This window comes from Nostoc sp., from assembly GCF_036917575.1.
Taxonomy (GTDB): Bacteria; Cyanobacteriota; Cyanobacteriia; order Cyanobacteriales; family Nostocaceae; genus Nostoc.
On the sequence record NZ_JBALDC010000006.1, the window covers coordinates 1 to 57671 of the forward strand.

Genomic DNA, 57671 nt, shown 5'->3' on the forward strand with positions numbered 1-57671 from the left:
TGCTAAATGAAGGAGGTCTTGTTATTAAATGGGAGCGTAAGATTAAAAACAAAGGTAATGCTGTTTATTAAATTTAGCTGCGTAGCAGCTTATTAAAGAATATTCATTTAATATAATAAAAGCAGCCATCAAGATGAAAGCTACCTTTTATATTACCATCTGTAAATGTATGGTTCTTAGCAAATGCAAAAGCATAAGCTGCTGCTAATTGAAAATAGTTGGTGTATGTTCGCTATAAGCATATAAATTATTTACAAGCAAACAAGTATATTTTATAACCCAAAAAGCCACCGTGTTCAGTCGGTATTAGCTAGAGTAGCCGAATGTGACGATCGCTTTAAACCAACCGCAAAAATGAAGAGATATAAAAGACTTTCTCTATTTGGCTTGTAGGCAAGTTTGCAGGTACTAGGCAATCGAACCGCTTAAGTTGTCAAAGCTGAATCAAAGACAGCTTGGAAAGGTGATGTTTGGCAATTTAACAACATTGCAACTTGGGTTAATTAGCCAAACATGAGATTACGCCACTTACTCCCTTTTTCCAAAAAAGAGGCTAGCACCATAGAAAAAGACTCGCGTAGCTTGCCGTTGTAAGCATCACAGTTGGTTTGAGAGGCGATTATCCCAAAAAGTACAAGTCACAATAGTTTTATATTTGTTGCCTGACTTTGGCTTTCGTATTAAAATTTTGAAGTAATGCTTCATGGTTAATGCAGTCAAACGTTCAATTCGGATATTAAAGATGCGCCCCTGCACGTCTGATTTTCTATATCACCCTACAGAATTTATCTTCTTCCATTCACAACCCCTTTTTGCGGTGGACTGTACTTAGGGTGTGTGGGGGCGGACGATCGCTCAGTGCGATCGCATCACTGGTTAACTATCTACTGGGTGCAAAGAGTTGGCTCGTATGTCATCCTAGATTTATGAGAGTTAATTCGGTGATGTCTTTGGTTTTAGTATTGAAAGGCTTTTTCCTTTTAGTATTTACAGACTTCTGAGAGAAATTAAAATCTCTACACAGTGATGATTTTGGAGAGAATCGATGTCAATTTATGTAGGTAACCTCTCTTATGACGTTACACAAGAAGATTTAAGTGGTATTTTTGCAGAATATGGTACTGTAAAGCGCGTTCAAGTACCTACTGACCGGGAAACAGGTCGTCCGCGCGGCTTTGCTTTTGTGGAAATGGGAACTGAAGCTGAAGAAACTGCTGCCATTGAAGCTCTCGACGGTGCTGAGTGGATGGGTCGTGACCTGAAAGTGAATAAGGCTAAACCCAAGGAAGACAGAGGTGATAGAGGCTCCTTTGGTGGTGGTAACAGAGGAGGATACGGCGGTGGCGGTGGCGGTGGACGTGGCGGACGCTACTAATCTTGGAAACAAAAAACTTACCAAGAGTATTAAGGTCAGACAAACAAAAGTCTGTCTTTTTTTTGTAATGTTACGCCTGCATAGCCATTAGACCTCTTGCAAAAGTAAGTTTTGCAAGAGGTGGGAAAAGGGGAAAGGTTAAAGGGGAAAGGTTTTTTATTCCTTTTCCCTTTCCCCCTTACCCTTTTCCCTAATTCTGCAAGAAGTCTATTGATGAAGTCAACTTAGTTAGGAGAAATAATGACCCAAGTAATTGTAGGTGACAATGAACACATTGAGTCAGCCTTACGACGATTTAAACGAGAAGTTTCCAAGGCGGGAATTTTTCCAGACATGAGAAAGCATCGTCATTTTGAAACACCCTTAGAAAAACGCAAGCGCAAGGAAGTTGCCAAGCACAGACAAAGTAAGAGAAGTTTTCGTAATTAAGGGCTGACATACAGCAGAATTCAGGAGTCAGAATTTAGAATTCAGAAATCAAACAGGCTTTATACCTTGCTTTGAGACTTAGCTTGTGTACTTCAGCTTCTTTGAATTCTGTTGTAAATGTAAACGAACGCCCTCATAAATTTTATGAGGGTTTTCCTTTTGTCTATTTTCAAATCAGGAAACCTAAAGAAACGCTAAAATCGACTCAGCCTTTGTATTGTAGCGGTTGTGTCCCACATCACTCAGAGTGCGGTTCACTGCATAAATCCTGATTGTCAACGTCCTTATCCTCAGCCTTGGGGAAACAAATTTTGCAACAGCTGTGGCGCACCGCTAGAGTTGTTAGACCGCTATGTTCCACTTCAGCCCTTGGGATCCGGAGGATTTGCTCAAATCTACACAGTTTGGGATGAAAAAACTCAAACAGAGAAAGTGTTGAAAGTATTGGTAGAAGATTCGCCCAAGGCACTGGAATTATTTACCCAAGAAGCAGCAGTTTTATCTAGCTTGCAGCATCCAGGTGTTCCCACAGTCGATAACGATGGTTATTTTCAGGTACAACTGTTTAACCCCAAACCGCACCAATTGCCATGTCTGGTAATGGAAAAAATCAATGGGCAGACTTTAGAGGAGATATTAAAAAAGTTTCCCCAAGGGTGTCCAGAGGATTTAGTTTTAAACTGGTTTGCCCAAGCTGTGCAGATTTTACAAGAATTACACAAACGTCAAATTCTGCATCGAGATATCAAACCTTCTAATTTAATGCTGGGTACATCTTCGCCATCTGTAACTGCGTCTCAAGGACAAACAGAGGGCGATCGCGTGGTACTAATTGATTTTGGTGGCGCAAAACAATTTAGTGCCTCTAAGCTGCGTTCTGTGTCTAGTTCCACGCGGTTATTTTCTTCTGGCTACAGTCCACCAGAACAAGTGATTGGAGGTGTTGTTGGGCCAAGTGCCGATTTTTATGCGCTTGGTCGAACGGTGATTGAACTACTAACAGGCAAATACCCGCTAGAGTTAGAAGATCACCAAACGGGTAAATTGCGCTGGCGAACTGTGGTGAATGTCAACCCGCAACTAGCAGATTTGCTGGATGAGATGGTGCAGGAGGATGTGCGATCGCGTCCAGCAAATGCAGCTATAATTCAAAAACGTTTGGCAAAGATTTCTCAACCATCACCGCCAGCAGGAGTATTCGCTCAACTGCGAGACAAATTTAAGCAAGCTTCAACGCAAGCTTCCCAGAGACTTACACTGCTAACACAAGCTATTGAACAAGTTTTAGCTAACTTTAGCCGAGTTCTCACCAAAACTGTTATTTTTATCGCTCAGACAATCATCAAAATTTTCCAAGCTTGTTTGGCGACGATTTGGGCAATGATCTTGAGTAGTATCGGCGCTTGTTTCGGTGCGATCGCTGGTTTTATTTTGGCTTATCGCACCAGCTTGGGGCGTCAAGTTGTGGAATTTATTGGGAGTCAACTCAACCAATTAGTGCCAAATACTCAACCCGTCTTCGGTGCAGATATTTTGGTGTTCGTCGCCGCAGGTTGGGGAACCGCATGGGGACTGACAGTATCCGGGTGCTTTGGTCAACGGCGACGGTTTTTAGTGGCTTCCCTGATGGGCATGATTAGCTATGGCTTCGGCTGGTTAATTTTGCAATTAATCACCCCAAAAGATAGCGGCGAGGGCTTAGTGGCAGTGATTTTAGTGGCAGTTTGCCTACTCACCTTGAGTTTAGGACTTCGCAGCCATCATTTAGTGTACGCGGTGTTCGCGGCCTTTGGTAGTGCGATCGCCTATGCAGTTTTGATTCTTTTGAAGTTAGTACCTGCGATTTTCCAATTTACCAGTCAACCAGCTTGGTCAGAGTTATACTTGCCTTTGACTTTTTTTGGCTTTGTAGGCTTCTTTACTAGCTTTTGGTTAGGAGTGAGTTATTACCTAATTGTCCCTGGACTGCGCCTTTTAGGATGGCGATGAAGAAGGGCAGGGGAGAAATCAATTCAAAATTCAAAATTCAAAATTCAAAATTCAAAATTGAAGATTCAATGCCCCATTCCCCATGCCCAATGCCTAAAAACAAGATCCCCCTAGTCGTTTTTTATATCGAGCTAGGGGGATCACATATTTGGTAGTCTATAATTGGTTCGGTATAGTTCCTTACGATTTGATTCTATAGCTTATATTTGTGTTTGAGTAGCCTTAATATTATAATTTATACTATTTTTACAGCTTCTTAATCAATGCTTCATGCCTGTACTTCCTTATAGAAGCAGTATATGTAAGGATGGCAATACGTAATGTTCGTAACTTGTCATTTTTGTAAATATCAGTAAAAAATATGAAATTTAAGATTATTGCCACCGTCTCTTTATTAGCTTGTTTAGGGTTTGCAGAGCAGGCTCTTGCATTAAATCAGCTAGACTTGGATCAGTTAAAAGCAACAAGTGCTTGTCCTCGGTGTAATTTGAGTGGTGCTGACCTAAGTAAGCTGAATTTAACTGGAGCAAATTTACGAGGGGCTGACTTGAGCGCCGCTACATTATCTCAAGCTAATCTCACAAATGCCGATCTCACTGGTGCAAATTTAGAAGGTGCGATTCTAAATTCAGTCAATCTCAGTGGCGCTTCCTTAACTGGAGCAAATTTGAAATCAGCGTCGCTGGAAAATGCTGATTTATCTTATGCCGGTTTCATCAGTGCCAATTTAGAAGCAACAAACTTAAAAGATGCCAAATTGGAGTTTACTAATTTTCGGGGGGCAAACTTCCGACTAACAACTCTAGCTAATGGTGTCGTCACCTCTGACAAACCTTATGGCTGGTCGTTAGAGCGGCAAAATCCCAGAGAATGTAACCAGTTCAAACCCGAAAATACTCTAGGCACAACCTGCTATTCAAAATAAACTGGGGAGTAAAAAATCGGGCGCTGGGCATTGGGCATTGGGAAGAGGATTTAGAGACAAAGAGAAAGACTTGTCGCAAATTCTCACCTCTTGTCCCCCTTGTCCCCAAGTCTCCTCGTCTCCCCTACTCCCCTGCTCCTCTGCTTATTCTCAACTATCCTTGTATGGCAAAGAGCATTTTGTTTGTTAACATTTCTTTATCATGGGAAAAAAGCCTATAGATGAATTAAATCGATGCTTACCCGTATTAAAGACTTAGCAGCAAAACTAGCGCCCCGCTTAATTGAAATTCGCCGCCACATCCACTCTCACCCAGAACTTAGCGGTCAGGAGTACCAAACAGCAGCCTTCGTAGCTGGTGTTTTGTCTTCTAGTGGGCTGCACGTACAAGAGGGAGTTGGTAAAACGGGTGTGATTGGAGAAATCCAAGGCACTAGCCAAAATGACCGTTTATTGGCAATTCGCACTGATATGGATGCCTTGCCAATTCAAGAGGGCACTAATTTAGAATATGCCTCTCGTGTAAATGGTATTATGCACGCTTGCGGTCACGATGTTCATACCACAGTGGGGTTAGGAACGGCAATGGTGCTGTCCCAAGTGGCACAGGAGTTGGGTGGCAAAGTGCGGTTTTTATTTCAGCCAGCTGAGGAAATTGCTCAAGGGGCAAGCTGGATGGTGAAAGATGGAGCGATGGAAAACGTCTCAGCTTTATTAGGGGTTCATGTTTTCCCTTCTATACCCGCAGGCTCTATTGGTGTGCGTTACGGGGCATTAACAGCCGCTGCTGATGATTTAGAGATTCTGATTATGGGAGAATCTGGGCACGGAGCGCGTCCCCATGAGGCAATTGATGCAATTTGGATTGCTTGCCAAGTGATTACTGCACTGCAACAAGCCATCAGCCGGACACAAAATCCTTTGCGTCCTTTAGTCTTGAGCATAGGGAAATTTAATGGTGGCAGAGCGCCGAATGTAATTGCTGATAAAGTGCAGTTATTGGGAACTGTGCGATCGCTCCATCCCGAAACTCGTGCCCAGCTCCCAAACTGGATTGAAAACATTGTATCTAATGTTTGCCATACCTACGGGGCAAAGTATCAAGTCAATTATCGCCAAGGTGTACCCAGCGTCCAAAATGATTATGCCTTGACGCAATTGTTACAATCAGCCGCCGAAGAAGCTTGGAGTAGCGATCGCGTTCAAGTCTTACCCGAATCTTCCCTTGGATCTGAAGATTTTTCTATTTATTTGGAACACGTCCCTGGTTCCATGTTTCGCTTGGGTGTAGGCTACAAAGAAAGAATTGTTAATCACCCATTACACCATCCCCAATTTGAAGTCGATGAATCTGCCATTATCACCGGCGTTGTAACTATGGCTTATGCCGCTTATAAATACTGTCAGCAAAATTCTTAAACAAAAACTCCCAGCGCTGATGTGCTGGGAGTTTTTGTTTAACTAACTTTTTTTAGCTGATATAGAAAGCTCGAAAGCATCCTACACATTGGATTCGCTAACAACGCCCAATTTCTCTTGAATTCGGGTCTTAGCGGCTTTGAATTCAGTCGCCAGTTGCTCACTTTGCTCAGTGCTCAAGTTGTTACGAATAGCAGTAAACATTGTGCTTTCTTCTTGACGAATGTGGTCGCCAACAGCTTCCATAAGCTGTTTAACTTGATCTTTGAATTCAGATGAAGAAGGGCTGATAGCCTTAATTTGGTCTAACACTCGCTTCATCTCAGCTTGCTCGTCAAACAATTCTTGAGTGTTGTCTTGACCGTAGAAAGGACGTACTTTTGGATAGACAACTTCTTCTTCAGCTTCAGCGTGGGCAGTTAAATCCTTGTAAATTTGACCGAAGTACTCTTGGATCTTTTGTGGATCATTGCTTTGTATTAGTTCGGTGAACAGGGTACTTACTTTGTTGTGATCGAGGCGGATAACATCTTGGATATTCAGATCCTTTTTGTCGCTGTTTTGGGTAACAGCACTACTTACCACACTACTGACTGCGGCCAAAGCGTCTTGAACACGTGCCCAAATTCCTTGAACTGCATCTAGTCCGGTGAGTTCGCGGACACCCAGAATTTCCAGAATGCCTTTGAGTTGCTCTTGGTGAGCGCGGTTCTCAAAGTTAATCGTATTCAAAGGTGCGATCGCTAGCAATACATCAGCACCAACTTTTTGAGCAGCTTTGTGAACTATCAAGCCACTCATTACTAATTGATGTTTTAGCAATTCATGTTGAGATACTTTTTCATAAAGGCTCAACTCAGAACTTTTGAACATTTGCCGAGCCTTTTCAATAAATTATGTAACATTTTTTTTGGGTTCAGCTTGAATACCATACTGACCAACTATGGTTTCTAGAATACCAAGATTTTTTTGATCGTCATTGATAAAATTTCGGATGCGATCGGCAATGTCGGCATCAAGTCCTTGTGTCAAAAGCGATAATATTTTTGTAGATATACCTACTCTATTCTAGTCAATAAAAATAAAGCTTGGCAATCGCTGCTTTTCGATCTCAAACATGAAATAACTTGACTTTTAGTAGCCAGTAACTTCATCTTTATTATTCAAAAATTCTACTTTTCACCAAAGCATTTCTAATTACAAATTCTTCTACGCTAATCAACCGTAATTCTCAAAAGCAATACAGCCCTTCAGGTAACATCTGTTTGCCACAGAAGCTTTTTCTACCTTATTAAGGTGGTAATTACCACACATCTTCACTATGGGGTTAACAAAACTCCCCGCAATTGTGACGATTACGCTAAAATTATTAAAGGTTCTTTACAGAATTTGCCGATTATTCTCAATTCTGTTAAAACAGCCTAGCATTCAAATGTAAATCTTATAAACCCCCTCTAAAGTTCACCAAAAGCTTCTATGACGCTCCCAATTCGCAACGTCGCCATTATCGCCCACGTTGACCACGGCAAAACCACACTGGTTGACGCACTCCTCAAACAATCCGGCATTTTCCGCGAAGGCGAAGACGTTCCGGATTGCGTTATGGACTCCAACGCCCTAGAACGGGAACGGGGTATTACTATCCTGTCCAAAAATACGGCGGTTCGCTACAAAGAAACACTAATTAATATTGTTGATACTCCTGGACACGCTGACTTTGGTGGCGAAGTTGAACGAGTACTCGGCATGGTTGACGGATGTCTTCTGATTGTCGATGCCAATGAAGGCCCCATGCCCCAAACACGCTTTGTTTTGAAAAAAGCTTTGGAAAAGGGGTTGCGTCCCATCGTTGTAATCAACAAAATTGATCGCGGTCAGGCTGACCCCCACGTTGCAGTTGATAAAGTCTTGGATCTGTTCTTGGAATTAGGGGCAGATGAAGACCAGTGTGATTTTTCTTATCTGTTCGCCTCCGGGATGGGAGGTTTCGCCAAGGAAACTTTGGAAGCAGAATCGATAGATATGCAACCTTTGTTTAACGCGATTCTGAAACACGTTCCATCACCAGTGGGCGATCGCAACAAGCCTCTGCAATTACAAGTCACAACCCTAGATTATTCTGAATATCTGGGACGGATTGTGATTGGTAGAATTCACAATGGTACTATCCGTGCTGGACAACAAGCAGCTTTGGTTACAGAAAATGGCACTATTGTCAAGGGCAAAATTACCAAGTTGATGGGCTTTGAAGGTTTAAAACGGGTGGAAATGGAAGAAGCCACCGCAGGTTATATTGTGGCGGTGGCTGGTTTCGCTGATGCTTATATTGGAGAAACAATTACTGACCCCAATGAACCCCAAGCTTTACCACTAATTAAAGTGGATGAACCAACCTTGCAAATGACCTTCTGGGTAAATGATTCACCCTTTGCTGGTCAAGAAGGTAAATTGGTGACATCAAGACAAGTGCGCGATCGCCTATTCCGCGAACTTGAAACCAACGTGGCTTTGCGCGTTGAAGAAACTGATTCTCCCGATAAATTCCTCGTTTCCGGTCGTGGAGAACTCCACCTGGGTATCTTAATTGAAACCATGCGCCGGGAAGGCTTCGAGTTTCAGGTATCTCAGCCACAGGTAATTTACCGCGAAGTCAACGGTCAACCTTGCGAACCTTACGAACTTTTGGTGTTAGACATTCCTGTTGATGGTGTGGGTAGCTGTATTGAGCGCTTGGGACAACGCAAAGGCGAAATGCAAGATATGCAACCAAGTAGTGGCGATCGCACTCAACTAGAATTTGTCATACCCGCCCGTGGTTTGATTGGTTTCCGGGGTGAATTCATGCGGATGACTCGTGGCGAAGGCATCATGAACCACAGTTTCTTAGACTACCGTCAACTCAGTGGCGACATTGAAGCCCGTAACAAAGGTGTTTTAATCTCCTTTGAAGAAGGCGTTTCTACCTTCTACGCCATGAGAAACGCCGAAGATAGAGGAGCATTCTTTATTGTTCCTGGTACAAAGGTTTACAGAGGCATGATTGTAGGCGAACATAATCGTCCGCAAGATTTGGAATTGAATATCTGTAAAACCAAGCAGTTGACAAACCACCGGGCTGCTGGTGGCGATGAACTAGTTCAATTGCAAGCACCGATAGACATGAGCCTAGAACGTGCTTTGGAATACATTGGCCCTGATGAATTGGTGGAAGTTACACCCCAATCAATTCGTCTGCGGAAGATGTCGAAGAAGTTGGCAAAACGGTAAATAAATTTATTTAATTGATTTAAAAAGCCCGCAGATGCGGGCTTTTTTTGTTTGTGAGTTCGGCGGTAGGTAATCTTGAACTCAACACTAGCCTCTTTCATTCGTTCGGTTCAGTACAGTGTTGGGAATTTTCTAAATTGACAAATAGCCAGACATAATTTCCTCAGCATTTTTTAAACTTAAACTTGTTCGTTGGCCATCATTATCTTTTGCAAGATGAATTTCTTGCTCGTCAATTAGTGTTGAAAATTTACGAACCAGTGCTTGACCTTTTTTAACTTTCACTTGATAAATGAAATCTCTGTCTTCCCCGTTCCATGCTTCACAAATTACGAATGGGCTATGAGACGATAATAAGACTTGGCTTCTTTGCTCTGGATTTTCGTTAAATGCTAGGCTACGTACAGCTTGATAGAATACTTTTAGAGCTTGAGGAGTTAATCCATTCTCTGGTTCTTCAATCATAAGTACTGGAGGACGGTTAGGCGTTAAAACCAGGACAATTAAACCAATGTAGATTAACATTCCAGATGAAAGACGCACCGAAGGAACACTCTCTCTTTGATCGGTATACTGAATTGAAAAGGCAACTCTATCTGTTCCAACTGTATTAAAAATAAAACCATCAAATTCTGGAACTAATTCCCGGATTTTGTCGCATATAGCTGAGTAGGATGGATGCTGTGTCTCTACCAGAAAATAGAGAGTAGCTGCTAAATCCTCACCAAGATAGCCAATTCGTGGGGGTATGGTTGGCTGTTCATTATTTAAATCTGGCAACCTGCTTGGAGCTGATAAGGTAGACGGATCAAGGCGGAACTTATTGAAGCGGCTAATTTGCTGTGTAAGATATACAAGGGAAGAATCAAGGCTTGAATGATTACTTGAAGAATAGAGACGCAGTGCAGAGAATAGGCTACGGTCATTTTCAAGCTGTAAGAACTGTGTAATCTCATTTACTCCATCTCCACGATCAAACAAAACTTTATTATCGGGCTTGCGTGTTAGCTTTTCTTGAAAAATCAGAAATGTTGCTCGAAGGCTATTATCTGTTTGAGCATAATCAATCTCATAGCTATAGGAGATGTCTGAGGCTTGAGTTTCAGACATGGTAATTTCAAAACCAATTCTAGTGAGATTATTAGATCCGCGATAAATTGTAGATATGTAAGAGTATGGATAAGGGCCAAATGCCTGCTGGATATTGCCGCGTGACAGCATTGAAAAATTAAGCATTGCATCAAAGAGAGCAGATTTACCGCCTCCATTAGGGCCAACCAAGACACTTAATGGCTGCAACCGAATTGATGTGTCTTTATGAATCATGTAATTCCGAACACGGAAATTGTGTATGTACATCGCAATTTTTGAGAATTAGTAAACGTAAAGGTTATAATTTATAATATTTAACAAATTATACTTAGCAAACCGTATAATTACTCTTCCACCACAGTTTCATAATTTCATAATACACAGCACTCCTGGCTCTTACAAAGTTATATATGGAGCCAGATAAAAATACTTGCTTGATGACCTGCGCGATCACTTCACTAGCCAGCAGGCACTCTTACAGAAAGCGATCACCCTTGCCGTGCATTTAGTCAAATCCTTGAGTAAAAATGAAGAGGACTGAAAAAGGATTATTTCCATGACTATTCGTGAAACTGCGATCGCAAAGTTGCAGCAACTTTCGGAACCACTGCTGCAAGAAGTTACCGACTTCATTGATTTTGTTATCCACAAACATCAAGTTAAAATTGCTGAGAGTCAGCCTGATGAAACGCTTGTGGGAAAATGGTCACAATGGTTTGATGCTGTGGATTGCCTAGATGTATCTCTACCTGAACCAGTCAGCAACTATCAGCAACTCCTACTTAACAAGTATCGGCAACAAGGGCTAGAGCTATGATCCTGTGCGATGCAGGAGTCTTATTGTGTTTAGTTGATCGCACTCAATCTCAGCACAATGCTTATGAAATTGCAGTGATGCGTTGTTGCCCAAGCTTTTCCCAACAATGAAGCGGTAAATGACGCATTGAGGTTGTTAATTCAGGTTGCTCAACGCCAGCAGCCCAACACAACAACATAATCGAGATTATTTCGGTTCGTAAAGCTAAACGCAAGGAAAGTGAATATTGTGAAAGCTGATTTGTTGAAAAACTACTTGTTCCAAGGACTGACCCGCTTTTACTTATGATCCGAATTATGAAAAATATTGGGTTGACGCAAGGAAAAATTACAGTTCCAGAAATCACGACTCTAGAAGAATTCTTAAAACTTCCATACATAGAGCAGTCACCAGCTTGGGAATATATTAATGGAGAGGCAATTCAGAAACCTATGGGAGGGGGTAAACACAGTTTATTGCAAAAACGTTTAGTTACAGTGATTGATGCGTTGGGCAGTAACTACGAAGCCTTTCCTGAATTGCGCTGTACCTGCGGTAATCGTTCAGTAGTTCCTGATGTGGTTGTTATTTCTACCAATCAACTCCCACTAGATGAAAACAGTGAAATTATCAGCAGTGGTATTGATTTTGCACCCGCTTGGGTAATTGAAATTCTTTCTCCGGCTCAAAGTCAAACTAAAGTAACTGGAAATATTTTACACTGTTTGAGAAATGGCAGTCAGCTAGGATGGTTGATTGATCCAAGTGAACGTTGTATTTTAGTTTATCAGCCTAATTCTTTACCAGATTTGTTATTAGGACAAGATATATTACCAGTGTTAGAAGATTTGAATTTGACGCTTTCTGTTAATGAAGTCTTTGCTTGGTTACAGAGGAAAGTTTGACAGCAACTCACAATCACCAAAAAATCTGCATCTTGTGTAAATATGACTTACTGTTTTTCCTAAGTAAATCCTAACTGAACGAAAAAGCAGGGTATTTTCTACAGATTATTAGGGGATAGTATCAAGCTTATACGGGTTGTAAGTGGTCGTTGTAACTTTCCGTCTCTTTTTGAAGAATCCAACTAAAAGTTTTTTAGCCAAGCGCGATTGCTTTATTAGCAGCGTAGATTTACAGCACGATTTTGATTTCACAAAAATCAGAGCAAACTGATATATTTAAGGCCAATAATTGCTATCTAATAATTGTGCAAAAGTGTAAGGACATTTTTCTGGAAAAATCTTTAAATCGGTTTTAACTTCCACAAAATCAACTGCACTTTGATAAATATTTTCTAAATCATCCTGTAATTTATTCATTAGATTAGTGGTGAGATGATTATTTAAGTCATATCTAAAAGTTTTAATTTCTCCAATCCAATGACGAAAGTTTATTTCATATTCTACCTGCCAATATTCGAGTAACATTGTATGAATAATAATTTGCCTTAAAAAACTTTTGGCTTTAGCTAAATCTATTTTAGCCAAACTGATTAATTCCTCAATTAAGTTTTCTAGATCAAGTTGGTTAAACTGTTTTTGTTTTAATAATTCAATAGTTTCTTCTAAGCATAAATTCTCATCGCTTTCATAAAGCTTTTTTAAGTTTGTAATAATTGTCATATCTTTACCTTCTACTTACATTCCATAATTTAATCGTACACAATTACAAATTTATAATATCCCTTTGTTCTAAATCTTATACGTTTAAAAAATCTGCGCGTAGGTGTTGCCCATCGTAGATATTGCCAAACAATTCCCAAATCCTAAAACACTGTGAATTTTGGGTGATGTTGGGTTAAAAAAGAAACATGAAAATTATCAAACCCATCACCAATTTTTTAGAAACCCGCGCCAGTGCTCCTACTTATGGCGGTTGGGTACTAGCAGCAACGGCTATTTGTTTTTTTGGCGCAGGTATCAATACGATGGCTGGCTGGCTTTATGCTATTAGCGGCATCAGTTTTGCCCTTTTGGGTGTAGCAGCCATCTTACCGCCGCGATCGCTCACAAATCTATCTATCACCCGTCGTCCCATGCAACCTGTGTCAGCAGGCGATGATTTAACGGTGGAATTAGAAATCTGCAATCAGACACAGCAGCCTATAAGCTTATTGCAAGTTGAAGATATACTGCCCTTCGTTTTAGGGAAATCAGTACAAAAGGCCATCGAAACAATTCCTAGCCGAGGTAGTTACCGTTGGGTATATTACCACCCAACTCAGCGCCGGGGTGTTTATCGCTGGCATACAGTAGAACTTGCTTCTGGTGCGCCTTTGGGGTTATTCTGGTGTCGCCGTCAGCGTGATTGTGCTGCCACAGCGATTGTCTATCCGACAGTGTTACCCTTGGCTACCTGCCCCCTAGTAGACGAAATGGGACAAGAAGAAAGCAAAAGGGGCGATCCTCGTGGTAGACCGTTGCAGACAGCAACAACAGGGCTAGTGCGATCGCTCCGTCCTTACCGTTTAGGAGATCCCACTCGTCTAATTCACTGGCGGACTAGCGCCCGTTATGGCGAATTAAGGGTGCGAGAGTTGGAAATGGTAACAGGTGGACAAGAAATTGTTATTGCGCTAGACAGTGCTAGCAATTGGGAAGAAGAAAACTTTGAACAAGCAGTAATTGCCGCAGCATCACTGTATTTTTATGCACAGCAACAACAATTACAGGTGCAATTGTGGACAGCATCAACAAATTTAATCAAAGGCGATCGCTTTGTTCTAGAAACCTTAGCAGCAACCACTGCCCTTGAGGATGCTAGTTCAGTAGTTCCTAAAAGCTATCCTTTGATTTGGCTGACTCAAAACCCTTTGAGCCTTGCTACTCTTCCTCAAGGTAGCCGCTGGGTTTTGTGGCCAAATATTTCCTCACCAGCAGAACAACAGGTAATCAATTGGGAACACCCTGGTATAGTTTTACAAAGCGATGTCTCCGATGGGCTACGCCTACTCCCACTGCAACCCCAACTACAAAAAACATTACATTCATAAATCAATTCAAATTTTATAATTTAAAATGCTGCTAACAAGTTAAGCCTCTGTGATTTCTAGGATTTTCTCTGATCCCAGTACACTAGATATATCAGCCTTTGAGCAAAGGTTAAAATAATTTGAACAAATAAGGTTGGGGAAATACACCCAGTAATCCCTTAGTGAGGCTGAGGTACAATGCAAAGAAATATTTAAATTATGAGCGACATGATCACATCAGAACATAACACAAAATCCAGCGATAAAAGCCTAGAGGCAATGCGGCATTTTTCTGAACAATACGCCAAGCGTACTGGAACATACTTTTGTTCTGAGCCTTCTGTCACCGCAGTTGTGATTGAAGGACTAGCCAAACATAAAGACGAATTGGGTGCGCCTTTATGTCCTTGTCGCCATTACGAAGATAAAGAAGCTGAGATTCACGCCACATATTGGAACTGTCCTTGTGTGCCAATGAGAGAACGCAAAGAGTGTCATTGTATGTTATTCCTTACTCCTGACAATGAGTTTGCTGGAGAAAAACAAGAAATTTCTCTGGACACAATCAAAGAAGTTCGAGACAGCATGGGATGAGCGAAATCATTCCCCAAGAGTTTTGGCAAGGCGTAGAACTGTTCAATTCTGGACAGTTCTACGCTTGTCATGACACTTTAGAAGCTTTGTGGATTGAAGCTGGCGAACCGGAAAAAACCTTTTATCAAGGAATTCTCCAAATTGCTGTGGCACTATATCATTTGGAGAATCGGAACTGGCGAGGTGCTGTAATTCTACTGGGAGAAGGCAGCAATCGCCTACGCCGCTACCCATCTACTTACAGCGGCATTGACGTAGATGAGCTATTGAGTCAGAGCGCAGTTTTGTTGACGACTTTACAACAAATAGGGCCAGACAAAATTACATCTGGTGAGTTGGGTGAAAATCAAGTCTTATCTTTGCCTGAAATTGTGCTGACTACTGATTAGACATCTGGTGAAATTATTGCGTTGTCCGAAATCTCTGGTAGGCACAATTCATCTAGCTAAAAGTTTCCCGTGCCACTACGTGGAAGCAAGCTGCCCGTCGCATCTTGGTTAAAAAAAGAGTATTGCTGTATACGTTATTTTCACTCAAATGTCAATTACCTGAAACCTTGAGGTTGGGGGTAGCGTCACTATTTCAGTCAGTAGTTATCGGAAATCACTCCAGATTGTATATTTCATATCTGGATAAAGTACTTGAGATAATTAGAATGCAAGCTGAAATCCTAAATCCCCAATTGCTATGATGCCCTGCTATCAATTGCCCTTATCCCAAATACGTCGCTTTGGATTAGCTTTAATGCTGCCAGCTGCACTTTTGGGCGCTTTTGCCTTCCCTACCCAAGTGCAAACCGCTACTGCACAAACATCTCAGGCAAATCGTCCCCTGACTATCCGCGCTGATGTGCAAGAATATGACGCAAAAAATCAAGTAGTCACCGCTCGCGGTAATGTGCAAATGTTGTATCCGGCTCGCCAACTTCAGGCAACGGCTGCCCAAGCACAGTATTTTAGTAAAGAACGCCGAATTGATTTTAGTGGCAATGTTTATATTTTACAAAAGGGCGGTAACAGTATGCGGGCGGAGAAAGTAACCTATTTAATTGATGAAGGGCGATTTGTTGCTTTACCCCAATCCAATCGTCAGGTAGAGTCCATCTACATGGTGCAGGAATCAGATAATGATGGACAAACTGCGACACCTGCCCCAAAGACACCACCTTTGAAGCCTTCTAATTAGCATTGACCACTAATAAAGGGTAGCTTCCAGAGTGAAAATTGTTTTAGAGAATATTCATAAATCTTACGGCAAGCGAGTAATTGTCAATCGTGTCAACCTTTCTGTGGCTCAAGGCGAAGTTGTTGGTTTACTAGGCCCCAATGGGGCTGGTAAAACCACAACCTTTTACATTGCTACAGGTTTAGAAAAACCCAATATAGGAAAAGTCTGGCTGGGTAATGTAGACGTGACGGGAATGCCAATGCATGAAAGGGCACGGCTGGGTATTGGCTACCTAGCACAAGAAGCAAGTGTTTTTCGCCAACTCTCGGTAGAGGATAATATTCTGTTAGTGCTAGAACAAACTAATGTGCCACGATGGGAGTGGTCAATGCGACTCAGAACTTTACTGCGGGAGTTTCGGTTGGAAAAATTAGCTAGGAGTAAAGGAATTCAACTTTCTGGTGGTGAGCGACGGCGGACGGAATTAGCAAGGTCTTTAGCTGCTGGACGAGAAGGGCCAAAATTTTTACTTTTGGATGAACCATTTGCGGGAGTTGATCCGATCGCAGTCTCAGAAATTCAGCAAATCGTAGCACGACTACGCGATCGCGGTATGGGAATCTTAATTACAGATCATAATGTCCGTGAAACCCTAGCGATCACCGATCGCGCTTACATCATGCGTGAGGGACAAATCCTTGCTTTTGGTGCTGCTGACGAACTCTACAGCAATTCTCTCGTGCGGCAATATTATTTGGGGGATAATTTTCAAGTCTAAATTAATTATTAATAATTTCAAAGGATATTTTGATTTTTGATTCTTCAGCATGAATTTATTAGTTAGCTTTTAGCTATTAAGTATTTAATTTTGATAGTAAATACAGTGGAAATGCTTTGCTTTCCCAGAGTTGTTAATATTTAAATTTTAAAGTTGCTTATGATATCAAAGAAGCTCACGTCTTTTAACAATCTCTATTCGCTGCTGCCTTTTACGATTATGGATCGCTATCTTGCCAGCGAGTTGTTAGCGCCGTTTTTCTTTGGTGTCGGAGCTTTTTCATCAATTGGCGTCACCATTGATGCTGTATTCGATCTCGTCAGAAAAATTGTCGAATCTGGGCTACCCATAGACATTGCTATTCAAGTTTTTTTATTAAAATTTCCCAATTTTGTTGTTTTAGCTTTCCCCATGTCTACGCTGCTAGCTACTTTGATGACCTACAGTCGTCTTTCTAGCGAGAGCGAACTAATTGCCCTGCGTGGTTGTGGCGTCAGTGTTTATCGTATGGTGCTAACTGCTGTGATGTTAAGTCTTGTAGTCACAGTAATGACATTTGTGTTTAACGAAGAAATTGCACCAGCAGCAAATTATCAAGCGGCGATGACTCTGGATAAAGCGCTTAAATCAGACAAGCCAACTTTTAAACAGCAAAATATTTTTTATCCTGAATACCAAGATGTTGTTCAGCCGGATGGCTCTAAGAATCGGATATTGACACGCTTGTTTTACGCCGACCAATTTGATGGTAAGCGGATGACAGGGTTGACAATTATAGATCGCTCAACAAAAAATCTGAATCAAATTGTGGTATCAGAATCTGCTCGGTGGAATCCTTCTCAAAATGTTTGGGATTTTTACAACGGCACAATCTATTTTGTCGCCGCCGATCGCTCTTATCGCAACATCGTCAGATTTGAACATCAACAACTGCAACTACCGCGCACGCCATTAAGTTTGGCAGAAAAAAGCCGAGACTACGGTGAGATGAATATTTCGGAAGCACTACAGCAACTAGAAGTGGAAAATCTCGGTGGCGATCGCCAAAAAATTCGTAAACTTGAAGTGCGGATTCAACAAAAAATCTCTTTACCTTTTGTATGCGTGGTTTTTGGCTTGGTAGGCGCAGCGATGGGAAGCATACCCCAGCGGACAGGGAGAGGTACAAGCTTTGGGATTAGTGTCCTAGTTATATTTTCGTACTACTTAGTTTTCTTTATTAGTGGGGCGATCGCCCAAGCAGGTGTCCTCTCTCCTTTTATGGGAGCTTGGTTGCCCAACTTTGTTTTTTTGGGAATAGGTTTATTCTTATTGATGCGAGTTGCCAAACGGTAAATTGAGGGAGACAAGGCTTATACCAATTCAAAATTCACGTATTCAAAATTCACGCATTCAAAAAGTGAAACCTAGCATATATAGCAAGCGAATTAAAGGTTAGGACATCTTGAAAGCGTGGATGTTAGGAATAGTAATGTTTTACCTCCTGCCTTCTGCCTCCTGCCTTCTGCCTCCTGCCTCCTGCCTCCTGCTATATTTCAGGGTTTTCGTGAAATGGTATTAGTGGGAAAGACAAGGGAGAAATTTCTTCTTGTCCTTCTTATCCTTGTCCCCCAGTCTTTTTCTTCTCTACGAGACGCTCTTGCTAGCTTGCTTCCCTGTAAGGGTACAATTTTGAATTTTGAACTTTGAATTGATTTCTCCCTCATCCCTCCACTTCAATTACGGATGATAATTTCGACATTCTGGTGCATTAGGATTTTCCTTACAGTATTCTTCAAAAGATACTTTAGCTGATACCATACCCTCAGCTTTCTGATGAGCTGCTTCTGCTTGAAGTTCTTCTACCTCATCCCAGGCAGATGCACAGCGTTTAGAATAAGCGCCTTGTTCAGTGCAAATAGCACGAGCCTGCTCAATTGCTTTTTGAATTCTCTCCTCCAGCAGTAGCGCTTTTGGCGCTTCCACAAAGTCGCTTTTAGTCAAAATGTCGGTAATCGAGATGATGCCCAACAGCTTACCTTGAATTACAGGTGCGCGATGAATACCAGTATTAGCAAATAACCGCGCTACATATTCCACACCCAAATCAGGATTAACTACAATGCAGGGCTTGCTCATAATTTCATAAACCCGCACTTGCTTTGGATCTTTCCCGTAGGCTGTTATCTTATAAACAATATCCGTTTCTGTGACAATGCCATAAGCATCATTGTCATAGCGACGATCCACAACCAGCGCCCGCAATCCTTTATCCTTCATTAGCCCCACCGCTTCAGCAACAGTTGCCGAACCGCGAATGGTAACTACATCTTTAGTCATAATATCTTCAGCTTTCATCATTGCTGTAGTCTCCTGGTTTATAGTTCGGTGCAGCACAGCGCCCTCATGGACGTATCGAAGCCATTGCAACGCACAGTTGGTTAACTAGAAAGTAAAAAAGTTGAACTTTTGCCCAGCTACAACAATAAATTAGACCAGTTGTCAAATTCTGATGTTATCCAATGTAACCAATACCCAAAAACTAAGCATAAATTGTGTTGAAGAAGAATCCAGAAGTCAGAATGGGCTAAACCCTAGCTATCCGCTAACAGGAATCAGAACAAGAAAGTAGGGGATTCAGACCTACCACTCTTTTACAAAGTTAAGGCAGTCTGTTGGCGGGGTTCCCCCGCTTAAAGGAACTGCCGTCAGATGCCTGCGGCGGGCTGCGCTATCCGTTGGCGCAGCGTAAAGCCTGCGCGACAAGACGCACTTGCGTTCGCTTAGAGCGAGTCCGCAAGCGTCGGAAACCTCTGCTGAACGCCAGTGACGCTCCTGCGTCGCTACCGCTTCGCTAACGCCCAAGTCGGGAAACCCTTTCCCTTGCGACTGGCTCAACTTTGCGCTAATTGTAGACCACTAAATTTTCAATTTAGCGGGGGTCTTAAACCCCCTTATTCATCCACCAGTCGTAGAGAATTAATGGCTTTATTCTGACTCCTGACTCCTGAATTCTATTTATTTTTTAATTGCCGAAAATTGCCGTATTTTCCAAAAATAGCTAGAAATCCAATTGGTAATAATATGAGCAACAATCGGTACTAACAAGTTGCCCGTGAGCAGGGCACTATACGCCAATATCATCCCGATAATCGTTGCCCAAATTACATAAGGCCATTGTTGGGAACCGCTAAAATGCAAAATGCCGAAGCAAAAACTGGATACAATTACAGCTGTCAGATCGGAGCCTAAAGCTGGTAAAATCACACCTCTAAATAACAATTCTTCACTCAATCCTGGTAGCAACCCCAGCCAAATTAAATCTGGTAAGGTTAAAGGCTTCAGTACCATTTGTAAGTAATAATCTGCACTTTTACGATAGGCAGTCCATAGGCGATAAGTGAAGCCACTTAACGCAGTTATAAGGAACCCCAACCCTACACCTAACAGCAACTCTTTTTGGTTCCAGTCCCAAGAAAATAGTGAAAAGTTACCAAAATATAACGAAAGTTTGGCGACTAGCAATAAAATAATTGCAGTGACTCCCATCGCCCCAAGTATTTGGATACGCGTCAGGTATGGAATTTCTGGCTCTTGTTTTTGTTGTTCAATCACAGGTTTTTAGAGAGAGTGGGGAGTGAAGGGTGGGGAGGTAGAAGGAGAATTAATAACCAATGACTAATGACTAATTGACTGCAAAGGTAATAATTTGGGACGGAGAGCGGAGGGATTGATGCCTGCTTTGTGTGCTACCAATACACCTACTGCTTCTAAATATGAGTTTACGCGTATGGATTTGATCCCCAGCGGTTGAGGAGGAACTTCTATGAGAGTTTTATTTTCTTCTACTGTAATTATTTGACATCGTCTTTGGCTTAAACTTAGTAAAGCACTGCTACCACAGGCAGTTGCAGGTAAGATTGCAGCATCTACTTCATCTACCCAAATATCTTCTTGCTGCGATCCTATTGCTCCTCTCTCTACTATAAATTGTGGGGCACGACTTAATCCGACAAGGACGCACGGCAAAAAGGTATAGCCCAATTCTTCGGCGGCGGAACGGGGTGATAAATCAGGTTGTGGAGGTTCGCTCAAAAGGGCGGGAGAATGAGCGCAAGGAATTTGAAAGGTTCGCACTAGCAAGTGGCTAATTACGGCTTCTGCACCTGCTAAAGGATCTACGCCTTCACCGTGGCGATATTTTTGTACTGCCTCCAGATCCATATCATCGGGGAAACGGGCAACAACCGCGATCGCTTCTGCCCCCGCTTTTTTAATTAATATCTCACCTGCTCGTAACAAACTATCCGGGTTGCCAATTGTTCCCCAACTCACTCCCGATGCTGTAGTCCGTAATTCTACATTTAAGGGTGCATCTGTAATTACATAGTCTGTTAATGTCAATCCTAGAGTTGCTCTGACTGCATCTGCTGCTTGTATATGTCGTAGTCGCAACTCTGGCTCAATGCCTTGGTCTAAAAGCAAACCTACTTTGTTGCTGCGGACTGGACGCAAACCCCACCATCCAGAGGCGAATTTGTCAAGTCCGTAACCTTCAACATATAAAGCGTTGGGAAGATTCCAATACAAACTCGCGCCATTCAGGACATTGGGGTGAGTAATTAGGCGATCGCAAACCTGTGCTATAACTTTGGCAACAGGTAAAGCATCTCCTGCATAACCCCCAATGGTAGCCCCAACGCCAGTTGGTACAATTAAGATAGCAGTGTATGGACGATTCATTGTAAGTTATGAGTCCTGAGTTATGAGTGATGAGTTTATGAATCACAAGCCATCAAATCCTAACTCTTGTACAGGCGCGATTAATGAGCCAGCGCGTTGCAGGGAGCAACTGGCGTCGCGTCTCTTCTCCTAACTATTAACTGTAGTCACTACGGCTTCAACTGTAGCTTTTTGTTCCTCAACGTCCACAGAGGTAATTGCCCAACGCAGGGGTTCCCCTTGTTTCTTCAACTCTGTTTCAATTTCTTCTAGTAATTCTGCCGGAGTTTCTTGTAAATCAATTTCTGCGGTAATAAAATGAGTCGTCATCTTGGTAAATCCTGTTGATTTGTAATTTCTAGAATATAGCAATCCGATTTGATTCGGAGAATTACTCGTAAAGACCGGGGACTGGGGAAGGTGGGGCCCCCTCTGGGGATAAGGGGTAATGGGGATTGTGGACTAGGAAGAAGGAATAAAGGTGTACTGAGTTTTTTTCAAAAATCAAATATGAGTCCTATAGCTAATATCAGTTGCGCTGAAATACTTATGTAATTTATCAGATTTGGTAATGTATAAGTAAGTATTTATCAATACTAAAATTTAGAATAACGAGCCGACAAAAAAGAAAAAAGAGGGGGTGTGATTGAACACAGACTCCCGATGAGCAGAAATTGAGAAAAGAATCACCAACTCTCACCTGCTAATATAAAACGTGCCTTGTTAGAAGAATTTTGTCAAAAGGATATTACTGGTTGCCGCTTACGTTTACAACTCGAAAACTGGCTAAACGAGCTGCTATCTGAATCAGCGTCCTAGTTGGTAGATTAGTTCTTTTTGTAAATTCAAGATTCAAAAAGTAGATTCTTTCTTTTGAATTTTGAATTTTGAATTTTGGATTGGAGCGAAGCGACGCTGTATTGCTAACGACTAATAGATGAGAACTACATAGCTATTCAAAAACTAGCTATTAACCATTACTTATTAGCAATAATATAAATTAACACCCGGTTTTATACGTAGGCTGAATCACAATAAATCTAAATAATCCCAAATTTGCAATTTATCTTAGGGTAATGAGTCTGTTTGTTCATCTTCTCGGCGATCTTGATTCATCAACACAATCTGACGCTGGCTGGGATCGAATCGGTATCCTTGTCGTTGCCTAATAACTTTAGCTTCTTGCGGATCGAAGTTACGGTTAAATTCCGCCCGCAAATCATTGACATGTCCTTCCATCAGCTTGACCTCAGTACTTATTTCTCGCAATTTTTCTTGCTGTAACCAATGATAAGGCAACAGTTGTGTTAAAGCAGATGCTGCAACGGCTGTAATCACAAGATTGACCGCTATTTTGGCTGTGCTCTCCAGTGCCATCACTTGGTAAGAACGTTGACGAAGATGCCGCTTTGGTCGAGAAACGATCCGGCGTTTTTGTATAGGTTGTAACGGTGGTCTGGAGGGTTGAATCGCGTTCATGATGCTAAAAAATAACCTCGCTTAGTGAAGGGAAGCACTATCAAGAGTGCTAAGTTATGAGTTTTGTTAGCAGTAGCGGGGGGTTAGCCCGTGCTGAGTTGGAAATCTCACTCAGCACTCAGCACTCAATACTTGGAACTGAATCAAGCACTCAGCACTCCTGAATGCTTGATTTAGCTGTCATATTACTTCATTTTTTTGAAATAGCTACAAGTGTTGTACCAGTTAAAAAATAACCTGGCTTACGTAAGTGCAAGGGTTCTAGATACTTATGACATAAACCCATAAAGTCTGGAAATTGCACCCCGTACTGCCAGGATTATTAGTTTTTTTACTGTGTCACATCAGAGCCTTATTTGTAAAGTTCTGTGGCTAATCGCCAAGCTAGAACTCCTGGGATCAAGGCTACAACTAGAGCGATGTAGACTTGAGTATCTGAGATGGAAGATATCTGAGCAATGTACAGAGTATCTAAGATAGGCATGGCTGAAAACCTCCTAATCTGAATAGATTTTGAACAGTTCGTTTACTACTTTTCCTTGTTTTGCCAGAATTGTGGAATATCTTGTTACAAGATGCAACAAAAGCAGTTATTAGTCAGTAGTTCTTATTTATTCTCCATTAAAAAATTTATAAAAATAATGAATTTATATTTGGGCATCGACTTCGGCACATCTGGTGGACGCGGTGTGGTAATTGACGAGGAAGCCTCTTCTATTCAGACTGAGATACGATATTCCTTCCACGACTCATCAGATGCCGTTACGCCAAAAATTTGGCAGGAAGTTTTGTTTGCGTTGGTGGAACAAATACCTGAAGAGTTGCGGCGAGAAATTAAAGCGATCGCAATTAATGGCACTTCTTCCACCGTCTTACTGGTTGATGCTGCTGGCAATCTAACAGATGCACCATTGTTATATAACGATGCGCGGGGATCGTTGGTGCTAGAGCATTTGAAGAGTATCGCACCCCTTAATCATACTGTCTTAAGTGCCACATCCAGCCTGGCCAAACTTTTGTGGATGAGGCAATTACCCTCTTTTAGCAAAGCTAAATATTTTTTGCATCAAGCAGATTGGCTGGCGTTTCTGTTACATGGACAGTTGGGTATTAGCGATTACCATAATGCTTTAAAGCTGGGTTATGACGTAGAAGAGTTGAAATACCCAGAATGGCTAGAAAATTTGCAAATACCGATTCAGTTACCCAAAGTTTTAACTCCTGGTACTCCGATTGCCAAATTGCGTCCTGAAATTGCGGATAAGTTCGGTTTGCGCCGTGATTGTGTGGTGTGTGCTGGTACAACTGATAGTATTGCCGCTTTTATTGCCAGTGGGGCAAAATTACCTGGTGAAGCCGTGACTTCCCTTGGTTCAACATTGGTACTAAAGTTGCTAAGTCATACCCGTGTAGAAGATGCCAGATATGGAATTTACAGCCATCGCTTGGGAGATTTGTGGCTGACTGGTGGTGCTTCCAATACTGGAGGTGCAGTACTTAAGCAATTTTTCACAAACGCTGAGTTAGAAAGCCTTAGCCAGGAGATTGATGCATCAAAAGCTAGCGAGTTAGATTATTATCCATTGTTGAAGGTAGGCGATCGCTTTCCGATTAACGATCCTAATCTACCGCCACGATTGTCACCACGCCCGGATAATCCAGTGGAATTTTTACATGGGTTATTAGAAAGCCTTGCCCGCATCGAAGCGCGAGGGTATGAATTATTACAAAAAATGGGAGCAGATAAATTGAGCCGTGTTTATACTGCTGGCGGTGGCGCGGCGAATGATACTTGGACTACGATTAGGGCGCGTAATTTGCAGATTCCTGTACTATCGTCAGTGTATACAGAAGCTGCTTACGGCACAGCACTATTGGCAATGGGAGGATGGAAGGAAAAATTAAAAGAGTAATTGTGTAACTATCTTTTTGTAGATATTTCTAAATCAGTATCTATCCCAGTGACAATCGACATATCTCGGGCGATACTAGGATGAATAGATACCGGATTATAGATTCCAGGTTAATTATCTGGGCAGCTATTCGGGGATGGGTGCTTCGCAGCAAGCGAATGTCATCTGTCCCCTTTACTAATTATTGGTGTAATTTATAACTAGCCTAGCGTCGCTAAGAGAATGGTTGTATTAAGGCGATCGCAACAAGCTTTCACTAAAAAAATAAAGCTAAATTATTCGTATCTGTCCATCTTAGGTATCATGACATATAGCAATAGCAAATCGGGTATTTCAGCAGCAAAATCTTTCAAAGCTTTTACAGCGAAATTTATACCTTGTGTAATTTTATAAGTTAAAAAAAGTCTCTAGTTTGTGAATCAACTAGAGAGAAGAGAATGATTTAATGTTCTCTTCAAAAAAATACTTTTTTTACTAAACTTTTTCTTCTGTCTAGTGAACAAGTTCAGGCAGATAAAGTATGATTTTATGTAAAGTTTACTAGTAACAAAAAATACAAAGTAACTGCCTGCAGCATACAGGCACACACCAAATTTCTCGCTTTTGATTTTATCAGGAGCGAGAAACTTCAGTTTTGTATTTTTTATTACTAGCAAACTTCATAGGAAACGATACTTTATCTGCCTAAACTTGTTCACTAGATAGAAGAAAAAGCTTAGTAATGAGAAGTATTCTTTTGATAACAAGACTAAGCAATTTTTTTCTAATTGATTTACAAACTACAGATTAATCTAGTTTTAAAACAAATTTTACATCTGTTTAACAATGCCAAGTAATTTTTTTACACCAGTAGAAGAAAGAGAAAAAATATTTCGCACACAACTAGTTCAATGCGGTGTGTCATCTGAAAAAGCGGTTATTGCCGCCAAAATTTTAGCGTCTGGTCAACCAAATGAGCTTTTGTCATTTGAAGAGATAAAAATTGTTGAAGACGCTCGTCAAAAGTGGTTGTTGTACAGAAATTAGCCTTCTGATTGAGATTTTCTCTGTATTAACAACTGCATCTGCTAGCATCAGCGAAGGGTAATTGCATGATTGCACCCAAAAGTCGGCAACAGTCAATCTAACCGATATCGTAATAATTACCCTTACACACTTTTTGAGTTTGTCAACGTTTCATTTAGAGTAAACCAAATTGTGAGTTGAAAGTAACCGGATGCTGGAAAAACTTTGGGTATTTTGTAGATGCGGATGAATGCCTTACGGCAGTAAGCTGCTTTAATGACAGCAAGCGTAACACAGAGATAAAAAAGTGCAAATCACTAAGCGCAATGTTGAATTAAGAGTAGATGGCAGCTTAATGCGTGTTTATGTTGCAGCTCCCAAAGCAGCAGGAAAATACCCTGGTATTGTCTTCTACAGTGATATTTATCAGTTAGGCGATCCAATGATTCGTTTAGCTAACTACTTAGCAGGATACGGCTATGTAGTAGCAGCCCCAGAAATTTTTCACCGAATTGAGCCAGTTGGTTTAGTAATTGAGCCAGACGATCTCGGAAGAATGCGGGGTAATGACGATGCGCGTCGAACCTCTGTAGCTGATTATGATGCTGATTGCCTTGCGGTGATTGAATTTCTGAAAACAGAGAGTGCGGTTTCTCCAAATCAAATAAGCACTCTCGGCTTTTGTATTGGTGGACATTTAGCTTTCCGCGCCGCATTTCAAAGCGAAATTCGGGCTGCCGTTTGCTGTTACCCTACTGGTATTCCCAGTGGTAAACTGGGTAAAGAGGTAGCCGATACAATCCAAAGGGTAAGTGAAATTAAAGGCGAGATGCTAATGATATTTGGTACTCTTGACCCTCATATACCAGAGAGCGATCGCCAAACCCTAATAAAAGCAATCGAAAATGCTAACATACCTCACCAAGTTTTCTTGTATGAAGCAGAACATACATTCATGCGCGACGACGGTTATCGTTATGATTCTAATGCTAGTACCTCTGCTTGGTCTGAAATAATAACTTTTTTGGGGCGCGTATTTGCAGAGTGAAAACTTATATTATTGCTTTCTTCACGTCAATGTTGAGCTGTCTGCAACGCTAACAAACCAGCACCATAAGCAGGTTCATATCTCGGAAATATCACCTTTACTTCAGGAAAATTATTCATAATTGATGCTACAAACTTCCCATGCATATTGCATCTACCGCGCCATACACTTCCTGTTGTGACGACTTCTAAAGCTGAGTCAACACTAAAAATAGCATCAATTACTGTAGATGTAGCTTTCACTAATTCTTTGACAGCATCATCAATAATAATATTCGCTACTATATCACCTGAGGCTGCTGCAAAATCTACAATTGGTGCTAAAGCCGCTATCTGTTTCACTCCCCATTCTCGCCGATAGACTACTTCTATTAAATCTTCTATACTTTCCAAATCAAGATGCTGTTTGAAATCTTCTAGCAAACTCGTTGATATTTCCCGTCCATCATAAGATTTTAATGCTGCATTCAAGCCAGCGATCGCAATTTTATAGGCACTACCTTCATCTCCTAAAATATACCCCCAGCCACCGACTCGCTTGGTATATCCTTGATGATTTCGCCCAAAAATTATCGAGCCAGTACCTGCTGCAACCACGATTCCTACAGGCTGACCAATTCCACCAACTAAAGCAATTAAAGCATCGTTACAAATTACAATATTCGCTGGCTGTAATGCCCAATTAATAGGCAATATATTATTTTGTAACTCTTTAACTAAATCTTTTATTACTTCAATATCTGCTGCACGGCCAACACCTGCTAAACCCAGACATATCGCGTCAATCTTCACACTCTTGGTAATTATTGCTGCCTCAAGTGCATTGTAAATAGCTGATTGAATAGATTGTAAAGTTGCTTCAATACCTATACTTTGATAATTAGATGGCCCTGTTTCACCACGACCTAGTACTTTACATGAATCGTCCATTAAAACACAAATAGTTTTGCTACCGCCGCCATCTATTCCTAAAACATAACTCATGGATTATAATATTAATTATTTTGATGCTTTACTTGTTCTTTTAAAGGAATAAAAAATAGAGCAATCATTCCAGGAATAGTCAGCAAACAGACCAAGACAAAAAATAATGGATAGCCAAGTACTTTTTGCAAATAACCGCTAACTAATCCAGGTAGCATCATTCCTAAAGCCATAATGCCAGTGGAAATAGCAAAATGAGAAGTTTTATATTCGCCTTGGCAAATATACATTAAATAAACACTAAAAGCTGTAAATCCAAACCCATATCCAAATTGCTCTAAGGAAACCAAGGGATACACTAATGTTAGTGAAGGTTTAGTGTAAGCCATATATACATAAAATACATCAGGTAAATTTAAAGCTAAAGCCATAGGAAACAAACATTTTTTTAACCCATATCTAGAAATTAGCAAGCCTCCTAAAATTCCTCCACAAATCAGGGATATTACCCCAAATGTACCGTAGACTAATCCGACTTCACCTTCTCTTCCTAAAATAGTTCTAAGGAAGCATTTTGCTACGATTCATTGGCACAAAGCCGTAAGCTACATTTCTCTAACACTGGACTCAAGTGGCTTCTTGCCTCCAACCCCAATTTTTGCGCTTGCTTTTCAGTGATTGGCAATTCCCCTATACAAATGCGTGATTTGTCTTGGTCGTCCTTTATTTGTGCCTGTTGTTTCTTCGATAAAAAAAGGCAATTTTGGGACTGACGTATTCCAGCATTTGCGTTGTTTACCGCCGTAGGCATCGCACTGTTTTTTCGATTCCTTCCAAGGTTTGTAACTCAGATGGTGATGTATTTTTATACAGAATCGCCGCGATTTCTTTGACTGCTGCTTGTAACCGTTCTTGTTCTTCTGGGGTCATGGCTATGCTTCCAGTCAGTATTGTCTTATCCTCATACTACACTCCTTAATCAGTATTTCTGCAAAAATGGGATGCTCCCTTTCAGCTCTTCCTCTATCAATTTAAAAATTGGGGTTTCCATTTGATTATTCCTCTTTATTACAAAAACCAAAATTAGTAAATAGATTAATTTTGAATCTATTTTTAAAATATTTCTGGGACTTCAAGCTGTTTGATCAGTCCTGAATAATGCCTATAGATTACTTCAAGAGAATTACCCACCATGTCAGCAACTTGTTTAACACTAATACCTGCTTATAAACATAGGGGAATAAAAGTGTGACGACAGTTATCTTGAGGCAGATAATACCTGATTAATCTATCTTTAACTAAATTAGTTAATACAGGCTTCCAAACTCTATTTAAAAAGTTATGGGTATCTATCTCTCTACTATTGCGTGAATAAAACAATAATGTTTCATCTTCTCCATAACCAATAGACTTTAAGAGTTGTTCTAGCTGATTATTGATTGGGAATAATCTTGTTTGGTGAGTTTTTGTATCCTTTCTAATCTTTAGATCAGATGGTACAGCTTCAGCAAAGGTGATGTGAGTTTTACTAATATGTTTCCACTTCAAAGCTACAGCTTCTTCAGGTCTACACCCTGTAAGAAATAGAAGGCTAACATAATTTACATAGTATGAATGAAGACGTGATGAATGCTTAGAACAATATTTATTGCTAGTAAAAGCATCAATAATAGTATTTATTTCCTCTTTGTTAAAAGTGAGTATAGTGCTATCTTTTCTTTTGGTCTTTATACCACTAACTAAGTCTTTGAAAGTATTATTCTCTATTAGTTTGGATAAAACCGCCCACTTACAGCAAGCACTAAACTGTTTCAAAGTACGCTTGGCCGTTTCAGCAGAGTAAGTACTTAGCAAATAATCGCGTATAATTATTGATTTAGTAGTATCAATAGTTGGTAATACTTTTATACGCTTACTAATTAATGAATAATCGCGGAGAATAGTTGATTGTTCTACCTGATCGCTTCTGAACTCAACATATTTCTCCCACAGCTCCCCTAAGTTATAAGTTCGCTCTTTGGTGGATGTAGGGTCTAGAATAGCTTGGATTTTGTACCTAGTCAGTGTGAAATCAAAGTGACCAGCTAGTATATCTAATTCAGCTTGACGTGCCTTAAGCTCAGCAACGACTCTATTCTCAGGAGTGTCCACTAAATGGAGAGATAAGTATTTCTGATTACTATTGAATAGAAGTCTAGGAAATCTTAATCTTAAGCGACTTTTCAGGGTTTCAATTCCAACTTTCATGACTATCAGCTTGCTAAAGGAGCATAGTCAGAAAATAGTCAATAAGAGCCTTATATAGAAATTCAGCTCCTTATTACCATTTCTGAATAGGAGCTGAAACCCTTATGTAGTCTTACTTTTGTGATGCCAGGAACCGGACTTGAACCGGTGACACGAGGATTTTCAGTCCTCTGCTCTACCAACTGAGCTATCCCGGCTAGGGCTTTTGTTAGCCACGATTAATCAATGTAGCAAACATCTAAGAATATAGCAAGTCTTTGAAGAAAAATAGTTATGCAGCTTTCAAAGTCAACTTAAACCAGATGAAAACAGCTACAAATAGTAGAAACTGGACAAGAACAATACTTGGCCCAGAAGCCAGGTTGAAAATACCTGACACCATGATGCCAGTAATGCTGCTGACGGAACCAACTATCACTGACATGACTAAAAAGCGGCTAAAGTGGTGACTTATCAGTTTGGCGGTAGAGGCGGGAATGACCAAAAAGGCGTTTACTAGTAAAACACCGACAGCTTTAATGGCGACAGCAACGGCGAGTGAAAGCAAAACCACAAAGGCGTAGCGGTACAATTGGACGGGAACGCCTTGAACTTGGGCAACATCGGGGTTAAGGGTTAATAAAATTTGCTGTCGCAGAGTTGATAGTAAAAATATGCTACCTCCCACAAGGACTAGCAGCGTCAAAATCAAATCTGTAGTATCGATCGCTAGAATATCCCCGAACAGTACAGCCATCAAGTTGCCACGATATCCTTTAATTAGGCTTGTGAGAATTAAACCGATTGCTAATGCCCCAGATAGCACTATGCTAAGTATGCTATCGCTAGCTAAGTCGGTTTTGTCGATAAAGTAGAGGACAATAACCCCAAAAACTAAGGTAAAAGGTAACAGCATCCAAGTAGGATTTATTTGTAGCAGCACACCTAACGCCACACCTACTAATGCTGCATGACCAACTGCGTGGCTGAAAAATGATAATTGGCGCAAGGTGACAAAACTACCCAACATCCCGCCAAGTATCCCCATCAAGGCAGCACCGACGATCGCACGCTGTATCGAAGGAAGTTGTAACAACTCTAGCAAGTCATTACCACTAGCGATCGCTAACCAAGTTATCTGACAATTATTGAAGAAATTCATACTTATGAACATTAATGTTGGTGCTGGTAGCGACTGAAACCTGGGCCGTAGGTTGCTAACAGGTTTTGCGGTGAAAGGGCAATTTCTGGCTTACCAGTACAAACAATGCTTTGGTTCAGGCAAAGCACGCGATCGCAATGCCGATTGACCATATCAATATCGTGAGAAACTTGTAATACTGTCCAACCTTCCTCTCGCTTTAATTCATTGAGCAAAGCGTAAAAATCTGCTGCACCCTGCACATCAACACCAGCAAAGGCTTCATCTAGTACTAAGAGTTTCCGAGGCATTACTAAACAATAAGCCAATAAAACCCGCTTGAGCTGACCGCCACTAAGAGTACCAATAGCTTGATGCTGTAAATGATAAGCATCGGTTCGCCGTAAAGCTTCTGTTACTGCTGCCGATTTTTCTCGGTCTTGTCTCCCCAGCTGGGAAAAAAATGAACTCTTTTTTTTCCCTTCCTTAGTCCATCCCAGTCCAACTAATTCGCTGACAGAAATAGGAAAGCTCCGGTCAAAAATGAAGTTTTGCGGCATATAGCCCAACGTGTGGCGTAAATGCCCTAATCTGGAAATTGGACGACCCAAGATTTGAATCGTACCAGCATTTCGAGGTATCAAATCTAAAACTGCTTTTACCAGGGTACTTTTACCAGCACCATTAGGGCCAACAATGGCTGTATCTGTTCCTGGCAATAATTCAAAGGAAACATCTCGAACAGTTAGATAGCTGCCTTGATAGACAGTTAATTCTTTTACTTTCAAAATAGGAATGTCATTAGTCATTGGTCACTTGTACTGAGCGTAGTCGAAGTATTGGTCATTGGTCACTTGTACTGAGCGTAGTCGAAGTATTAGTCATTGGTCATTTGCAAAGGACAAAGGACAACTGACAAATGACAAATCTATTTACACGATGTTTCCAGAGTTTGCAAATTAGCTTTCATTGCCTTGAAATAATGCTGTGGATCTGTTTCGCCAGTTTCTAGAGAATCCAGAGTACGCAAATTTAATTTCAAGTCTTTAGATAGGCTGTTTAGCAGTTTATTATCTACTCCTGGTTCACTAAATAAAGCTTTAACTTTGTATTTTTTCACAGCGTTGACGGCATTTTGGACATCTGTTGGTGAAAGTTGGTCTTCGGGAATTTGCACCACAGCAACTTGTTTGAGGTTATAGCGTTTGGCTAAATATGGAAACGCATCATGAAAGGTAATAAAGGTGCAACTGGGATTTTTCTGCAAAGTCTGCTGAAATTCGCTGTTTAAACTTTCTAATTCTTTAATATAAGCCGTAGCATTTGCTTCGTAAGTAGCTTTGTTAGAAGGGTCGGCAGCAATTAATCCATCCTTAATATTTGTTACCTGTTGTTTTGCTAAAACTGGATCTAACCAAACGTGAGGATTACCTTGACTATGTTCGTGGTCTTTTTCTTCTTGGGCTGTTTTCACGACAGGTGAAATTTCATTTAAAGGTTTAATACCAATACTTGCATCAATTTCAGTTAATTGGGGATTTTGAGCATTTTTGACAGTACCTTCCAGAAATTCCTCCAAGCCTAAACCATTTTTTACTAACACTTTAGCAGTAGCGATCGCTTTGACATTTGCTGGTGTCGCTTGGTATTCATGTACCTCCGTACCAGGTGGTACTAGAATTTCTACATCTGCTACATCCCCAGCTACTGCCTTAGTAAACAAATATATCGGCAAAAATGTCGCTACTACTTTAGTTTTTCCTGACTGCGCCTGTGGGGTAGAAGCAGCTTCCTGTGCTTGCGGCGACTGTTCGGAAGTTGTTCTTTGATTTGGATTCGATTGGCTACACCCAGTAGCCATTGACAACATTAGCAGAGCAATTATGGGCAAGATGCCGCTTCTTTGTCTACCTGTTCTGACTTCTGTGCAATTCACAATCACAATTTTTCTCCTCCAAACGGATGCTTGCTTTACCTCTGTCATCATCGCTATTGACAATGGGAAGTATTCTAAATTTTATACTATAATCATTCTCATTCTCATTTTTATTCCATAATATCATTCTGGGTTTACTGTGTAATGAGTAACAACAAAACTTTTTCAGTAGGTACAGCCTTCTGCAATTGAGTTTTCCCTAAATAATTAGGATTTCTTGACTTTTTTGTTAAAAATATTGCTGAATTCTGATAAGATTACTGAGAAAGATTTTCATGAAATATACGTTTAAAAAAATGTGGTTTGGGTGTGAATTGGAGATCAATGTGAGAATAAAAATGCAAAAATTCTGTAAATATCTGCTAGTTAGTCCAGCAATCTGCGGTGTAATGCTATTTGTGAATACTGCTACATTTGCAGGTGAAATATCCAAGACGTCTGAAATCAATCAACCACAAGTTTTAGCTAATCCAGACAAAAAAGCTGAGAACATAGCGCCAGATCAGACAATGGCGCAAGTTACCTCTGTATCTCAATTTTCTGACGTACAACCTACTGACTGGGCATTCCAAGCATTGCAGTCCTTAGTTGAGCGCTATGGCTGCATTGCAGGATACCCAAATAGCACTTATCGCGGTAATCGGGCATTAACGCGATATGAGTTTGCTGCTGGTTTGAATGCTTGTCTTGATCGCGTTAACGAACTTATTGCTACAGCCACTGGCGATTTAGTTAACAAACAAGATTTAGCCACATTACAAAAGCTGCAAAAAGATTTTTCCGCAGAACTGGCGACACTCCGAGGTCGTGTGGATGCAGTAGAAGCACGCAGTGCTGAATTGGAGGCGAATCGGTTTTCAACCACAACCAAACTGAATGGAGAAGTGGTAGTAGCGATCGCAGATGTTATCGCTGGAGACACAGTTAATGGTCAAGAAGTCAATCAAAATACTGTTCTTGGAGACCGGGTGCGTCTGAACCTTGATACCAGTTTTACTGGCCAAGATTTACTCAGAACACGACTTCAGGCAACAAACCTAGACCCTTTCTCTGGGACTGCTACCTTTACACCAGAAGGTGACTTGCGATTTGCTGGTGGTAACAATAATAATGGAGTTGTGATAGACGCACTGTTGTATCAGTTTCCTCTCGGTAAGAAAACAGGCATAACTCTGGAAGCAAATGCAGGTGCAATTGATGATTTCACTAACACAGTCAACCCGTACTTAGATGGGGACGGTGGTACTGGTGCCGTTTCCCATTTTGGGACTCGCAACCCAATTTATTATTTAGTCAATGGTACTGGTATAGGAATAAAACACGAGTTCAGCGATCGGCTAGAATTAAGCTTTGGGTATTTAGCGAATGATGCTGCTAACCCTCAGCTAGGCTCTGGACTGTTCAACGGTGCTTATGGTGCCATGGGGCAGTTAACTGTTAAGCCTAGCAACCAAATTACTCTTGGTTTGACCTACATTAACGCTTACAAAAATACTTTTTTTGCCAATGGTAGTGGTGGTAGCAATAACGCTAATGACAACATATTGCAGAATGCTTCCAGTAACTCCTACGGTATAGAAGCATCCTTTCAACCTAGCTCAAAATTTGTGATTGGTGGTTGGGCTGGCTTGACCAAAGCTCGTGTCCTTTCAGTCGGTGATGCTGACATCTGGAACTATGCCGTTACACTGGCTTTCCCGGATCTTGGTAAAACAGGTAACATTGCAGGTATTATTGCGGGTATGGAACCTAAAGTTACCAGTGTAAGTAATTCTCTCAGAAATGCAGGTATCAACAAAGATCCAGACACTTCATATCATATTGAAGGTTTTTATCAATATAAGCTGAGTGACAATATCAGCATCACCCCAGCAGTTATCTGGCTGACAGCACCAGACCATAACAATCAAAACGATGATATTGTGATTGGTACAGTGAGAACCACATTCACTTTCTAATTTTGAAAATCTTAAAAGAAGACGCAAATTTATCTTTTGCGTCTTCTTTTTGTGTATTGCTTTAAAGATCAACCTCAGCATTTTTATCGAACTTGATATCTTAAAACAATGCAAGTTCAATAGATAGGAAAGGTCAAAAAGGTTGCTAGATATGAATTTGCTCAACTGAACATCCACGCAGCCTGAAAAAAGTCGCGCTCACAAAACATTGCATAACGATAAGTTGAATGCACAATAGAATTGCTAGCGGCATAATTGTCAACTAAATTTTCTAATTGTTGTGTTAGTGGTTGAAAATCTGCGCTGCTATAAGTACGAATCCAGTCTGCATATTGATGATTAGGAATACCGTTACAAGCCAATTTTTCTCCTAAAAAGGCATACAGACGCATACAGGGAGACATCGCCGCAGCAGTTAAACCCACATCTTTGCTCCAAGCAGTTGCTAACAAAAAATCAGTATAGCGGCGGGTGGCAGACGCAGGTTCTACAGCATACAAATTGACTCCCCACTCATAAGCATAGCTAGTATGCAGACGTAGTTCTTCTAAAACTCCACTAGCTAAATTATGAAATGTAGTAAAACCTAACCAGTCTGGTGCTTTAGCTGCGGCGATACTGTAGGCACGCGCAAAAGCTTCTAAGAAAAAAGCATCTTGCCCTACGTAGTAAGCAAATTTAGCTTGCTCAAGAGTACCATCACCAATGCCTCGAACAAAAGGATGCTCTAGGCAAGCTTGGGCTAAGTCTTGATTTGCTGCCCATAAATCTTTAGATAAGTCATTTGTCATTTGTTATTTATCATTTGTTAACTGTTATTATCTCCTTTAAAAAGGGAAGAACTGAAGCAAGACTGAGCCAATACTTCCCAAAAACTCAAGGAAGTTGGGCTTACCAGTACTTACCTTCTCATTAATAGGCGTTTGCAGTTCTTTAACAAAAGCTTGGGCTGTTAGGGTTCCAGTATTGTTGTTTTGGGATGTAAACAATTTTTCTGCAACTTGAGCATCTTGGAATGCACCTTGTCTATCTATTATTTGGTAACGGGCGACACCACGAGCTAGATAAGCATCTGCATATTCTGGTTTAATTGCGATCGCTTGATTAAAATAACTGATTGCTTGCTGTTGGTTGCCTTTTTGTGCTTCTGCTACACCCAAAGCATAAAATTCTGCTGGTGAAGCAATTTGTGATGGTATAGCAACTGCACCTTGAAAGTTAGTCCCATTCAAGTAAGCGCCAGTCAGTTCTGCATTTGCTAAATAAGTATTTCTCAAATCAGCACCCGTCAAATTTGCGCCATTAAATTTAGCTTCGCTGAGGTTAACGCCAAATAAACTCGCGCCACTTAAATTTGCACCCCGCAAATCTGCGCCGCTCAAGTTTGCGCGGCTGAGGTTCGCACCTGTGAGATTAGCACCGCTCAAACTGGCTCCAGATAAGTCAGCCATCACTAAACCTGCATTTGTCAAATCACAGTTTTGACATTGTTTGGTTGCTAATAAGTGTTTAACATCTTCAGAATTTGCTGCTTGTACGGTTGTTGTCAAACTAATCGTGGTTAAAAATGCAACTGCACTTATAATTTGGTTTTTCATATTTGTGTAGTCTTTTTAACTCAGTAATAATATTAACTGAGATGGATTTATACCTCAGCATTATGATATGAGCAATCTCAACAATTTGCCCTCTGTAGTTGTCTATATCACTAATAAATTGGCGATGCCTTTCCTATGGAAGGCTATGCTAAAGGATGGTAGAAAAGTCCTCAAGTTATCAATTGAGCCGATAATACCAATTTAATATGAAGCTGCATAATATAAGAGTGGCTTGCAAACTCCATAAATTTAAATCCCTATGAGCCGCCGATTTAAGATTGCGATCGCACAAAGCGAAGAGGAATTGAAAAAACGTCTACAGACAGCTAGGTTAGGAAACCAAAAAGAAAAACTCCAGATGCTGTGGTGGCTCAAAACTGGACAGGTAAAGGAGCAGCAGCAAATAGGGGAACGCTTGGGCCGAGACACTTCAACAGTCACAAGATGGTTACAGAAATACCGTAATGGTGGAATTTCAAGCTTATTAGAAATCAAGAAGGCACCAGGGGCAAGTCGAAAAATTAGCGATGACGCGATCGCGGCACTTAAACACGAGTTAGAAACAGGTGAAGGGTTTAGTAGTTATGGTGCAATCGTTGAGTGGTTGGAAAAGGAACATGGGCAATGTATATAGCAACTGTAACATCTAGATAATTAATATTTTTTCAAATCAAGTAAATTGTAGAGTAGTATCCAAGCCTAAAGCTTGCCCTAAAAACTGGATTAGTCATTGTCATCAGAGATACTCTCGCTTGAGAGCAAAATCATAGATTTGCTTTTGTATACCCTGATTTTAAATAAATATGAGACTATAGAAATATTAAGGCAGTCAGAAAAACGTGAGTCAGCAAGACAAACTCTTAGAAAAAATTCTCTCTGGGACTTCTGATACAGATATCCCCTTCGCCCAACTGTGGCAACTTTTATATACACTAGGCTTTGAAGAACGGATTCGTGGCGATCATCGTATTTTTGTCAAAGCTGGTGTTGAGGAAATATTGAACCTGCAACATAAAAAAGGAAAAGCTAAAAGCTATCAAATTAAACAAGTTCGCGCAGTGATTCTCAAATATAAACTAGGAAGAAAAAATGATATTTCGGTATGAAATTATTCTTTATTGGAGTGAATTAGATCGAGCCTTTATTGCTGAAGTCCCAGAGTTATCAGGCTGTGCTGCTGACGGTGATACTTATCAAGAAGCCTTGCATAATGTAGAATTAGTTGTGCAGGAATGGATAGAAATGGCTAAGGATTTGGGGCGTCAAGTTCCTGAACATAAACCGCGTTTGATGTACATTTAATTGATATACAAGCTAATTCAAGCTTACTTCTCAGCCTGATCATAAATATTTGATATATCCTAGATACGAATTAGAAAAATTTTCGCTATGGCGCTTCTCATTTGTTCTGATCTCTCTCCAAACCTCTCTTTTAGAAGAAGAGAGACTTTGAATCTTACTCTCTAACCTACGCAGTTTAAAGTTAGTAGCGCTAATTCAAGATATTGAGTTATACTAAATTTGCTGTAAATTCACTGTTGTGGAGATAACAGGGGAAGTATAAATGAATAACTTAGCTATTAGCAACCTTACAAATAACCATAATATGTGATTTATATTTGTTAGCAGTATAGTGAATAAGTTGTAATCCAGAACGTTCTAGTTCTTGTAACAATTTAGGAATTTCATACTTGTGATGTCGCCAAATAGTAATCTCTTCACCTTTAGAGATTTCAATATTTTTCTCTATCCCCATCTGACTAAAATTTATGATGTAATCATGACGTAGTTTCAGATTAGCAACAATACTATCTGTTTTTAAATCATACTTCCTTACCAGTTCGCAATCTTCAGATTTAATCCCAATTTTCTTTTTAACCCATCCATAGACTTCTTCTACATGGTACTTGCAGCCACCTCTCACTATTCCGTCCCATTTAGAGTTAGAACCAGTTTCGTTAGTAAATACTAAAAAATCATTTTTTTCCATGCTATCTCTAAAGTTTTTGAACACCTCCTCTCTATTTTGATGATTTCCAATGGTAACTCCTAAGTGCAAAAATATTTTGGCTGTATTATCAATTTCAAGACTATCTTGATTTCGGAATAAAACTTTGGGAACAGAACTACTTTCTATGTCAATTGTCGAACTGATAAACTCGACTAGTGGAAACCATTTGATAAAATTAGTTTTGGATACATGAAGTAATTGTTCACTAATATCTAAAGCTATATATTTATTAATTTTTCCTAATTTATTTAGTTTATAAATAAAGTTTTTAACTGGATAAGAATTACCTGCACCAACGTCTATAATATTTACTTTTTCACCAGTTTTTATATTGCTATTCAGATATTTAAAATTATCTTTTAAAAGGTCAATTTCTACATTTGCTCTTCTATACCATCTTGGAATAACATATTTCTGGTAAAAATCATCCCAAATCTTTGCACCTCTCCCTTTGTAGGAATACTTGAGAGGGATTTCTCGTCTGACTTCTAATGCATGAATTATCTCTAAAACTTCTTCTTCAGAAAAAAGAGAGTAGAACTCAGAACTTGGCTTTGCTGTGCGACTGATAGCAGGTGAAATATCTAAGGGAAGTCGAGAATTGCTATGAAAATTTTGAGCCATTATTGTTGTTCTTTGATTTTCTTCGGTCTTGAAATTGATTAGCTGCAATGTTTGCTAAAAATGTATTCTCCCATGCTACTGTCCCAAAACCTGGAATTGTCATCACAAAGGGCTGTTCTCTATCTCACATTTTCTACTCTCAAAGAAAAAATTGGTTTTTTACAATCAAAGTACGAGATAATTTTCCAAAGATACAGGGATGAATTGCAGTGGTTCAGCAACCAGAACTCCAGGAAATATCGTTGAGACAGTCAACCCAGCGCGTGCTAAGAAGTTTAAGCACTTACCGATGGACTTCACTGGGAGCATTAGTCAGCCTGTTGCTGCTGACGATCGCTAACGCTGTCACTCCACAACTATTTCGGTGGGGAATTGATGAGGGGATTGCGCAAAAAAATCTCCAAATTGTGCTATATAGCGCCGCCTGGATGGTAGTCGTGGCGATCGCTCGTGGTGTATTTAACTTTGGACAAAGCTATTTAGCAGAAGCAGTGTCTCAGGGTGTTGCTTATGACCTGCGAAACAAAATTTTTAGCAAGATTCAAAATCTCAGTTTCAGCTTTCATGACCAGGCGCAGACTTCCCAATTGCTAACCCGTGTTACTAGTGACATTGAGCAGATCCGTACCTTCATTGGCACTAGCTTAATTCAGGTTGTCGGTTCAATTGTGACATTGGTGAGTATTTCGGTGGTTTTGCTGGTGATGAACTGGCGATTAGCACTGATAACCCTCACAGTAGTACCTATTGCTGCATGGTTGATGGCACAATTCATTAACCGAAATAACAAAATTTTTCGGCAAGTACAAGAGCAACTGAGTAACCTGAATGCTGTATTGCAAGAGAACTTGCTCGGAATCCGGGTAGTAAAAGCCTTTGTACGCGAGTCAACCGAAAGGTCACGTTATACAACTCTGAATGATGGCCTAGTCAAGGCAAATATGAAGACCATTAGCGCCATCCGTGATACCTTCCCATTGATCTTTTTGCTGAGTAATTTCGTAACACTGGCAGTTTTCGCCTACGGGGGAAAGCAGGTGATTGGAAATCGGTTCTCCATTGGCGAACTGGTGGCATTTAACTCCTACCTAGCTTTGATTCTGCAACCGATTTTGTTAATTGGATTTGCTGCACCCGCGATCTCTCAAGCTGCGGCTTCGGCAGAACGAGTTTATGAAGTTGTAGATGCAAAGGTAGAAATTAGCGATCGCCCCGGTGCTGTACCATTTGACACTTGTGGTGGTAGAATTACCTTTGAAAATGTTTCTTTTCGCTATCCAGGAGCGATAACCGAAGCTCTGAAAGAAGTATCCTTTGAAACCAAGCCCAACGAGCTAATCGCCGTTCTGGGAATGACTGGTTCAGGAAAAAGTACAATTATGAACCTGATTCCCCGCTTTTACGATGTCACTAATGGGGCAGTTCGGATTGACGGACGAGATGTCAAAGATTTTACACTCAAAAGCCTTAGATCGCATATTGGTATTGTTTTTCAAGAAACCACCCTCTTCTTTGGCACAATCCGGGAAAATATTGCCTATGCCAAACCTGATGCCACCTTAGAGCAGGTGGTTGAAGTTGCAAAAACTGCCCAAATACACGATTTTATTATCAGTCTACCCAATGGCTACGAGACGATTGTGGGTGAACGGGGTGTGGGCTTATCTGGTGGACAAAAACAACGAATTGCGATCGCTCGTACCTTACTAACCGATTACAGCATTCTGATACTTGATGATAGTACCTCCGCTATAGATGCCAAAACTGCTGCTCAAATTAAAGCCAAACTAGATAGCTTAATGCGCCAAAAAGCTTGTACAACTTTTGTAGTAGCTCAACGCATTAGCACCATCCAGAATGCCGATCGCATTTTTCTCATCGATAAAGGACAATTGGTAGCACAAGGTACTCATGAGGAATTGATGCAAAGCAGCCCACTGTATGGTGTGATTTTGGAATCTCAGGTAAACCCAAAAGAAAAAAAATGATCTCCAATTAGTATAATTAATTTTACCTACAGCCTTGTAATAAAGAAAAATTCAGAATTCAGAATACTGCATTCGATTGAACGCTCACCCCGAAGTCTCCCATTCGTACAGAATAGCCAACTGAATTCTGACTCCTGACTTCTGAATTCTATTTTGATAAAAATTTTTAATCTTAAATCTAAAATCCAAAATTTTTATGAAAGGCTCTATTCCCAATGTTGCATCTAAGCAGACGAGTCAGCAATCTTCCACCCTGCGGCGTTTTTTGGAATACGTGCTACTCTATCGCAAAGAAATTCCCATCGCCATCACATTTGTATTGATTGGTGCCACAACCCAGGCAATTGGCCCATTCTTTATCGGTTGGTCAATCGATCATCTGATTGCACAAGGTAATTTGCAAGGACTGCTGATGTTGTTAGGGCTACTTGGACTGAACTATGGACTTAGTGTCTTAGCAATTCGGGGTCAAATTATTCGAGTCGGCTGGATTATGCAGCGATTGCTGGCTCAACTCAGACAAGACATTTTCATTAAAATCCAAAGTCTGCCACTTAGCTTTTTTGATCGCAGCGAAGCAGGCGATTTAATGAGCCGCTTACTGAATGATGTCAATACCGTGAATCAGGCATTTGGACTGACAATTGCCCAAATGCTGGGCAACACTTTCAGTTTAATTGGCATCATCATTGCAATGCTCTCAATCAACCTGCGACTTGGTTTATTGAGCAATCTGGTTGTACCACTGATGATCTTTACCACAAGCTTATTTTCACGTTGGGCAAGAGTGAGATTTCGCGTTACGCGACAAACTATTGGAGAGCTTTCCGCCAAGTTAGAAGAAGGTATTGGCAGCGTGCGAGAAGCACAAGCATTTAATCGCATACAGATGAATATCGCAAAATTTAACATTCTTAACGCCGCTAATAGAGATGCCAACGTTCAAGCTGTAGCAATCACTTCAGCCTTTCTGCCCTCCATCGATTTTCTCAACACATTAGCAACCGCAGGCGTGTTAGCCTATGGCGGTTATCTAGCGATCACAGGAGCTGCAACAGTAGGTGTAGTGACATCCTTTTTACTTTACGTCCAGCAGTTCTTCCGCCCTATCCAAATTCTTAGCCAATTTTACACCCAAGCTCAGTCTGCTTTCGCCGGATTAGAACGAATCTTTCTATTACTAGATGAACCGTCAGAACTCAAAGATGCACCCGATGCCATAGAAATGCCGCCAATTCAAGGTGAGGTGACATTCGAGAATGTCAAATTTGGCTACAATCCAGAGCAACTGGTTCTCAAAGGAGTGAATTTGCACGCCTATCCAGGACAGATGGTTGCATTAGTAGGGCCAACCGGTTCGGGAAAAAGTACAATTATTAACTTGATTTTGCGCTTCTATGATGTATCTGGCGGTGCAGTAAAAATTGATGATCTTGATGTGCGTAGCGTGACTCAAGCAAGTTTGCGCCGTCAACTAGGCATCGTCCTGCAAGATAATATTTTGTTCACCGGCACCGTCGCCGAAAATATAGCTTTTGGCGCTCCTTACGGCACCCAAGCTGATATCGAAGCGGCTGCACAACTGGCAAATGTGCATGAGTTTATTACCTCACTGCCTCAAGGTTATACAACTCAATTGGGCGAACGGGGAGCGCCTTTGAGTCAAGGACAGCGACAACTAATCAGTATTGCTCGTGCAATATTAATTAATCCCCGAATTCTGATTCTTGATGAAGCTACCAGCAGCATTGACACGCGTACAGAAGCGCTGGTACAAAGTGCGATCGCTCGTTTGCTTCAAGGTCGTACCAGTTTCGTAATTGCCCACCGTCTCAGTACAGTTACTCAAGCAGATCAAGTCTTAGTAATTCAGCAAGGAGAAATTGTAGAACAGGGTACTCACGCCGAACTCGTTAATCAGCAAGGTGTTTATGCCAACCTTTATGCTCTGCAACTGGGTGCAGCAGACACAACGGTTCTCCAAAACGAAAAGTAAAATAGATATATAGCTCGAATTTATCAATTGCCAGCAAAAAAATGAAGCTACCTAACCTCGATTCACAAACTATAGATCGCATCATTGAAATGGCATGGGAAGATAGAACATCTTTTGATGCTATTGAAGCTCAGTTTGGGCTGCTGGAGAAACAGGTCATTGCCCTAATGAGGCGCGAAATGAAGGAATCTAGTTTCCAGATGTGGCGAAAGCGAGTCACCAAACGCAATACAAAACATTTATCTGGGCGAGGATTTGTTGTAGGTCGATTTAAATCGCACAATCAAAAAACGTAAGGAATTGGGTAAGCGTAGGCGTAGCCCGTCAAAGACATCGCTATTTTGTGATATGTTCAATTAAAATATCGTCCCAAATCATCAAAGGCTAAAATACGTAAAAAAATACGCCTACGCTCGCTTGTACTAATTGAGTGAAAACTACTAAATTCACTAAGCACAATGACGAAAGTTACACTCTACATTGCAGCTAGTTTGGATGGCTACATTGCTCGCAGTGATGGTAATACTGAGTGGCTATCAATCCTTGATACAGAAGATGAAGACTACGGTTACACTGCTTTCTATGAATCGATTGATGCGATCGTTTTAGGCAGCAAGACGTATGAAGTAGGGCTTGGTTTTGAGCGCTGGCCTTATCCAGAAAAAAAATCCTTCGTATTCACCCAGCGTCATTTTCAATGCGATCATGAGGATGTTGTGTTTGTTTCTGACCCAGTAAAACAGGCGTTAGCTAATATAGAGGTTCAAGACTTTAAAAATATCTGGCTAGTTGGTGGCGGAAAATTAATCCATTCGTTTTTTCAGCACCGCTTGATTGACGAATATATTATTTCAACTATTCCGATTATCTTAGGTGGCGGTATACATCTTTTTCCACCATCTAACCATGAAGAAAAATTAGAGCTTATTAACTCACAACAATATCCAAGTGGTTTAATTCAAGCACATTATAGGCGACAAGAAAATATTTAAAATAATTCGTAATTATCAATGAGGTTTTCTACGAATTACGAATTACGTAGGGCTTGCTGAATAAACGAAAAATCTAGATAAATCAACAGATTCGGGTTACTCAATTTTTCTTTTGCCTTTTCATGACTTTTTCAGCAAACCCTAATTATTTGGTCAAGTATGCTCCCGGCGACGGTGGTTAGCAGCTTGTAATAACAGAGATTCTGCAAAAGCGATCGCATCAGTTGCAGATTTACCACCAGCCAATTGTGCTAGTTCTTCCCGGCGCGTATTTAAATTATCCAAGGTAGTAACTCTGACAACAGTACGCTGCTCGGCGTTGTCATTGTTAGCTTTTTTACCTTTACCTTGATTGACAGTTTGCTTATCTACGCGAAAATGTCGATCTGCCATTGCCGCAACTAAAGGTTGATGAGTAACACATAATACTTGGTTGCGTTGACTTAGTTGGTATAATTTTTCCGCGATCGCTTGGGCTACCCTTCCCGAAACCCCGACATCAATTTCATCAAATACCAATGTCCCAGCTACATCAACCTGAGAAAAACAAGCTTTCAGTGCCAGTAAAAAGCGGCTCATTTCGCCACCAGAGGCAACTTCTGTTAAAGGTTGCAGTGGTTCTCCGGGGTTGGAACTAAATGTAAAGGTAATTTTATCTGCTCCCATCGCAGTTGGGAAAGCTGGTAATATTTCAACCAGAAATTTCACCTTTTCCATCGCTAGGGGCTTGAGTTCAGCTATTAAACGTGATTCTAAATTAGCAGCCGCCTGACTCCGCAATTGAGTTAACTGATTACTTGCTTGGGTAAGTTTTTCAAAACACGCCTTTTCTTGCTGTTCTAAGTTTTCAATAGATTGTTCGCTGTCATTGAGTTGGGCTAATTCTGCTTGGATACGTTGGTAATAAGCGATCGCTTCTTTTAGTGTCGGCCCATACTTACGACAAATTTGCTTTAACTCTCGAATTCGTTCTTCCACCTCTTCCAACCGTTGCGGATCGGCTTCCAAACCATCTCCATAAGCATTAATCTGCCTTCCCACCTCCATTACCGCAGCTTGCGCGTCCCGCACCAATTCCAACAGATGTTGTAGTTGGGTATCGTATTCCACCATGTCATTTAATGTCGCCTCACTGTCTCCCAATAAATCTGCGGCGGCGGGAGTTTCATGATCATTTTGATACAAAGCCTGATAAACTTTGTAACTCATTTGTTGTAAATCGACGACATGATTCAGGCGTTCTTGTTCTTGTCCCAACTGTTCCAATTCATTAGGTTCGCTGAGATTGGCTGTTCCCAGTTCTTGCACTTGATAAGTGAGCAAATCGAGTTGTTGCAATCGTTCCCGTTCTGATGTCCGGCGTTTTTCTAATGCTAAATGCGCCTGTTGGTAAGAACTAAAGCTCGTAGCGACTTTATGGCGCTGCTGCATCAACGAGTCGCCGCCATACAAATCTAACCAGTCCCGAACTTGGGCAGATTGTCCCACTTGTACAGTTTGACCTTGGGCGGTAATTTCCACCAAGCGATCGCGCATTCCCACCATGATCTGCCGATTTACCAACACACCATTCACCCGCGATCGACTACGGACATTACTCGCAGTGGCTGTGATTTCTCGGCTAATGACTACGGAATTTTCATCAAGCAAATCTATTTCTTGTTCGGTCAACCAAGCCGCTAGAGAAGCGTTTGAGGTGAAAGTAGCTTCTACCAATGCTCGACTTGTCCCCGTGCGAATGACTCGACTAGAGACTTTACCGCCCAAAGCAGCATCAATCGCATCTAAGATAATCGATTTTCCAGCGCCGGTTTCACCTGTTAACACATTTAGTCCCGCGCCAAATTCCAATTCCAATTGGTCAATGAGGGCAAAGTTTTCGATTCGCAGGCAAAGCAACATCAAGCCAAATTCTCCATGAGGGCAGATGCCAAATACTTCTAACTTACAAGACAATAAATATGATCTTTCAGCAACTAGCAATACCTACTACTATTGAACTAGTATGCACGTTTAAGTGTAGCAGACCTATTAGTACTAAGGAGTAGGTGGAGCCGGGAAAGAACAGGAATAAATAACCAATGCCCAATGCCCGACTTCAAATTCCAAATTTCTAAACATATTGTTACAATATTTAATGCGATCGTTCTGATTGGTGGCCTTCTTCATGATTGTTAAGACACTTCCCCCTAATTCCCGACCGATTCAGGAGGACAGTCGCAACGGCACAAATAGCCGGGGCGAACTGGACGTTATTGATGTAGTGCCAGAAGATGGTACATCAAGTTTAGTTGTGCGCTCGCCAAGACTCTTAGCAGCTCAAAAAGCGAGGATAACAGCCCAACCGGAAACGCTTTACGATCCTGTGGGCATAGCGGCGCATTACCAAAGCAGAAAAGTGCAAGTTCTACGGCGGATTTTTGCTGTATTGGGGCCAACTTTATCCTTCGTTTTTGGGTTGTGGTCGGATAGTAAACGGGGAATTGTCGTCAAAAATGACCGCCGCCGAGCCACTCAGCTACGAGTATTGCTGACTAAACTGGGGCCTGCTTACATCAAAATTGGACAAGCTTTGTCCACCAGACCGGATCTAGTTCCTCCTGTATACCTGGAAGAATTAACTAAGCTACAAGACCAATTACCGCCTTTTGCCAACGAAATTGCTTACCAGTTTATCAAAGAAGAACTAGGCGCACCTCCAGAAGAGGTTTACGCCGAACTCTCAGCCCAACCAATTGCTGCGGCTTCATTAGGGCAAGTCTATAAAGGTAAGCTAAAAACAGGTGAAGAAGTTGCTGTTAAAGTTCAGCGCCCCGACTTAAGAGAGGGAATCACTATTGACTTGTATATCTTGCGTAACCTCGCCGCTTGGGTGCAGAAAAAAGTCAAACGGGTAAGAAGTGACTTAGTTGGGATTCTTGATGAATTAGGCGATCGCATTTTTGAAGAGATGGACTACATCCATGAAGGTGAAAATGCCGAACGATTTTTTGAATTATACGGTCATATAAAAGATGTATATATACCGAAAATTTACTGGGAATACACCAATCGTCGCGTCTTGACGATGGAGTGGATTAACGGTACCAAATTAACCCAAACACAAGAAATTAGCGCCCAAGGCATAGATGCTCGTTATCTAATTGAAGTGGGTGTGCAGTGTTCCCTGCGCCAATTACTAGAACATGGATTTTTCCATGCAGATCCCCACCCTGGTAATTTGTTAGCGACAACCGATGGCAAATTAGCTTATCTCGACTTTGGGATGATGAGCGAGATTAAGCCGCCTCAGCGTTATGGTTTGATTGAAGCGATCGTCCACGTTGTCAACCGCGACTTTGAAGGATTAGCAAAAGACTACGTGAAGTTAGATTTCTTATCACCAGAAACCGATCTAACACCAATTATCCCAGCTTTTGCGAGAGTTTTTGCTGATGCCCAAGGAGCCAGTGTTGCCGAACTCAACATTAAAAGCATCACCGATGAACTATCAGCTTTGATGTATGAGTATCCTTTCCGCGTACCGCCCTACTACGCATTAATTATTCGCTCACTTGTGACGCTTGAAGGTATTGCAATATATATAGATCCAAACTTTAAAGTTCTCAGTGAAGCTTATCCCTACGTTTCCAAACGTCTGTTAACAGACCCAGCACCGCAATTAAGAGCATCATTGCAAGATTTGTTATTTAAAGATGGCAGATTTCGCTGGAATCGTTTAGAAAACTTGTTAAAAAATGCGCGTAATAGTCAAGATTACGACTTTGATTTAGTGCTGAATCAGGGGATAGAATTTCTGTCATCTGAACGCGGTGCTTTTATTCGTGACAAGCTAGTAGATGAATCTGTTAACGGACTCGATGCTTTAGGTAAAAATATTTTACATAACTTTACCTCCTTATTGCGAGAACGGGTAGGATTAACAGCAGTGAATAAAACTCCAGGGGCTACAGTTGAGCAACAACAAAACTTAGAGCATATCAAACGTATATTAGGTATTCTCCGAGAAACAAGAGGCTTTGACCCGGTGCAACTTGCATCTCAAATTGCCCAGTTATTGGTAAATTCAGATGTACAACGTTTAGGTCAACAAATTGCCAACCGCTTCACGCAAAAAGCTGTAGCCAGGTTAATTCGGCAATTATTGGCATCTTAGTAAAAGTTATGAGTTAAAAACTTTATTTAACTCACAGGGGTCACGCAAGAGGTCTCTGAAACTCTCTTTACTTGTTTGCGATACGCTGCGTAAATGTGTCCTTTGTACGGCAGTTGCTAAGAAAGCGGGAACGCTAAAAGCGAACAAGTCTCTTAACCGCAAGGGCGCACTGCGTTGTCTTTGCGGTTCCCTTATCCTTCAAAGATGCTACGCGAACGGTAAGCCGCTTGCGCGTCTACGTTTTTCCATAATTTTGCGTAAGTCTTAAACTTATAAGTTATTCATTCTAGCAACTATATAACCCAACTTTTCTAGCTTTTCTAAGACCTTATTTCCACTTTGAGCAACACTTTCCTGGTTAGTTTTGCATTCGACTTCAGGACAGAGTGGTATTTCATAAGGATCGTCAATACCAGTAAAGTGCTTAATTTTGCCAGATCTTGCTTTTTTATATAACCCTTTCACATCTCGCTGTTCACAAACTTCTAATGATGCATTGACGTAAACTTCAATGAAAAATCGAATACTTTGGCGCACTTCTTCCCGAATTTCGCGGTACGGTGAAATTGCCGAAACCAATACAATTACATTATTTCTGGTAAGAAGTTGAGCTACAAAACCAATGCGCCGAATATTCTCCACTCGATCCTCTTTACTGAAACCTAATCCTTTGCATAGGTTTTGACGTACCACATCACCATCCAGAACTTCAACTTTATATCCCTGTATCCGTAGTTCCTTCTCCACGAATTCACAGATAGTAGTTTTACCTGCACCACTCAGACCAGTGAACCATATTGTTACACCACACTCTTGTTGTCTTATCCTACTTTCGTCGTACATTTGAAATGGCACACCAAATAAGTTTTTTTAGATAATTGTGGTCAAATAAATAGTAATTTTATTTTTATAATCCTTTTTTAGCAATAATTTCAGCCATTGCAAGGTAGCTTGTGTCAGTATTGCTACTCTTATGTATACTGATTTTGAGTGTAAAGAATTATATATTTATACGTATTTAGACTAAATATTTAATACAAAAGATGTCGATTATACGACGGCTTATACTTACGCATTTTCTGAACTCTAACAAAGCAATTCGGCGCTATAGTGACAAAACTTGCTGTTCCAGTTTTCAATTTATTGAAGTTTTAACTAATTTTTACGTTCAGTATATATACAGTTTATTTTTAAATAAAACAGTCTTTATTCTAACAATAGATTACCAAATAATATTTCCTACTAGGACATAAGGTGTAGTTACTCACCCAACGGTCTTGTTTGGGTTGCAAACCTTGAAGCAGTGCAGCAGTGAGAACGCTGTGTTGGCTATTAATCTCTTCAAAAGTAATCTCTTCAAAAGCTACTTCAAAACCACGAGAAGCCGCAATAAAACACCTATCTCTACCTTTACCGCGATCGCCTGGATCTGCCTCTGCAAAATTTAGCACCTCTCCGCTATAGCAGCAATCCAAAATCACAATTTGTTGTCTGACTTCACTTTCTTGCAGCAGTCGCCGCAGCCATTGTAGAGATAATCCCCAATTACCCGCATCGGGGTTGACTTCACTCGTAGCTAAATAACCTTCCTGAATTCCTAAATTTTTCCGCAATCCATGACCAGAAAAATACAGCAGCGCTGTGTCTGGCGGCTTCCCATCTGGCTTAAACAATTGGACGATCGCTCTTTCTAACTGAGTTAAATTAACTTTAGTTTGCTTACCAATGCGAATCGTCTGGTTTTCCTTGTCTTTGACTGCTGGTAGCCGCGTTACCCGAAATTCACCATATTGTTGTAAGATTTGAGCGATCGCTTCAGCATCCGTAGCTGGTGCGTTGAGACATTTTAAGCGGTCATACGTATTAATTCCCATCACCAAAGCGTCTCGACTCATCTTAGAAAGCCCTATGATAGTTGTGCCGAATTATTTCCAGCTACAAGAAATTTACCGCATTTTCCGTAAAAATTTGCAGGCTAGCACATCTGGGATACCCTACACGCAATTCTTTTAGGCAAGATTTATTCTATGACTCAACTTACACCTATTCACTTAGAAGATGGCACAATTATTTACATTGAAGCTACAGATAATATAGATGCTCCACCAGTCATTACCGAAGTTTCTCCAGAGGGAGAAGAAGCACTAATTGATAAGGGATGGGATGCTGATACTGCACAAAAGCAAATAGTGCAAAATTTCCAAGCAATTGAAGGTACAATTCGGGCTTACACTGTTTATTCACTCAATGCTTTTAAGAAAATCCCTGTTGCCAATATTGATAAAGTCACTCTAGAATTTGGGATCAAAGTTGGCGGTGAAGCAGGTATACCTTACGTGACTAAAGGCACGGCTGAAAGTAATCTTAAGGTAACAGTAGAGTGTTCATTTCCTAACCAACTGGAAAAGCAAACTCAGCAATCATGAGTCAGAATATTGCCGCTGCTAAAATTTCGATTATTATTCCAGTTATTAATGAAGCAGGAAATATTAAAGAAGCAATTGCGACTACTCAACCCAGTACAAATATAGAAGTCATAGTAGTAGATGGTGGCTCAAAAGATAACACAGTAAAAATAGCTCATTCTTTAGGTGTCAAAGTTATCTCATCATCTCCTGGTCGTGCTGTGCAAATGAACGCGGGTGCTGTAGCGGCTAGCGGCGAAATTCTGCTATTTCTTCATGCAGATACCCGTTTACCTATTGGGTTTGATGAGATGATTTGCATGGTAGTACAACAACCTGGGACTGTGGCTGGTGCATTTAACTTGCGGATTGATGCGTCGCTTTTAAGTTTAAGGTGGGTAGAGTTGGGTGTAAATTTGCGATCGCATTTTTGCCAAATGCCTTATGGCGACCAAGCAATTTTTCTTACCAAAGTACTATTTCAACAAATTGGCGGTTTTCCCGAATTACCTATCATGGAAGACTTTGAATTCATGCGTCGTTTAAAAGCAAAAGGACGTATTACAATTATCTCCACACCAGTTGTTACCTCAGCTCGTAGATGGTTGCAAAAGGGAGTTTTTAAAACTACGCTACTCAATCAAATAATAATTATTGCTTATTTACTTGGTGTTTCACCTGCGCAAATTCGTCGCTGGTATCATAGAGAAAAATTTAAGAGGATTTAAGAGGCTGTCTGAAAAGTTGAGTAGTTTATAAAAAAAAACTCTCTCAAAGGATGTTTGAAAAGGTTTACAATGGTGAGCTTTATCGTTAACCGTTTACAATTAGAGTTTTACGATAAAACTATAGTAATCTTAAATAAGATTGTGAAAGTTTTTGTGGCAATCGTTTTTAGTAAATAGCGATTTTCCTTGATAATTACAAAGTAAAATGGCTATTTACAGCAAAAAAATATTTGACAAAGAATTTAGGACTATTCTATCTGATATTATACTAGATTAAAAAGAACAATCGCTAAATGTTATAAAGTGAATAATAACCACCAAGTATAAAGAAAAATATTGTCTAAAAAGTTTAATAAAACTACATATTAAATATATTCTCTAAAAGAATATAAAAAAAATAAATTGCATAAATATGGAAATAAGAATTAGATGATTAAAGTTGCGATCGCAGGTACTGGATTTGGTCAAAAAGTCCACATACCGGGATTCCAAGCACATCCTCGCACTGAGGTAGTTGCTGTTTATCACCGAGATATAAATAAAGCCAAAGCCATAGCAGAATCCCATAATATTCCCCACGCTTACGACTCACTTGCAGATATTGTAGCATTACCAGAAGTGGAAGCAGTCAGCATTTCGACACCGCCATTTTTGCACTATGAAATGGCAAAAACTGTACTGCAAGCTAGAAAACATTTATTATTAGAAAAACCGACAACTTTAAATGTGTTTGAAGCGAAAGAACTTTATCAGTTAGCTAAAGCAAAAAGTGTGATTGCGACTGTAGATTTTGAATTTCGCTTTGTACCAGCATGGCAGTTGTTTGCAGAATTATTGTCAGAAAACTATGTGGGTGAGCTACGCCTAATAAAAATTGATTGGTTAGGTTCTTCTCGTGCTGATAGTTCACGCCCTTGGAATTGGTATTCTGACAAAGATAAAGGAGGTGGTGCTTTGGGATCTTTGGGTTCTCACACCTTCGATTATATTCACTGGTTATTTGGGCCAGTGCGTAGATTAAACGCCCATTTAACTACTGCTATTCCGACACGAGTTGACCCTATTAGTGGAGAATATAAGCCAGTAAATACAGATGACAACTGTATATTAACACTGGAATTAGCGAATGGTACACCTTGTCAACTTTCTATCAGTGCGGTTGTTCATGCACCGAGAACTCATTGGGTAGAAGTATATGGCGATCGCGGTACATTAATAGTGGGCAGTGAAAATCAAAAAGATTATATACATGGTTTTCGTGTTTGGGGTTCCCAGCCAGGTAAATCTCTAACAGAAATAGAAATACCGAATCGGTTGATTTTTCCCAAAAATCATGCTGATGGGCGGATTTCGGCATTTATCCGCGTAGTAGACCAATGGGTGCAAGGAATTGACCGCAATCAGGAAATTACACCATCGCTACGAGAAGGAATTTATTCTCAGTTATTGATGGATTTATCCCATGAGTCGCATCAAAAAGCAAGTTGGGTAGACGTACCTAGTTTGGAAGGATTTCTTAGTAACTAGAAAACAGATGAACAAAACTCCCCGCATTCGTATCCCACCGGAAGTAAAAAAATATGTTTTTCAACGCGACCAATATCAATGCCGAAGCTGCGGTAAAACTAATGTAGAAACTAATCTCAGTGTTGATCATATCATTCCCCTCGCCCGTGGTGGTCAAAATGATATCAGTAATCTTCAAACTCTCTGTTTTACTTGCAATCAGCAGAAAACAGATAATATCGATCCACGTTTTCGGCGGTATTTTCAGCTTTAGGTTAGGATGGGATGAGCTATTTGTTTCTCCTCATTTCTATGCCTCAAAATTACAATAGCAATTCCCGAAGATTTCCCAACATTAAAACTACGATTCTCTACTTCTTTACTGTCATAGCTATTTTAGTAGTAGCCTTTCCCTGGTTATATGAGATTAAAACTAAAGCTGGAATCGATATATTACCTAGCCGCCATGCAGGAACATTTTTTGAGAAACATACACGCGGACTCTTTAAGTGTGAGTGGCTTTATCCCTACCATTGCGATCGCTCCCACGTTAAGTAAAGTAATACCAATTCGTAATTCGTAATTAAGAAAGCTCAACTATATCTGGGTTTGGGGATTTGAATGTGTTGCCTCATTTTAGAGAATTGGTATAAGTTAGAGCAGAATTCAAAATTCAGGAGTTAGAACTCTGAAATAAAATAGGCTGTATTACCTAGATTTGAGATGGATTATTGTGTACTTCACTAACTTTAAATTTACTATAAAAAGAAAAGGCGATGATTATCCCGTTTTGTGTGTGTGAATTTTTATCCAAAAATTAACCTCGTTCTCAGCTAGAGACTGAGAACGAGGTTTTAACTTAAGTCGATACTAATCTATTGCTCTGAGTCCTTACATCTATCCCAACTGATTTGAGATCGAGCTAACATCGACGGCTAACTTTTTACCCAACTTGAGCAACTGAAGACATTGATTATCTGCTTCATTACCAAGGCTAGTGATACACACTGGCGCTATCTGACTGTGCAGACAACTAAAATATAGTTCCTGCGATCGCTGTAGGGAAATATCAATATTCAATTGATCCCCGACATCAATCAATCGCTCCAATACTTGGATATCTGCATTAAAGCTACCATTGGCATCATGCAACAATTGCCAAAGCAATCGCGCAATTAACTGTTCTAACATCTGCTTACCGTCGGGAATATTCAGCCGACAACGCAGATGTTTTGCTTCAGTCGCGATCGCCTCCAATTCTAATATGTAATTCCAACTCTTTTGGGGATCGGCAATCTCTTGCTCAAGCGATCGTAATGTGATCAGACAGCGATGCCCTAAAGCAATATCGGCTGCTACCTGCAATTCTTGCGGTACTACAATTTCATCACGATGAAACGCCATCAGTACTCCATAATTATCACGGTAGGCTTGAGTATACAACTGTCCTAAACGTGTCAGTGTTTCCTGACTCAGCAGCCGCATAATCCGGTGGCGTTCTTCAGCAAATAGATTTTGCAAGCTGAAAGCTTCTTTTTCAAATACCTGGCTCATCGCCAAAATAGTATGAGCCGCACTAGCTTGTTTTAGTGCCCCAAACAGCTTTTCTTTGATTTGGCTGTAGTCACGCCGTCCAGTAAATTGTTGAATACAACAGTGAAAATCCCAGCCTCCCAAATGCAGAACCGCAAATACCAAATGTTCGCTTTCCCAAGTAATATCTGATACCAGCTTTATATTTCCCACAGCTAGAGTTAGCGATCCCATACGTTGTAGCTGGTAATCTAGTTCATTAGCGGTGTAGCAATAAACCCGCTTATGGTAACGCTGAGACTGTTTGTCAGCAGCATCTTTTCTAGATCGGGAATTGTGCGTCTCTGCTGGTTTCTGATTGGTAAATAGGGAAGTAATAGCATAATGGGCTGCAACTTGCTTAAAGCCTAGTTGGGCAGTTAACACGAGTTGGCGATAAATTTCCCCACCGTGTTTGAACTCATCCACATTACTGGGGGCTAAACCAAGACGTTTGACGAAGCCTTTTTCCAACTGTACACCTGCCACTTCCCCCGCCAATTCCAAAGCACGGGCGGCATAGCGCAGAATTTGTGTCCCCTCTGGACGAGAAATTTCTTCAAAAAACCAGCCGCAACTAGTGAACATTAATAAAGCGTGACGCTGCATTTCTAACAGGCGCAAAGCGTCTACTTGTTCGGCTGCGGTTAGTTTGTGGGTTTGATGACGAGCCAGGAAACGGTTGACATTGCTAGCAGAGCGATCGCGCATCACTTGGATATACTCATCTCGCGCTAGCCAGGGATCGCGAAATAACTGTCTACCATGTTCTGCATACACCTCAATTAGCTGATCCCGCAGCCAATTTAGGGCATCCCGCAATGGGCGACGCCATTTCTGATGCCAAACACTGCCTTCCCCGCCACAACCACAGTCATCTTGCCATCGGCCGACACCGTGGGCGCAACTCCAGGCTGTGACTGACTTTAATTCCACTTCCCAACTAGGAGAATTTAAGCTCAGGTAATGGGCGAAGTTTGTCACCGTCCAACCCTGTTGAGGAAACTCTTTAGTAAAGGCGTAGGCTAAAGTTTTCTCAGTTCCCTTCTTGTGATGTCCAAAGGTTTCCCCATCCGTCGCTACAGAAATCAATTGTGCTGGGCGATGATCCCCACGCACCGCCGAACCGATACGTCCGCTAAAGCGACTGGAATTATAAACAACATCACTAAAACCCATATCCCGCGATATCGGCCCATCGTAGAAGAAGATATCAATGTAGCGTTTGTCATTTGTATGCTTTGACTCTTGACTATCTTTCAAATAACAACGATAGGGACGGGTGGAATCAATCTGACTCCCGCCAACTTCAATCCATTCAGGATGGGGATCATCTTGAGTGGGGAGAGGACGGCAACGCAGGGCTTGAGATGGTGCAAGGATAATGAAGCGAATACCCTCAGCAACAAGAGCTTCTAAGGTGGGGTAATCTACAGCAGTTTCCGCTAACCACATTCCTTCGGGATCGCGTCCAAAACGAGAGCGGAAGTCTTCTTTACCCCAGCGAATTTGGGTATATTTGTCGCGCTCGTTCGCCAGAGGCATGATGATGTGATTGTATACTTGCGCGATCGCATTGCCGTGGCCATGCAAACGTTGACTACTCTTGGCATCCGCCTCTAAAATTCGCTGATAAACCTCCACATCGTAGCGTTCTAGCCACGACATCAGCGTTGGGCCAATATTAAAACTGAAATACTCATAATTGTTGACGATCCCCGCTACTTCACCTCGGTCATTTAAGACTCTGGCAAAGGCATTTGGGCGATAGCATTCCCAATGAATCCGCTCATTCCAATCATGGAAAGGTGCAGCGCTCGGTTGGCGTTCAATTGCGTCCAGATAAGGGTTTTCCCTTGGTGGCTGGTAAAAATGACCATGCACCGTCACATAAACACCATTAGCCTTTCTCAGGGGATCGGTCTGTCTTGTGTTATTGGGATCTGAATGTAATGTTAACGTTGAGCCACTAGCTGGCATTTGGTCAGCAGAAGTCATGTATATTTATCCAAAACAAAAAACTTGTAGTTGCAGCAAAACTATTGTGCGTAAACCTTTCTCCAATAGTTTTCACACAAAATCCGGTATAAACAACAACTATGGAATTCAACCAAATTTTTGACAAAGCTGTTTTATTGTAATGGGAAATCTGCGTTATCGCATAGCGCAAAGTTTGTTGGGCAGTTCTGCCGACCTAAAGGAACTTTGCAAGACAGCCCTTTCCCTGAAGGCTCAAAGTAATTAGTCATTGAACAAGGCTTCAGATTAGGGGTTTCTCTTCTTAGGCGCTAGTCAAAATTTAATTCTCTTTTAATATATTAAACCCCATTTCTGGTGTAATATTTTGGCTCAAATTTATAGTTTTGCAACAAAAGATTGCAATAACTCATTATACCGCAATCTAATTTCATATACACAGTAGTGAACTGAAAACAGTAAAATTTCTGAATTGCTGTACAAGCGGTTGAGAGTATCATGTCGGAGTGCTGAGTGAAACTGATTGTTGATTCAACACTCCAAATTTAAAATTTAGGATTGCTCGCTGTGAATGATACCCTCAACCCAAAACAACAAATGTCAACCAAAAACATTATTCTTTTCGCTTTACTACTGTTTGTCCCGGTTTCTGTAGCAGCCCACTTTCTGGAATGGGGAGAATTGATAGTTTTCGTTACAGCTGGATTAGCAATTCTGCCCTTAGCAGCTTGGATGGGTACAGCTACAGAAGAAATTGCTGTCGTAGTCGGCCCATCATTGGGGGGCTTGTTAAACGCCACCTTTGGCAATGCTACAGAATTAATCATCGCCTTAGTGGCGCTGAACGCTGGGTTAATAGATATAGTCAAAGCTAGTATCACGGGATCGATTATTAGCAACTTACTACTGGTAATGGGTTTTTCCATGCTTTTGGGAGGACTGCGCTACAAAGAACAGACATTTCAGCCAATTGTGGCGCGGGT

General features: G+C 40.9%; 55 protein-coding genes, 1 tRNA gene and 2 pseudogenes (1 of these 58 running past the window's edge). 33 read left to right on the plus strand and 25 right to left on the minus strand.

Annotation, left to right across the window (positions count from 1 at the left end; all coding sequences use genetic code 11):
• Positions 1-103 precede the first annotated feature (103 nt).
• A pseudogene (locus V7K79_RS00995) lies at positions 104-214 on the minus strand (hypothetical protein); the annotation flags it as partial.
• 598 nt (positions 215-812) lie between these two features.
• On the opposite strand from V7K79_RS00995, the gene V7K79_RS01000 reads away from it, so the two are divergent.
• The 6 genes from V7K79_RS01000 to V7K79_RS01025 all read left to right on the plus strand — a co-directional run bounded on the left by V7K79_RS01000 (position 813) and on the right by V7K79_RS01025 (position 6137).
• The gene (locus tag V7K79_RS01000; RefSeq protein WP_335043868.1) at positions 813-1001 is read left to right on the plus strand and encodes a hypothetical protein; all 189 of its coding nucleotides are present in this window, start codon (positions 813-815) and stop codon (positions 999-1001) included.
• Between the two features lie 44 nt (positions 1002-1045).
• Positions 1046-1375 carry an RNA recognition motif domain-containing protein gene (locus V7K79_RS01005; RefSeq protein WP_335043870.1) on the plus strand — a complete coding sequence of 110 codons (330 nt, stop codon included), beginning with the start codon at positions 1046-1048 and terminating at the stop codon, positions 1373-1375.
• Between the two features lie 240 nt (positions 1376-1615).
• Positions 1616-1804 (plus strand): 30S ribosomal protein S21, encoded by a 189-nt coding sequence (gene rpsU, locus V7K79_RS01010; protein ID WP_012407716.1) that lies wholly within the window; start codon positions 1616-1618, stop codon positions 1802-1804.
• Positions 1805-2032: 228 nt separating this feature from the next.
• Positions 2033-3793 carry a serine/threonine protein kinase gene (locus V7K79_RS01015; RefSeq protein ID WP_335043871.1) on the plus strand — a complete coding sequence of 587 codons (1761 nt, stop codon included), beginning with the start codon at positions 2033-2035 and terminating at the stop codon, positions 3791-3793.
• 361 nt (positions 3794-4154) lie between these two features.
• Positions 4155-4718: a pentapeptide repeat-containing protein gene (locus V7K79_RS01020; protein ID WP_335043873.1), complete on the plus strand. Its 564-nt coding sequence runs from the start codon at positions 4155-4157 to the stop codon at positions 4716-4718.
• Positions 4719-4952: 234 nt separating this feature from the next.
• Positions 4953-6137: a M20 family metallopeptidase gene (locus tag V7K79_RS01025; protein ID WP_335043874.1), complete on the plus strand. Its 1185-nt coding sequence runs from the start codon at positions 4953-4955 to the stop codon at positions 6135-6137.
• Positions 6138-6218: 81 nt separating this feature from the next.
• Here V7K79_RS01025 and V7K79_RS01030 read toward each other — a convergent pair.
• Positions 6219-7148, minus strand: a pseudogene (locus V7K79_RS01030) (hemerythrin domain-containing protein); the annotation flags it as partial.
• Between the two features lie 465 nt (positions 7149-7613).
• On the opposite strand from V7K79_RS01030, the gene typA reads away from it, so the two are divergent.
• Positions 7614-9404: a translational GTPase TypA gene (gene typA / locus V7K79_RS01035; RefSeq protein WP_335043876.1), complete on the plus strand. Its 1791-nt coding sequence runs from the start codon at positions 7614-7616 to the stop codon at positions 9402-9404.
• A gap of 132 nt (positions 9405-9536) precedes the next feature.
• Here typA and V7K79_RS01040 read toward each other — a convergent pair whose 3' ends face one another.
• Positions 9537-10763, minus strand: coding sequence for an AAA family ATPase (locus tag V7K79_RS01040; RefSeq protein ID WP_335043877.1), 1227 nt, complete (start codon positions 10761-10763; stop codon positions 9537-9539).
• Positions 10764-11052: 289 nt separating this feature from the next.
• On the opposite strand from V7K79_RS01040, the gene V7K79_RS01045 reads away from it, so the two are divergent.
• Together V7K79_RS01045 and V7K79_RS01050 are read left to right on the plus strand one after the other, a co-directional pair.
• Entirely contained in the window at positions 11053-11313 is a 261-nt protein-coding gene (locus V7K79_RS01045) for a DUF2281 domain-containing protein (protein WP_335043880.1), read from the plus strand.
• Positions 11314-11609: 296 nt separating this feature from the next.
• Positions 11610-12197: a Uma2 family endonuclease gene (locus V7K79_RS01050; protein ID WP_335043882.1), complete on the plus strand. Its 588-nt coding sequence runs from the start codon at positions 11610-11612 to the stop codon at positions 12195-12197.
• A 276-nt stretch (positions 12198-12473) separates the two neighbouring features.
• On the opposite strand, the gene V7K79_RS01055 is transcribed toward V7K79_RS01050, so the two are convergent.
• Entirely contained in the window at positions 12474-12917 is a 444-nt protein-coding gene (locus V7K79_RS01055; protein WP_335043884.1) for a DUF29 domain-containing protein, read from the minus strand.
• 188 nt (positions 12918-13105) lie between these two features.
• Here V7K79_RS01055 and V7K79_RS01060 point away from each other — a divergent pair, with 188 nt between their 5' ends.
• The 6 genes from V7K79_RS01060 (at position 13106) to V7K79_RS01085 (ending at position 18140) form a co-directional block, all read left to right on the plus strand.
• On the plus strand, positions 13106-14287 hold the full coding sequence (locus tag V7K79_RS01060; RefSeq protein WP_335043886.1) for a DUF58 domain-containing protein: 1182 nt from the start codon (positions 13106-13108) through the stop codon (positions 14285-14287).
• Positions 14288-14494: 207 nt separating this feature from the next.
• A complete protein-coding gene (locus V7K79_RS01065) occupies positions 14495-14860 on the plus strand; it encodes a ferredoxin thioredoxin reductase catalytic beta subunit (RefSeq protein ID WP_335044127.1) in 366 nt (121 codons plus the stop codon).
• Positions 14857-15249, plus strand: coding sequence for a DUF309 domain-containing protein (locus V7K79_RS01070; RefSeq protein ID WP_335043888.1), 393 nt, complete (start codon positions 14857-14859; stop codon positions 15247-15249). The genes V7K79_RS01065 and V7K79_RS01070 overlap by 4 nt, the downstream gene beginning before the upstream one ends.
• A 298-nt stretch (positions 15250-15547) precedes the next feature.
• Positions 15548-16045: an LptA/OstA family protein gene (locus V7K79_RS01075; protein ID WP_335043891.1), complete on the plus strand. Its 498-nt coding sequence runs from the start codon at positions 15548-15550 to the stop codon at positions 16043-16045.
• Between the two features lie 31 nt (positions 16046-16076).
• Entirely contained in the window at positions 16077-16805 is a 729-nt protein-coding gene (gene lptB / locus V7K79_RS01080; protein WP_335043893.1) for an LPS export ABC transporter ATP-binding protein, read from the plus strand.
• A 219-nt stretch (positions 16806-17024) separates the two neighbouring features.
• Positions 17025-18140 (plus strand): LptF/LptG family permease, encoded by a 1116-nt coding sequence (locus V7K79_RS01085; protein WP_335044128.1) that lies wholly within the window; start codon positions 17025-17027, stop codon positions 18138-18140.
• Positions 18141-18524: 384 nt separating this feature from the next.
• Here the strand turns inward: V7K79_RS01085 and V7K79_RS01090 are convergent, their stop codons facing one another.
• The 6 genes from V7K79_RS01090 to psaM form a co-directional block, all read right to left on the minus strand.
• Positions 18525-19145 (minus strand): CP12 domain-containing protein, encoded by a 621-nt coding sequence (locus tag V7K79_RS01090; RefSeq protein WP_335043895.1) that lies wholly within the window; start codon positions 19143-19145, stop codon positions 18525-18527.
• Positions 19146-19802: 657 nt separating this feature from the next.
• Entirely contained in the window at positions 19803-20399 is a 597-nt protein-coding gene (locus V7K79_RS01095; protein WP_335043898.1) for a CPBP family intramembrane glutamic endopeptidase, read from the minus strand.
• A gap of 63 nt (positions 20400-20462) precedes the next feature.
• Positions 20463-21527, minus strand: coding sequence for a DUF3326 domain-containing protein (locus tag V7K79_RS01100; protein WP_335043900.1), 1065 nt, complete (start codon positions 21525-21527; stop codon positions 20463-20465).
• A gap of 129 nt (positions 21528-21656) precedes the next feature.
• The gene (locus tag V7K79_RS01105) at positions 21657-21836 is read right to left on the minus strand and encodes a hypothetical protein (protein ID WP_335043902.1); all 180 of its coding nucleotides are present in this window, start codon (positions 21834-21836) and stop codon (positions 21657-21659) included.
• A gap of 738 nt (positions 21837-22574) precedes the next feature.
• Positions 22575-22985 carry a hypothetical protein gene (locus tag V7K79_RS01110; protein WP_335043904.1) on the minus strand — a complete coding sequence of 137 codons (411 nt, stop codon included), beginning with the start codon at positions 22983-22985 and terminating at the stop codon, positions 22575-22577.
• Positions 22986-23337: 352 nt separating this feature from the next.
• Positions 23338-23427, minus strand: a complete 90-nt coding sequence (gene psaM / locus V7K79_RS01115) for a photosystem I reaction center subunit XII (RefSeq protein ID WP_040630342.1) — start codon at positions 23425-23427, stop codon at positions 23338-23340.
• Between the two features lie 199 nt (positions 23428-23626).
• Between psaM and V7K79_RS01120 the strand changes: the two genes are divergently transcribed.
• The 3 genes from V7K79_RS01120 to V7K79_RS01130 all read left to right on the plus strand — a co-directional run bounded on the left by V7K79_RS01120 (position 23627) and on the right by V7K79_RS01130 (position 26951).
• Complete coding sequence (locus tag V7K79_RS01120) at positions 23627-24898, plus strand: FGGY-family carbohydrate kinase (protein ID WP_335043907.1); 1272 nt, start codon at positions 23627-23629, stop codon at positions 24896-24898.
• Positions 24899-25723: 825 nt separating this feature from the next.
• Complete coding sequence (locus V7K79_RS01125; protein ID WP_335043908.1) at positions 25724-25924, plus strand: hypothetical protein; 201 nt, start codon at positions 25724-25726, stop codon at positions 25922-25924.
• Between the two features lie 286 nt (positions 25925-26210).
• Positions 26211-26951, plus strand: a complete 741-nt coding sequence (locus tag V7K79_RS01130) for a dienelactone hydrolase family protein (protein WP_335043909.1) — start codon at positions 26211-26213, stop codon at positions 26949-26951.
• A gap of 26 nt (positions 26952-26977) precedes the next feature.
• On the opposite strand, the gene V7K79_RS01135 is transcribed toward V7K79_RS01130, so the two are convergent.
• The 8 genes from V7K79_RS01135 to V7K79_RS01170 all read right to left on the minus strand — a co-directional run bounded on the left by V7K79_RS01135 (position 26978) and on the right by V7K79_RS01170 (position 33111).
• Complete coding sequence (locus V7K79_RS01135; protein WP_335043910.1) at positions 26978-27934, minus strand: N-acetylglucosamine kinase; 957 nt, start codon at positions 27932-27934, stop codon at positions 26978-26980.
• 11 nt (positions 27935-27945) lie between these two features.
• The gene (locus V7K79_RS01140) at positions 27946-28458 is read right to left on the minus strand and encodes an MFS transporter (RefSeq protein ID WP_335044130.1); all 513 of its coding nucleotides are present in this window, start codon (positions 28456-28458) and stop codon (positions 27946-27948) included.
• Between the two features lie 211 nt (positions 28459-28669).
• Positions 28670-28804, minus strand: a complete 135-nt coding sequence (locus tag V7K79_RS01145; RefSeq protein WP_335043913.1) for a hypothetical protein — start codon at positions 28802-28804, stop codon at positions 28670-28672.
• A gap of 294 nt (positions 28805-29098) precedes the next feature.
• Positions 29099-30121 carry a tyrosine-type recombinase/integrase gene (locus V7K79_RS01150; RefSeq protein WP_335043916.1) on the minus strand — a complete coding sequence of 341 codons (1023 nt, stop codon included), beginning with the start codon at positions 30119-30121 and terminating at the stop codon, positions 29099-29101.
• Between the two features lie 124 nt (positions 30122-30245).
• Positions 30246-30318, minus strand: a tRNA-Phe gene (locus V7K79_RS01155).
• Between the two features lie 74 nt (positions 30319-30392).
• The gene (locus V7K79_RS01160) at positions 30393-31262 is read right to left on the minus strand and encodes a metal ABC transporter permease (RefSeq protein WP_335044132.1); all 870 of its coding nucleotides are present in this window, start codon (positions 31260-31262) and stop codon (positions 30393-30395) included.
• 11 nt (positions 31263-31273) lie between these two features.
• Entirely contained in the window at positions 31274-32050 is a 777-nt protein-coding gene (locus V7K79_RS01165) for a metal ABC transporter ATP-binding protein (protein ID WP_335043918.1), read from the minus strand.
• Positions 32051-32169: 119 nt separating this feature from the next.
• A complete protein-coding gene (locus V7K79_RS01170) occupies positions 32170-33111 on the minus strand; it encodes a metal ABC transporter substrate-binding protein (protein ID WP_442938880.1) in 942 nt (313 codons plus the stop codon).
• A 404-nt stretch (positions 33112-33515) separates the two neighbouring features.
• On the opposite strand from V7K79_RS01170, the gene V7K79_RS01175 reads away from it, so the two are divergent.
• On the plus strand, positions 33516-35135 hold the full coding sequence (locus tag V7K79_RS01175; RefSeq protein ID WP_335043922.1) for an iron uptake porin: 1620 nt from the start codon (positions 33516-33518) through the stop codon (positions 35133-35135).
• A gap of 161 nt (positions 35136-35296) precedes the next feature.
• Here the strand turns inward: V7K79_RS01175 and V7K79_RS01180 are convergent, their stop codons facing one another.
• Together V7K79_RS01180 and V7K79_RS01185 are read right to left on the minus strand one after the other, a co-directional pair.
• Positions 35297-35926, minus strand: coding sequence for a TenA family protein (locus tag V7K79_RS01180; protein ID WP_335043925.1), 630 nt, complete (start codon positions 35924-35926; stop codon positions 35297-35299).
• 36 nt (positions 35927-35962) lie between these two features.
• Positions 35963-36733 carry a pentapeptide repeat-containing protein gene (locus V7K79_RS01185; protein ID WP_335043927.1) on the minus strand — a complete coding sequence of 257 codons (771 nt, stop codon included), beginning with the start codon at positions 36731-36733 and terminating at the stop codon, positions 35963-35965.
• Positions 36734-36992: 259 nt separating this feature from the next.
• Between V7K79_RS01185 and V7K79_RS01190 the strand changes: the two genes are divergently transcribed.
• The 3 genes from V7K79_RS01190 (at position 36993) to V7K79_RS01200 (ending at position 38035) form a co-directional block, all read left to right on the plus strand.
• Positions 36993-37367 (plus strand): helix-turn-helix domain-containing protein, encoded by a 375-nt coding sequence (locus V7K79_RS01190; protein WP_335043929.1) that lies wholly within the window; start codon positions 36993-36995, stop codon positions 37365-37367.
• A gap of 205 nt (positions 37368-37572) precedes the next feature.
• Entirely contained in the window at positions 37573-37839 is a 267-nt protein-coding gene (locus V7K79_RS01195; protein ID WP_335043931.1) for a type II toxin-antitoxin system HicA family toxin, read from the plus strand.
• On the plus strand, positions 37823-38035 hold the full coding sequence (locus V7K79_RS01200) for a type II toxin-antitoxin system HicB family antitoxin (protein ID WP_335043933.1): 213 nt from the start codon (positions 37823-37825) through the stop codon (positions 38033-38035). The genes V7K79_RS01195 and V7K79_RS01200 overlap by 17 nt, the downstream gene beginning before the upstream one ends.
• 271 nt (positions 38036-38306) lie before the next feature.
• Here the strand turns inward: V7K79_RS01200 and V7K79_RS01205 are convergent, their stop codons facing one another.
• Positions 38307-39368 (minus strand): L-histidine N(alpha)-methyltransferase, encoded by a 1062-nt coding sequence (locus V7K79_RS01205; RefSeq protein ID WP_335043935.1) that lies wholly within the window; start codon positions 39366-39368, stop codon positions 38307-38309.
• 209 nt (positions 39369-39577) lie between these two features.
• On the opposite strand from V7K79_RS01205, the gene V7K79_RS01210 reads away from it, so the two are divergent.
• From V7K79_RS01210 to V7K79_RS01225, 4 genes are all read left to right on the plus strand, one after another.
• On the plus strand, positions 39578-41356 hold the full coding sequence (locus V7K79_RS01210; protein WP_335043938.1) for an ABC transporter ATP-binding protein: 1779 nt from the start codon (positions 39578-39580) through the stop codon (positions 41354-41356).
• A 196-nt stretch (positions 41357-41552) separates the two neighbouring features.
• The gene (locus tag V7K79_RS01215; protein WP_335043941.1) at positions 41553-43352 is read left to right on the plus strand and encodes an ABC transporter ATP-binding protein; all 1800 of its coding nucleotides are present in this window, start codon (positions 41553-41555) and stop codon (positions 43350-43352) included.
• Positions 43353-43393: 41 nt separating this feature from the next.
• On the plus strand, positions 43394-43648 hold the full coding sequence (locus V7K79_RS01220; RefSeq protein WP_335043943.1) for a TIGR03643 family protein: 255 nt from the start codon (positions 43394-43396) through the stop codon (positions 43646-43648).
• 162 nt (positions 43649-43810) lie between these two features.
• On the plus strand, positions 43811-44344 hold the full coding sequence (locus V7K79_RS01225) for a dihydrofolate reductase family protein (RefSeq protein WP_335043945.1): 534 nt from the start codon (positions 43811-43813) through the stop codon (positions 44342-44344).
• Between the two features lie 153 nt (positions 44345-44497).
• On the opposite strand, the gene recN is transcribed toward V7K79_RS01225, so the two are convergent.
• Positions 44498-46246: a DNA repair protein RecN gene (gene recN, locus V7K79_RS01230; protein WP_335044133.1), complete on the minus strand. Its 1749-nt coding sequence runs from the start codon at positions 46244-46246 to the stop codon at positions 44498-44500.
• Between the two features lie 265 nt (positions 46247-46511).
• Between recN and V7K79_RS01235 the strand changes: the two genes are divergently transcribed.
• Positions 46512-48500: an ABC1 kinase family protein gene (locus tag V7K79_RS01235; protein ID WP_335043947.1), complete on the plus strand. Its 1989-nt coding sequence runs from the start codon at positions 46512-46514 to the stop codon at positions 48498-48500.
• Between the two features lie 270 nt (positions 48501-48770).
• On the opposite strand, the gene cysC is transcribed toward V7K79_RS01235, so the two are convergent.
• On the minus strand, positions 48771-49343 hold the full coding sequence (gene cysC / locus V7K79_RS01240; protein ID WP_335044135.1) for an adenylyl-sulfate kinase: 573 nt from the start codon (positions 49341-49343) through the stop codon (positions 48771-48773).
• Positions 49344-49711: 368 nt separating this feature from the next.
• Positions 49712-50395 (minus strand): caspase family protein, encoded by a 684-nt coding sequence (locus tag V7K79_RS01245; RefSeq protein ID WP_335043949.1) that lies wholly within the window; start codon positions 50393-50395, stop codon positions 49712-49714.
• Positions 50396-50527: 132 nt separating this feature from the next.
• Here V7K79_RS01245 and V7K79_RS01250 point away from each other — a divergent pair, with 132 nt between their 5' ends.
• From V7K79_RS01250 to V7K79_RS01270, 5 genes are all read left to right on the plus strand, one after another.
• Positions 50528-50926: a CU044_2847 family protein gene (locus V7K79_RS01250; protein ID WP_335043951.1), complete on the plus strand. Its 399-nt coding sequence runs from the start codon at positions 50528-50530 to the stop codon at positions 50924-50926.
• Positions 50923-51633, plus strand: a complete 711-nt coding sequence (locus V7K79_RS01255) for a TIGR04283 family arsenosugar biosynthesis glycosyltransferase (protein WP_335043953.1) — start codon at positions 50923-50925, stop codon at positions 51631-51633. The genes V7K79_RS01250 and V7K79_RS01255 overlap by 4 nt, the downstream gene beginning before the upstream one ends.
• Positions 51634-52062: 429 nt before the next feature.
• Positions 52063-53160, plus strand: a complete 1098-nt coding sequence (locus V7K79_RS01260; protein ID WP_335043954.1) for a Gfo/Idh/MocA family protein — start codon at positions 52063-52065, stop codon at positions 53158-53160.
• A 7-nt stretch (positions 53161-53167) separates the two neighbouring features.
• Positions 53168-53413: an HNH endonuclease gene (locus V7K79_RS01265; RefSeq protein ID WP_335043956.1), complete on the plus strand. Its 246-nt coding sequence runs from the start codon at positions 53168-53170 to the stop codon at positions 53411-53413.
• A gap of 38 nt (positions 53414-53451) precedes the next feature.
• On the plus strand, positions 53452-53697 hold the full coding sequence (locus V7K79_RS01270) for a hypothetical protein (RefSeq protein ID WP_335043958.1): 246 nt from the start codon (positions 53452-53454) through the stop codon (positions 53695-53697).
• Between the two features lie 339 nt (positions 53698-54036).
• On the opposite strand, the gene V7K79_RS01275 is transcribed toward V7K79_RS01270, so the two are convergent.
• Positions 54037-56709, minus strand: a complete 2673-nt coding sequence (locus tag V7K79_RS01275; RefSeq protein ID WP_335043960.1) for a DUF3536 domain-containing protein — start codon at positions 56707-56709, stop codon at positions 54037-54039.
• A gap of 576 nt (positions 56710-57285) precedes the next feature.
• On the opposite strand from V7K79_RS01275, the gene cax reads away from it, so the two are divergent.
• Positions 57286-57671, plus strand: the beginning of a protein-coding gene (cax, locus tag V7K79_RS01280) for a calcium/proton exchanger (RefSeq protein ID WP_335043962.1). The gene runs 712 nt beyond the window's last position; only the first 386 of its 1098 coding nucleotides appear in the window; its start codon is at positions 57286-57288; its stop codon lies beyond the right edge, outside the window.

Excerpts from the sequence above, each read along its gene's own strand:
- V7K79_RS01235 (WP_335043947.1), top strand. The coding sequence starts at position 46,512 with ATGATTGTTAAGACACTTCCCCCTAATTCCCGACCGATTCAGGAGGAC.
- V7K79_RS01220 (WP_335043943.1), top strand. The coding sequence starts at position 43,394 with ATGAAGCTACCTAACCTCGATTCACAAACTATAGATCGCATCATTGAA.
- V7K79_RS01065 (WP_335044127.1), top strand. The coding sequence starts at position 14,495 with ATGATCACATCAGAACATAACACAAAATCCAGCGATAAAAGCCTAGAG.
- V7K79_RS01045 (WP_335043880.1), top strand. The coding sequence starts at position 11,053 with ATGACTATTCGTGAAACTGCGATCGCAAAGTTGCAGCAACTTTCGGAA.
- V7K79_RS01145 (WP_335043913.1), bottom strand. The coding sequence starts at position 28,804 with ATGACCCCAGAAGAACAAGAACGGTTACAAGCAGCAGTCAAAGAAATC.
- V7K79_RS01225 (WP_335043945.1), top strand. The coding sequence starts at position 43,811 with ATGACGAAAGTTACACTCTACATTGCAGCTAGTTTGGATGGCTACATT.
- V7K79_RS01040 (WP_335043877.1), bottom strand. The coding sequence starts at position 10,763 with ATGTACATACACAATTTCCGTGTTCGGAATTACATGATTCATAAAGAC.
- V7K79_RS01205 (WP_335043935.1), bottom strand. The coding sequence starts at position 39,368 with ATGGCTCAAAATTTTCATAGCAATTCTCGACTTCCCTTAGATATTTCA.
- V7K79_RS01190 (WP_335043929.1), top strand. The coding sequence starts at position 36,993 with ATGAGCCGCCGATTTAAGATTGCGATCGCACAAAGCGAAGAGGAATTG.
- V7K79_RS01055 (WP_335043884.1), bottom strand. The coding sequence starts at position 12,917 with ATGACAATTATTACAAACTTAAAAAAGCTTTATGAAAGCGATGAGAAT.
- V7K79_RS01165 (WP_335043918.1), bottom strand. The coding sequence starts at position 32,050 with ATGACTAATGACATTCCTATTTTGAAAGTAAAAGAATTAACTGTCTAT.
- V7K79_RS01120 (WP_335043907.1), top strand. The coding sequence starts at position 23,627 with ATGAATTTATATTTGGGCATCGACTTCGGCACATCTGGTGGACGCGGT.
- V7K79_RS01185 (WP_335043927.1), bottom strand. The coding sequence starts at position 36,733 with ATGAAAAACCAAATTATAAGTGCAGTTGCATTTTTAACCACGATTAGT.
- rpsU (WP_012407716.1), top strand. The coding sequence starts at position 1,616 with ATGACCCAAGTAATTGTAGGTGACAATGAACACATTGAGTCAGCCTTA.
- V7K79_RS01150 (WP_335043916.1), bottom strand. The coding sequence starts at position 30,121 with ATGAAAGTTGGAATTGAAACCCTGAAAAGTCGCTTAAGATTAAGATTT.
- V7K79_RS01255 (WP_335043953.1), top strand. The coding sequence starts at position 50,923 with ATGAGTCAGAATATTGCCGCTGCTAAAATTTCGATTATTATTCCAGTT.
- V7K79_RS01100 (WP_335043900.1), bottom strand. The coding sequence starts at position 21,527 with ATGAATCGTCCATACACTGCTATCTTAATTGTACCAACTGGCGTTGGG.
- V7K79_RS01245 (WP_335043949.1), bottom strand. The coding sequence starts at position 50,395 with ATGAGTCGAGACGCTTTGGTGATGGGAATTAATACGTATGACCGCTTA.
- V7K79_RS01260 (WP_335043954.1), top strand. The coding sequence starts at position 52,063 with ATGATTAAAGTTGCGATCGCAGGTACTGGATTTGGTCAAAAAGTCCAC.
- V7K79_RS01160 (WP_335044132.1), bottom strand. The coding sequence starts at position 31,262 with ATGAATTTCTTCAATAATTGTCAGATAACTTGGTTAGCGATCGCTAGT.
- V7K79_RS01090 (WP_335043895.1), bottom strand. The coding sequence starts at position 19,145 with ATGATGAAAGCTGAAGATATTATGACTAAAGATGTAGTTACCATTCGC.
- V7K79_RS01250 (WP_335043951.1), top strand. The coding sequence starts at position 50,528 with ATGACTCAACTTACACCTATTCACTTAGAAGATGGCACAATTATTTAC.
- V7K79_RS01050 (WP_335043882.1), top strand. The coding sequence starts at position 11,610 with ATGAAAAATATTGGGTTGACGCAAGGAAAAATTACAGTTCCAGAAATC.
- V7K79_RS01105 (WP_335043902.1), bottom strand. The coding sequence starts at position 21,836 with ATGACGACTCATTTTATTACCGCAGAAATTGATTTACAAGAAACTCCG.
- V7K79_RS01175 (WP_335043922.1), top strand. The coding sequence starts at position 33,516 with ATGCAAAAATTCTGTAAATATCTGCTAGTTAGTCCAGCAATCTGCGGT.
- V7K79_RS01200 (WP_335043933.1), top strand. The coding sequence starts at position 37,823 with ATGATATTTCGGTATGAAATTATTCTTTATTGGAGTGAATTAGATCGA.
- V7K79_RS01020 (WP_335043873.1), top strand. The coding sequence starts at position 4,155 with ATGAAATTTAAGATTATTGCCACCGTCTCTTTATTAGCTTGTTTAGGG.
- V7K79_RS01070 (WP_335043888.1), top strand. The coding sequence starts at position 14,857 with ATGAGCGAAATCATTCCCCAAGAGTTTTGGCAAGGCGTAGAACTGTTC.
- V7K79_RS01180 (WP_335043925.1), bottom strand. The coding sequence starts at position 35,926 with ATGACAAATGACTTATCTAAAGATTTATGGGCAGCAAATCAAGACTTA.
- V7K79_RS01135 (WP_335043910.1), bottom strand. The coding sequence starts at position 27,934 with ATGAGTTATGTTTTAGGAATAGATGGCGGCGGTAGCAAAACTATTTGT.
- V7K79_RS01085 (WP_335044128.1), top strand. The coding sequence starts at position 17,025 with ATGGATCGCTATCTTGCCAGCGAGTTGTTAGCGCCGTTTTTCTTTGGT.
- V7K79_RS01005 (WP_335043870.1), top strand. The coding sequence starts at position 1,046 with ATGTCAATTTATGTAGGTAACCTCTCTTATGACGTTACACAAGAAGAT.
- V7K79_RS01270 (WP_335043958.1), top strand. The coding sequence starts at position 53,452 with ATGCCTCAAAATTACAATAGCAATTCCCGAAGATTTCCCAACATTAAA.
- V7K79_RS01170 (WP_442938880.1), bottom strand. The coding sequence starts at position 33,111 with ATGTTGTCAATGGCTACTGGGTGTAGCCAATCGAATCCAAATCAAAGA.
- V7K79_RS01110 (WP_335043904.1), bottom strand. The coding sequence starts at position 22,985 with ATGAACGCGATTCAACCCTCCAGACCACCGTTACAACCTATACAAAAA.
- V7K79_RS01265 (WP_335043956.1), top strand. The coding sequence starts at position 53,168 with ATGAACAAAACTCCCCGCATTCGTATCCCACCGGAAGTAAAAAAATAT.
- V7K79_RS01025 (WP_335043874.1), top strand. The coding sequence starts at position 4,953 with ATGCTTACCCGTATTAAAGACTTAGCAGCAAAACTAGCGCCCCGCTTA.
- V7K79_RS01215 (WP_335043941.1), top strand. The coding sequence starts at position 41,553 with ATGAAAGGCTCTATTCCCAATGTTGCATCTAAGCAGACGAGTCAGCAA.
- cysC (WP_335044135.1), bottom strand. The coding sequence starts at position 49,343 with ATGTACGACGAAAGTAGGATAAGACAACAAGAGTGTGGTGTAACAATA.
- V7K79_RS01075 (WP_335043891.1), top strand. The coding sequence starts at position 15,548 with ATGATGCCCTGCTATCAATTGCCCTTATCCCAAATACGTCGCTTTGGA.
- V7K79_RS01060 (WP_335043886.1), top strand. The coding sequence starts at position 13,106 with ATGAAAATTATCAAACCCATCACCAATTTTTTAGAAACCCGCGCCAGT.
- V7K79_RS01125 (WP_335043908.1), top strand. The coding sequence starts at position 25,724 with ATGCCAAGTAATTTTTTTACACCAGTAGAAGAAAGAGAAAAAATATTT.
- recN (WP_335044133.1), bottom strand. The coding sequence starts at position 46,246 with ATGTTGCTTTGCCTGCGAATCGAAAACTTTGCCCTCATTGACCAATTG.
- typA (WP_335043876.1), top strand. The coding sequence starts at position 7,614 with ATGACGCTCCCAATTCGCAACGTCGCCATTATCGCCCACGTTGACCAC.
- V7K79_RS01275 (WP_335043960.1), bottom strand. The coding sequence starts at position 56,709 with ATGACTTCTGCTGACCAAATGCCAGCTAGTGGCTCAACGTTAACATTA.